This window comes from Pseudoxanthomonas sp. SL93 (genome assembly GCF_026625825.1).
Classification (GTDB): Bacteria; Pseudomonadota; Gammaproteobacteria; order Xanthomonadales; family Xanthomonadaceae; genus Pseudoxanthomonas_A.
Map to the genome: position 1 here is coordinate 395,249 of NZ_CP113065.1, position 56,644 is coordinate 451,892.

Consider the following 56,644-nt stretch of genomic DNA (forward strand, 5'->3'; position numbering starts at 1 on the left):
CCGTATCGCCCCGCATCCGCCGCGCCCGCACCCAGATGTCGCCCTGGATGTAACCGACCAGGTGACCGAGGTGGAGCGGCCCGTTGGCGTAGGGCAGGGCATTGGTGACGAGGGCGGTGCGGCTCATGGCGGACTTCGTGCGGGGGGATGGCGATTATCGCATGGACCGTCCGGCGCCCCGCGGATCCCTGAAACGCAACGGGCCCGGCGATGCCGGGCCCGTCGGATGATGCGCTGTGACGGGTATTACTGGCGCAGCCACGTCTGCGACTTGCAGATGAAGGCGATGCAGCCGGACACCTCCAGCTTCTTGCCGCCCTCGATCAGTTCCATCTTCGACTTGTACACCTTGCCCTCGTCGGGCTTCAGGATGGTGCCGCCGCTCCACGCGTTGGCGCCGTCGGCCTTCATCCCGCGGATGATCTCCATGCCGGTGATGGGCTTGTTCTTGCGGTCGTCCTTGCACTTGTCGCAGAGCGGATTCGGCTTGCTGGGGTTCAGCAGCTCGATGATCCGTCCGGTCAGCGTGCCATTGGCGGCGCGGGTGATCTCGACGATGGACTTGGGCTTGCCCGTGTCGCTGTCGATGGTCTTCCAGCGACCCACCGCATCGGCGGCGGACGCCGACATCGACAGGATCATCAGCGGGGCGGCCAGGCAGGCAGCCATCAGTGTCTTGCGCATATTCCCCTCCCAGGGACAGTGGTCCGGAACCCCCCGGCCAGACGCCGGCGGGACGGCCTCTTTATACCGCATCCGGTGGGGTATGGAAGAGAGGGCGGCTGAACGTTCAGGCAAAAAAAGACCCGGCGTTTCCGCCGGGTCCCTTCTTTCCTATGCGACGGGTCAGTTGAACTTGTAGCTGAAGTTAACGAACACTTCGCGACCGATCGGGCTATAGGCGCGCCAGAAGAACGGATAGGTATTGAAGCTATCGTCTTCAGGTGCCAGCTCATCCAGCACGTTGTTGATGGCCAGGCCCACCGTGACCTTGTCCGTGATCTTCTTGGATACCTGCGTATTCCAGATCACGTAGGAGCCAATGCGTCCGGTCTCTTCCCAATTGGGCAGCGAACCCCAACGGTAACCATTGACGTTGACATTCCAATCGTCCAGTTCCCAGTTCACTTCCCAGTTGACACGGCTGCGGAAATTGAAGAACTGCAGATCGTCGCGGATGTTGCGGATCTCATCACCCGGGAACTCCTGCTCTTCCAGCTTCAGCACGTGGGTCCAACCGATGCCGAAATTGAACTGGCCCAGGCGATCTGTATCCAGCGCGTAGCGCCATTTCGCATCGATACCCGAGGTTTCCAGCATTGACTGGTTGAAGGGGTAAGACAGGTAGGAGTCGATTTCGTCATCGTTGATCTGGTCAACGCCCAAGCGAGTCACGAGGCTTGTGAAGAACTCACACGAGCTCGAATTGCCATCCACCACGTTGCCGTTGCGATCGGTGCCGAGCAAGCACGCGGCTTCTTCGCGCAGCAAGTAGCTCGGTGCGATATCGCTGACGGCACCTTCAAGCTTGATGCGGTAGGCATCCACGCTGACCGACATGCTGTCCGTGACGTCCCAGACGAAACCGATGCTCGCCGACGATCCCTCTTCTTCCTCCAGCTCCGTGCTGCCTTGGCGGGTACCGAAGACGCTATAGGTATAGGCAGGAGTCGAGCAGTCGCCGCCGGCCTCGGTCGGGTCCAGTCCGTCGCGACGGCAGCGGTATTCATCCAGCACGGTTGTGAAGAAGCCAGATTCCTGTGCGAAGACATAGTGCATGTCCGGTGCACGGAAACTGGTTGCGTAACTGCCACGGAATAGCAGGCTATCGATCGGGCGATATTCCAGACCCGCCGACCAGGTGAACGCGCCATCGACATTGGTTACGTCATCGTACTTGTCGTAACGGCCTGCCAGGTTCATCTTGAGGGTTTCGAAGACAGGAATGCTGAACTCTACGCCCAGAGCGTAACGATCACGTTCGCCACCACCGCCGGTACCAGTCAGATTGTAGATAGGTTCCGGGCCGTTATAGCTGGGCGAAATGCGGGGATCATTCTCGAGGTCATAACTCTGGCGCGCGGCTTCCAGCGTCGCGGCCATACCAACCGCACCCGCCGGCAGCTCGAACAAATCGCCGGAGAAAACGAACGAACCTTGGGAAACTTCGGAGTCAGCGTCAGTCCTGACCGTCGTGATCAATGACTGGTAGGTTTCAGCACCCAACGGGCTGAAATACCGGTCGATATTGAAATTAACGACAGGGTAGGCGCCGAAGTACGGATCCAGCTGACCCGTCGCAGGTCCCATGAAGTACTCGTTGATCCTGTTTTCCAGGAAACGCGGCTGGGCAACCTTCAGGTTGTACTCGGCGTGGGAAAAGGTCGCTTCCCAGTCGAACCGGTCATTGAAAACCGTGCCGCGCAGACCAAACGCCAGATCAAACGAGCGCTCCTTGATGGTCGTCTGCTGTGCGCCCAAGCCGCCCAGTTCATCCGGAGTGAAGATGCGCTGCGAATCCAGGATGGTATCCAGGGTCGGGTCATAGACCAGGCCGGACTGCCAGAACTGGGTCGACGAAGCGATCTTCGCGTCCGCAGATGAGGCGCTCAACTGGGCGAACGCCTGCATGCCGTTGTCGAAATCATACGTGGCATAGGCGTAGCCGCTGAGGTTTTCGTCGGAGTTGCGGATCTGCTGTGTGGCGGGATAGCCGAAGTAGCCGCAGGTACCGCGCGACTCAAGCTCGAATTCGCTGAAGCGGGCGCAGGTGGAAGCCGCATTCTCGCCAGCCGGGTAGATGTAGGAGCTCAGCCCCGTCCCGATGAGGCGGTCACGCAGTCGGATGCCGACTACGGCGAGTGCATCCTCCGGCTCCACGGACGGGTCATCGCGATACGAATCCATGAAGTCGCGTTGGGACGCGAAAATCTCTTCACGATTCAGATATTCAGCGGCATACGTCACGCTCCAGTTGTCGCCGGTCTTTCCTCCCACCCACTGGAAGCGCGCACTGTCGCCGCCGCCGCGTGTCGTGGTGCCACCCCGGACGGTGAGCAGATCCCCTTCGTAGTTCGACTTCATGATGATGTTGACCACGCCGGCCACCGCGTCGGAGCCGTAGATGGCCGAGGCGCCGCCGGACAGCACTTCGATGCGCTCGATGGCCGCAGCGGGAATGTTCGCCAGGTTGACCGCATTGGATTGGCTGTTGTACGGCAGCGGATAGTCCGCAGTACGACGACCGTTAACGAGGATCAATTGGTAACCGGGACCCAGGCCACGCAGGTTCAGGAAGCTGGCATTGGGAGTGAAGCCGTTCTGGTTCAGTTCGTTCTGCACCGAGCCGGTGAACTCGGTCAGGGTGTTCAGCGCGTCATAGACGGTGGAGAAGCCCTGCTTCTCGATATCTTCAGCGGTGATGACGGTGACGGGAGCCGGGCCTTCAATTTCTGCGCGCTTGATGCGCGAGCCAGTAACCACGACCTTGTCCAGGGTGGTGGACTGCGAGGCGGACGATCCTGGTGCCGGAGAGGTTTCCTGCGCGAACGCAGAACCTGCCGAGGCGAGTGTGATGGCACTGATCAGGGCCGCACTCAGGCGGCTGCGCCGGGGCGCATGGTTATTGCGAACTGACATGTGGTGAATCCCCTAAACTGTCAATGGATGCGGCCCCCATGGACTGGTCCCTCAGTCCAACCGCACGTAAGCGTCCCTTGTGTCCCGACGTTAACACGGGATTAACGGGGCTGCCCATAACACACAAAAATGTTACTGGCGTTACTTTATAAAATGTGACGTACGTATCAAAAAAAGGACCGTTTCGCGCGTGAATGTGCCAACTCTGTCTCAAATCACTCTCCCGGGTCTCCCTGCTTTCCTGAACAAAGCCGCTACGTGGACCGTCAGTTCTGGCCCGGGTGGGGTCGCGGTGACGGTGTCGACCGGTTTCCCTGCGCAGGGGCTGGTGGCAGGGCTGGAGGCGGTGGTCAGGGAGCGGCTGGCGACTGAAGGACAATCGCTGGCCAGCTTCTCGCTGGTCTCCCGGGTGGCGGCGCATGCGGTTCAGGGCAGCCTGTCGCCGCTGCCCCGCGTCCGCAACGTCATTGCCGTCGGGTCTGGCAAGGGCGGCGTAGGCAAGTCGACCACCGCCGTGAATCTGGCGCTGGCGCTGGCGGCGGAAGGCGCCCGCGTGGGCGTACTGGATGCCGATGTCTATGGCCCCAGCATCCCGGCCATGCTCGGCCTGAGCGGGCGGCCGGACAGCCCTGACAACAAGTCCATCGAGCCGATGCGGGCGTTCGGGGTGGAAGCGATGTCCATCGGCCTGCTGGTGGACCAGGACACGCCGATGATCTGGCGGGGACCCATGGCGACCTCGGCGCTGACCCAGTTGTTCACCGACACCCTGTGGGGGGACCTGGACTACCTGCTGATCGACCTGCCGCCCGGTACCGGCGACATCCAGCTGACGCTGGCGCAGAAGATCCCGGTGGCGGGTGCCGTCATCGTGACCACGCCACAGGACATCGCCACGCTGGACGCCAAGAAGGCGCTGAAGATGTTCGAAAAGGTGGAAGTGCCCGTGCTGGGCATCATCGAGAACATGGCCGTGCATACCTGCTCGAACTGCGGGCACGTGGAGCATCTGTTCGGCCAGGGCGGCGGCGAGCGGATGGCCGCGCAGTACGGCGTGCCGCTGCTGGGCTCGCTCCCCCTGGACATCACGATCCGGGAGCAGGCCGACGCCGGCCAGCCGGTCGTGGTGGCCGCGCCGGATTCGGCGGCGGCTCAGGCGTACCGGCAGACCGCACGGGTGATGGCCGCCACGCTGGCGCTGCGGCCGCGGGCATCCGTCCCCATCGCATCGTCGCTGGTGTAGCCGCCAGCGGCAGACGGCGGGCCGGGGCCCGTCCTACAATTCCCCGTCCGCCGCGCGCACCGCTGCGCGGCTACCGTTCCCCCAGACCAGGAATTGCATGAGCATCAAGAGCGACCGTTGGATCCGCCGCATGGCCGAACAGCAGGGCATGATCGAACCGTTCGAGCCGGGGCAGGTGAAGCAAATCAACGGCGAGCGCATCGTCAGCTACGGCACTTCCAGCTACGGCTACGACGTGCGCTGTTCGCGCGAGTTCAAGGTGTTCACCAACATCAACTCCACCATCGTCGACCCGAAGCACTTCGATCCGAAGAGTTTCGTGGACGTGGTGGCCGACGAGTGCATCATCCCGCCCAACAGCTTCGCGCTGGCGCGCACGGTGGAGTTCTTCCGCATCCCGCGCGACACGTTGGTGGTGTGCCTGGGCAAGAGCACCTACGCGCGCTGCGGCATCATCGTCAACGTGACCCCGCTGGAGCCGGAGTGGGAAGGCCACGTGACGCTGGAGTTCAGCAACACCACGCCGCTGCCGGCGCGCATCTACGCCAATGAAGGCGTGGCGCAGATGCTGTTCTTCCAGTCCGATGCCGACGATGTCTGCGAGACCAGCTACAAGGACCGTGGCGGCAAGTACCAGGGCCAGACCGGCGTGACGCTGCCGCGCACCTGATTCCTTCGCCTCCGCCTTCCAGGAAAGCCACGCCATGGCGACACCGCCACTGCCCGACGAACCCTACCTCGCGCCCCGCGCCGACTTGGCACCACCGCCCCTGCAGACCGACCTGGCCGACCGCTGGGCGCGACTCGCCGCCGCCCTGATTGATGGCGCCATGATGCTGGTCATCATGGTGCCGTTGATGTTCATGGGCGGCTACTGGGAGGCCGCGTTCGAGGCCGGGCGCTCGGGTGGCTTCGGCTTGATGCCGCTGGGCACCACCCTGTTGTGGGCGGCCATCGGCTTCGTGTTGTTCGTGCTGGTGCAGGGCTACCCGTTGCATGCCACCGCGCAAACGTGGGGCAAGAAACTGCTGTCGATCAGGATCGTCGACCTGCAGGGACGCCAGCCGTCGCTGGTCGACCTGCTGTTGAAACGCTACCTGCCGACCCATGCTATCGCCAACATCCCGTGCCTGGGCTCGATCTATGTGCTGGTGGACGTGCTGATGATCTTCCGCGACGACCGCCGCTGCCTGCACGACCTGATTGCGGGTACACGGGTGGTCGTGTCGCGCTGATCAGTGTTCCGCGCCGCCCGGCAGGCGCGCGTCCCCGCGCACGCGCAGCGCGGCCTGCAACGCGATGCGGAGCGCAGCCGTCGCCGTTTCCACCGCAAGGCTGGGGGCGCCTGGATGGCGTGCGGCCTGCGCGGGCGAATAGGGAAGGTGGATGAAGCCGGCGCGGACCTGACGCTGCGCGCGCAGCGCATGCATCAGGCCGTAGAACACGTGGTTGCAGACGAACGTGCCCGCGGTCTGCGAAATTTCGGCGGGGAATCCTGCTTCCTGCAGCGCCTGCCGCATCGCCTTGATCGGCAGCGTGGTGAAGTAGGCCGCCGGCCCGCCGGCCACCACGGGGACATCCACCGGCTGCCTGCCTGCGTTGTCGGGGATGCGTGCGTCGTCCACGTTGATCGCGACGCGTTCCAGCGAGATCTGCGCGCGCCCGCCGGCCTGGCCCACGCAGACCGCCAGCGTCGGGCGTGTTTCGCGCAGCGCGCCGCGCAGCACCTTCAGCGATTCTCCGAACGCAACCGGCAATTCACGCGCCACCACGCGATGCCCGGCGATGCGCGTGCCATGCAAGGAAGCAACGGCTTGCCAGCTGGGGTTTTGCTGTTCCCCGCCGAAGGGCTGGAAGCCGGTCAGCAGGATGGTGCGGGTGATGGCCACGTCAGCCCTCGCGGGAAAGATGCATCAACGGAAACACAGCCAGGCCATCAGCAGCACGTTGGTGCCCATCAGCCACAGTCCGGTAGCGGCCTGCGCGCGGATCACGCCGTACTGGTCGTCCAGCTCCAGCAGCACCGCCGGCACGATGTTGAAGTTGGCGGCCATCGGCGTCAGCAGCGTGCCGCAGTAGCCCGTCAGCATGCCGATCGCCCCCAGGATGGCCGGGTCGGCACCATGCCGTTGCACCAGCAGCGGCAGGCCGATGCCGGCCATCATCACCGGGAACGCGGCAAACGCATTGCCCATGATCACCGTGAACACCACCATGCCCAGCGCGAAGGCCAGCAGGCAGGCGATGCGGCTGTCGGCCGGAATCACCATCGAGACCAGCGATGCCACCGCTTCGCCCACGCCACTGGCCGCGAACACGCCGCCCAGGGTCGCCAGTACGAGTGGCAACAGCGCTGCCCAGCCCAGCGTGTCCAACAGCCGCCGGCCTTCGTCCGCGGCCTGCAACGCACGCTGGCGTGTCACCACCACCGCCGCCAGCGCGGAGACCGTGCAGGCCAATGCCAGCCCGGTCAGCGTGAGGCCGGCGGAAGCGAACAGCGGTGTTCCGCCAAACGATAGATGCGGCCCGGCCACCACCACCAGGATGGTCAGCGCGGGAATCAGCAGCGCGGGCAGGAACAGGCGATGTCCCAGCCGCAGCGCGGAGGCGAGGCGTTCGGCTTCGGGCGCTTCATCCTGCGGCTCCCGGCGCATGCGCGTGGCCAGCAGGGCGAGTGCGATGACCGCGGCACCGGCGAGCTGCGCGGGCAGCGGGTCGCCGGCCTTGCTGGCGCGCAGCACGTGCCCGCCGCCCGCGAACAGCAGCGCGATCAGGCCCCAGAACGCGGCGTGTGCATACCGATGCTGGCGCAGGTTCCGCCACCCTGCGTAGGCGAGGAAGGCCGCGAGCAGCAGGTAGAACTGGTCAATCGACAGCATCGCTGCGCTCCTTCGGCACGGCGTGGCGATCCAGCCGGCGCTGGAACAACACGATGCGCACCGCGTGGATGACAAACGCGGCAATCGCCGTCGGCAGCGCCCACAGCGCGATCTGCAGCGGCTCCAGCGCGATGCCGTGCTGGGCGTAGAAGCCCTGGATCAGCAGCACCGCGCCGAACGCCAGGAAGACGTCTTCACCGAAGAACCGGCCGATGTTGTCGGTGGCGGCGGCCATCGCATGCACGCGTTGCGCTTCCTCGCGCTGGAGGGGCGCGCGGGTTTTTTCCGCGGCCGATTCGGCCATGGGGGCCAGCAGCGGGCGCACGGTCTGTGCATGGCCGGCGATGTCGATCAGTCCCACCATGCTCAGCCCCTGGCGCACCAGCAGGTAACCCGCCAGCAGCCGCGACAGCGTCAGTCCGCGCAACTGTGCGATCCAGCGCAGCGCATGCTCGCGCAAGCCGGCGCGTTCCAGCAGTCCGATGGTGGGCAGGGTCAGCGCGAACATCAGCAGCGCGCGATTGGAGACGAAACTTTCCCCCAGCAAGGCCAGCAGTTCGGGGATCGACTTGCCCGCGGCCAGGCCGCTGACCAGGCCCGCGCCGACCACCACGATCACCGGGTTGAAGCGCAGCACGAAGCCCACCACCACCACCGCGATGCCCAGCAATGGCCAGTAGCTCATGCGCGACGCTCCATGGCGCGGACCGCGAAACCGGCGGCCTCGATGGCCTCGCGCAGCGCACGCGCGAAAGTCGCGGCGTCGGCGCGATCGCCATGCAGGCAGATGCTGTCGGCGCGCAAGGGCAGGGCAGGACCGGTGCGCGTGACCACTTCGCCATCCCGCAGCATCCGCGTGACCTGCGCCACCGATGCTTCGACGGAAGGCAGGCATGCATCGGCATGGGTGCGCGGCGTCAGGCGGCCATCGGATTCGTAGCGGCGCTCGGCGAAGGCTTCATGCGCCACCTGCAGGCCCCGCCGTTCACCGGCGGCAGTGAGCGCGCTGCCGGAAAGTCCGTACAGCACCAGGCCGGGATCGTGGTCGTACACGGCCTGCGCGATGGCGTCGGCGAGCGCTTCATCCTGCGCCGCCTGGTTGTACAGCGCGCCATGCGGCTTGACGTGGTGCAGGCGCGCACCGGCGGCACGCACGAAACCATCCAGCGCCGCGACCTGGTACAGGGTGAGCGCATACGCGGCGGCGGGTTCGATCGCATGCGCGATGCGGCCGAAGTTGTCGCGGTCCGCATGCGAGGGGTGCGCGCCGATCGCCACGCCGTTGGCCAGGCACAGCGCCACGGTCTTCTGCATGGTGACCGGCGACCCGGCATGGAAGCCGCAGGCGATGCTGGCCGAACTGATGAAGGGCAACAGCGCGGCGTCATCCCCGCAGTCCTCGCCCAGGTCGCAGTTGAAATCGATGTCGCGCGTTGCATGCATGCGTTGAGCGTACCCCAGGCTTAGAGGCGTTGTGCGATGGCCAGCCGCACCCGCGCCAGCCGGTGCTGGTGCCCGAGCGACAGCGCGCGGGCTTGCCGCAGGTCGATGGGTTCGAAGTGGACGGACTCACCGGGTCGCAACTGCGCCGCCCGGCCGAGGTCGCAGGCAACCACGTGGCCGATTCGCGGGTAACCGCCCACCGTCTGCGCATCCGCAAGCAGCAGGATCGGCTGTCCGTCGGGAGGAAGCTGCAGCGTGCCCACCGCCACCGGCTCGGAGACGCCGCTGCCGTCCTGCGCTTCAAGCGGCGCCCCGTCCAGTCGAAGCCCCTGCCGGTTGCTGTTGGGGTGGACGCGCCAGCGCTGCATGCCCAGCGCTGACGCTGCCGCGTGATGCAACGGGACATAGCGCAGCACGTGCCGATCCACGGTCCACGGGTCGTCGGGATCGATCCACCAGCGGGGAAACCGCGGCTGCGCGGCGGCATCGTCGCTGCTCCCGGCCGGCAGCAGATCGCCGGCTCTCAGGGCGCGCCCTTCATGGCCGCCGAAGCCGCCACGCAGGTCGGTGCTGCGGCTGCCCAGGACGGGCGCGACATCCATGCCGCCGGTCATCGCCAGCCAGGTACGTGCGCCATCGCGTACCGCGCCCAGTTTCAACTCTCCGGCCGGTAGATGGATCGGTCGACCCATCGGCAAAGGCAGGTCGTTCCACGAGGCCTGCACGTGTGCGCCCACCAGTGCGATGAGGGAGGGTCGGGGCAGGCGAAGGCGTGGCCCCTGCAGCACGATCTCCAGCCCGGCACAGGATTCCGCATTGCCGACCAGCCGGTTGGCCAGTGCCAGCGCGGACGGATCAAGCGCGCCGGCGCGGGCCACGCCGAGGTGCCGCCAGCCGGTGCGGCCCTGGTCCTGCACGGTGGTCTGCAGGCCCGGCGACAGTACTTCCCAGCGGCTCATGCGCTGCCTGCCAGTGCGGCGAAGGCTTGCGCATCGATCGGCACGAAGCGGACTTCATCGCCCGGCAGCAGCAGCGAAGGCGCATCACGGCGTGCGTCGAACAATGTCAGCGGCGTGCGCCCGAGCAGGCGCCAGCCACCGGGGCTTGCATGCGGATAGATGCCCGTCTGTGCGCCGCCCACCGCCACCGAGCCGGCCGGCACCCGTGCGCGCGGTGTTGCCAGTCGCGGCAGCGCGAGTGCGGGATCCAATCCCAGCAGGTAGGGGAATCCCGGCGCGAAGCCGATCATCGCGACGCGATAGCGCGGTGCGCTGTGGCGCGCGATCAGCTCGGCTTCTTCAAGCCCGAGTTCACGCGCGGCCGCCGCGAGGTCCTCGCCGAAACCCGCGCCGTAGCACACCGGGATCTCGTGGAGCGTCGGCGTCGCGTTTCCGGGGGCTATCGAGGGGTCTGCCCAGGCGGCCACCGCCTCCGCGATCACGTCATGGGGATCCTCGCCCTGCATGCGCGCGCTGTCGAAAAACACGCCGAGGCTGGCATAGGCCGGCACGAGGTCGCGCAGCCATGCGGGTGCCCGCTGGCGCAGGTGACGGGCCAGTGCGTGGACACGCTGGTTGGTGTCGCCGTCGATGGCATCGCCGAAGCGCACCAGCAGGGCGTCGTCGCCCAGCGGTTCAATGCGGGGGCCGCTCATCGCAGCCGTTGCTGCCAGCGGGCGACGTCGTCAGCCAACGCTTCGGGTGTGTGCCGGATCGCCGCGCCGCTGCCCCATACCGGTCCCGGCCAGGCCGCATCACCCTCGTGCCGCCCGACCAGGTGGACGTGCAGTTGCCGCACGATGTTGCCGAGCGCGCCGATGTTGAGTTTCTGCACGCCCTGCTGGGCACGGATCAGGTTGCCGGCCTGGTTGATCTCGGCCAGCAGCAGGCGCTGCTGTCCACCGTCCAGTTCCAGCCATTCGCTGACATCGGCGACGCGCGGCACCAGCACCAGCCAGGGGAAGCGGGTGTCATCCATCAACCGCACCTGCGAGAGCGGGCCGTCGGCGATGAATACGCTGTCAGCGGCCAGGCGGGGGTCGAGCTGGAAACCGGTCATGCGAGATGTCGTCCGAAGAAGGCCAGCGTACGTTCGCGTGCGAGACGCGCACTGGCGGGCTCGTAGTCGGCGCGCAGGTCGCAGTTGAAACCGTGGCCGGCAGGATAGGTATGGGTGTCCATCTGCGGCAGGCGCTCGCGATGCTGCTGCACCTTCTCCGGCGGGATGGAGGTGTCGTAGTCGCCGAAGTGGAACATCACCGGCGCGCGGGGGTGCTCGCCCAGGAAGGGAACGTTGCGTGCGCCGTAGTAGCTCACCGAAGGCAGCCCGAGGCGCAGCGCCGCCAGCAGCGCGACGGTGCCGCCCCAGCAGTAACCCACGGTGCCGACCTTGCCCGGTGACCCCAGGCTTTCCGCCGCGGCTGCCGTGATCGCCAGTGCATTGTCCAGGCCCAGCGCGGTGATCAGCTCACGCCCGCGGGCGATACCCGCATCGTCGTAATCCAGCTCGACATTCAGTTCAAGCGGGTCGAAGTAGGCGGGCGCAAGCGCCACGTAGCCTTCCACCGCGAAACCCTCGGCCACCGCCCGGATGTGCGGGTTGACGCCGAAGATTTCCTGCACGACCACCAGCGACCCGCGCGGCGGACCGTGGGGTTCGGCCTTCCAGGCGGAAATGCGGCCTTGCGGGGAATCGAACGTGGTCCAGTGGCCCATTCGGGGATGGCATCGGCGAGCAGGGGGAGGCCAGTGTAGTCCCACACGCCAAGGGCGTCCCCCACGTCGGTCCGGAAGCCGGCGGGTCGGGGCGGTATAATCCGCCGCCCCTTTTTTCGTCCGCCATCCGTCCCATGTCCCTGCAGAACCCGAAAGTGGGTTTCGTCAGCCTCGGCTGCCCGAAAGCCCTGGTCGACTCCGAGCGCATCCTCACCCAGTTGCGGGTGGAGGGTTACGACATCGTGCCGACGTACGACGCTGCCGACGTGGTGGTGGTGAACACCTGCGGTTTCATCGACTCGGCGGTGACCGAATCGCTGGACGCCATCGGCGAGGCGATGAACGAGAACGGCAAGGTCATCGTGACCGGCTGCCTGGGCAAGCGCCCGGAGCAGATCCGCGAGCACTACCCGGATGTCCTGGCGGTCTCCGGCCCGCAGGACTACCAGAGCGTGATGGAGGCGGTGCACGCCGCGTTGCCGCCCCGGCACGACCCCTTCGTCGACCTAGTGCCGGACTACGGCATCAAGCTGACGCCGCGCCATTACGCTTATCTCAAGATTTCCGAAGGCTGCAACCACCGCTGCAGCTTCTGCATCATTCCGTCGATGCGTGGCGACCTGGTCTCGCGTCCGGTCGATGACGTGCTGCGCGAGGCCGAGCGCCTGGTGCGCGGCGGCGTGAAGGAACTGCTGGTGGTGTCGCAGGACACCTCGGCTTACGGCGTGGACGTGAAGTACGCCGAGCGCGAGTGGCGTGGCAAGGCGTACCAGACGCGCATGAAGGCGCTGTGCGAAGGCCTGGGCGAACTCGATGCCTGGGTACGCATGCACTACGTCTACCCGTATCCGCACGTGGACGACGTGATTCCGCTGATGGCCGAGGGCAGGGTGCTGCCGTACCTGGACATCCCATTCCAGCATGCCAGCCCGCGCATCCTCAAGCTGATGAAGCGCCCCGGTGCCGTCGACAAGACGCTGGAGCGCGTGAAGCGCTGGCGTTCGATCAGCCCCGACATCACCTTGCGCTCCACGTTCATCGTCGGCTTCCCGGGCGAGACGGACCGGGAATTCGAGGAACTGCTGCAGTTCCTCGACGAAGCCCAGCTGGACCGCGTGGGCGCGTTCGCCTATTCGCCGGTGGAAGGCGCGGCAGCGAACCTGCTGCCCGACCCGGTGCCGGAAGAGGTCAAGCAGGAGCGCCTGGCGCGCTTCATGCAGAAGCAGGCGGAGATCTCCGCGGCGCGCCTGGAGGCCAAGATCGGCACCGTGCAGCAGTGCCTGGTGGACCTGATCGAGGACGATATCGCCGTGGCACGTTCGAAGGCCGATGCGCCGGAGATCGATGGCCTGGTGCACATCCAGAATGGCGGCGAAGCCGGCCTGCGTGTGGGCCAGTTCGTCGACGTGGAGATCACCGAGAGCGACGAGCACGACCTGTTCGGCGATGCCATCGTCGGAACGGCGGGCAGGCCGCTCGATTTCAGGGTGCTGTGACCGCGCCAGCGACCGGTGCCCAGGCTGGCGATGGCCGGCGTCGTTTCGTCGCCCCCTTGCGTGGACAGGTGGATGCCGCGTGTTTCCGGCATCCCCTGTTCGACGGATACGACGCGTACCTTGACCTGATGACGGCCGCGCGATGGCCGGAGATCGAAGCCCTCAATGCGCGGATGCCGCCGTCTGGGCCGCGCTTCGTGATGCAGGACGCGGCCCTGCTCGCCGACGGTCTGCACTACGAAGCGCGTGTCGCGAAGGGGCGCATCGCCACGCGGGCGGAGAACTGGCACGACCTGTTCAACGCGCTGGTGTGGATGCGTCATCCGTCCCTCAAACATGCGCTTAACCAGCAGTAGTGCCGCCATATCGCAGCGGTGGGAACAGGTGAGCGAAGCCCCGCGCAACAGGCGCTGACCCAGTTCGATGAGTCCGGCGTCATCGTGCAGGTGCGTGATCCGAGGCTGCTGGATCTTTGGGACCGGCATGACTGGGCGGCGCTTTTCCTTGCGAACGCCGGGCGCTGGCGCAACGGCGACATCGCGGTTGTTGCGGTGGTGGGACACGCACTGATGGAGCAGATGCTGGTGCCGGGGCGCCTGCTGGTCGGCAAGTGCGTGGTGGTGCAGGGTGATCCTGCCGACGGCGTCGCACGCGTGGTCGAAGCGATTTCCGCCGGTGCGATCCTTGCTGTGCCGGCAGCGTTGCGTCCGCTGCCGCTGGCCGGTATTCCGGGCTGGCATGCAGGGCAGGGCGAGGCGTTCTATGCGCAGGAAGACTATTTCCGGCCGCTGCGGGAGGGCCGCGTATACCCGCGACCGTCGTGAGGATCAGCCGGCGTAGCTGACGTCCACGAGCACGAAGCGGGTGATGCCGCCCGGCAGCTCCACGGCGAACTCGTCATCGATGCGCTTCTTCAACAGCGCACGCGCCATCGGTGAATCGATGCTGATCCAGCCACGGGCCGCGTCGGTCTCGTCCGGGCCAACGATGCGATAGCGCGATGCCTCGCCGGTGGCGAGGTTCTCCAGTTCGATGGTGGCACCGAAGAACACGGCCTCGGGATCGCTGGGTGCGGTGTCGACCACGCGCAGCACTTCCAGCCGCTTGCTGAGGTAGCGCACGCGGCGGTCGATCTCGCCGAGCTGTTTCTTCCGGTACGTGTACTCGGCGTTCTCCGAGCGGTCGCCCTCGGCGGCGGCGGCAGCGAGCGCCTTCACCACTTCCGGGCGCCTGGTGCGCCACAGGTCATCCAGTTCCGCCTTCAGGCGATCATGGCCTTCGCGGGTGATCAGGGCGGTGCTCTTCTCGCCCGGCGGGCGCCAGCGCGACACGTCAGCGTTCCCCGACGGTGGCCGCGCGCCGCAGCGTGCGTCCGCGCGGATCCTCGACCGGTTCGATGCAGCTGCCGGTGGTCAGGACCAGCAGGTCGTCGTCGTGGATGGCGAACTCCAGGGTGGCTGACGTGCGTGCAGCAGGCACCAGTTGCACGCAGGTGCCATTCCAGGTCTGCGACCAGGTGCCTTCCTGCATCGGCGATGCCTGCAGGTCATCCTGGCAGTGCGACTGCACCGCATAGCTGCCATCCGCCTGCAGCGTGAGCAGCATGTCGCGCGACGCGCACGTGGCGTCGGAGACGCTGCCATAGAACTTGCCGGCGAACGTCGCCAGCGCCTTGTCGCCCGCGCTTGCCCGCGGGCACGCAACCATCGAGAGAGCACACATCAACATGGCGGACACGATCTTCATGCGCAGCCTGCGGGCTCAGCGTTTGCCGCCGAAGATGCTGCCCATGATGCCCCGCAGGATCTGGCGACCCAGCTGGTTGCCCACCGTGCGGGCGGTCTGCTTGGCCATGGTTTCCACCATGCCTTGGCGCCGCTTGGTACCGAATACCGCGTCCTTGACGGTCTGTCCGAAGCCGCCCGCGTCCGGATCGTCCTTCTCCGTCTTCGCGGCAGGTGCGCCCGCGTTCTCCATGGCCGACTCCGCGCGTTTGGCCAGCATCTCGGCGGCGGATTCGCGATCGATGGCAGTGTCGTACTTCACGCCCACCGGGCTGCCATTGCGCACCTGCTGGCGCTCGGCGTCGGTGATCGCGCCCATCCTGCAGCGTGGCGGCGAAACCAGCGTCTGCTGCACGGGTGAGGGAACGCCCTTGTCCTGCAACGTGGACACGAGCGCTTCGCCGGTGCCCAACGTGGAGATGGCCTGGGCCACGTCCAGCTTGGGATTGGGCACGAATGTCTGCGCGGCGGTCTTCACTGCCTTCTGGTCGCGCGGGGTGAACGCACGCAATGCATGCTGCACGCGATTGCCCAGCTGGCCCAGGATGTTGTCCGGCACGTCGTCGGGGAACTGCGAGCAGAAGTACACGCCCACGCCCTTGGAACGGATAAGCCGCACGACCTGCTCGATGCGCTGCTGCAGGGCGGCGGGCGCATCGTCGAACAGCAGGTGCGCCTCATCGAAGACGAAGACCAGCTTGGGCTTGTCGAGGTCGCCGACTTCCGGCAGGGTCTCGAACAGCTCCGAGAGCAGCCACAGCAGGAAGCTGGAGTACAAGCGCGGCTTCATGATCAGCTGGTCCGCGGCCAGGATGCCGATCACGCCGCGGCCGTCGGTGGTGGTGCGCATCAGGTCGGCCAGTTCCAGCGCGGGTTCACCGAAGAACATCTCGCCGCCTTCCTGTTCCAGCCGCAGCAGCGCGCGCTGGATCGCGCCCACCGACTGCGTGCTGACCAGCCCGTAGCTGGTGGAGATGTCCTTGCGCTCGGCGGCGACCAGACCCAGCAGGGCTCGCAGGTCTTCCAGGTCGAGCAGCAGCAGGCCACGGTCGTCGGCCAGCTTGAACACGATGTCCAGCACGCCACTCTGGGTGTCGTTCAACTCCAGGATGCGCGAGAGCAGGGTAGGCCCCATTTCGCTGACGGTGGTGCGCACCGGATGGCCCAACTTGCCGTACAGATCCCAGAACACCACGGGGTTCGCGCCCGGCGCATAGTCGGTGATGCCGATGTCGCGTGCGCGCTGCAGGACGCGCTCGCTGCCATCGCCCGCGGCGGCCAGACCGGCCACGTCGCCTTTCACATCGGCCATGAACACCGGGACGCCCATCCGCGAGAAGCCTTCGGCAAGCGTCATCAGCGTGACCGTCTTGCCCGTGCCGGTGGCGCCGGCGACCAGTCCGTGCCGGTTGCCGAACTTCGGCTGCAGCGTGACGGGGATGTCATCGGTGATGCCCTTGCCCAGCAGGATCGGATCCATGGCGTTTCTCTCGGTATGAAGTGCCGATTCTAGCGGTTGAACCTGTCCGCAGGGACACCGGGCATGCCGTGTCGACCTTGCCGATGCCGCGCTGCGGGGCTACCCTCCCGACTCACACTTGTGGATGCATTGCTGATGTCATTTGCTTCATTTTCCACGCGCGCCTGGCCACTGCTGGCCGCGCTGGCGCTGCTGCTCGCCTCGCCACAGGCTGCTGCGCAGCGTGTCTCCGCCCGCGACAAGACGGCCATCGACCAGCTCAACGCACGCATGGCGGCCGCCGAGAAGCGCTACCGCGACGGCCTGGTGTTGATCGCCAACAGCGACCCCAAGGGCGCGGCCGAGAGTGACGCGGCGCTGGAAGACATGGAGGATGTGCTGGATGCGTGCATCAAGCAGCGCGGCTGCCAGGTGCACACGTTGCTGGCGACGTACAAGCGCCTGCTGAAGGACAATGCGGACGGCGAAGCCTCGGCCTCCGGTGAAGAAGTGGTCGCGGACGCCCTGGACGACGGCACCGACCACTCGGTCCAGCCGGGCGGCAACGTGCCCGAAACCGCGCGCGCGGCCGCGCTCCTCAACGATCAGCGACATGCCTTCGATCGCATGGTCGAGTACAACCCCGCCGTGCAGGCCGGCATCCGCCGCTGGCTGACCGACATGCGCCCGGCGCTGATCGACAGCTACGAGAACTACCAGAACATGCGCGCCGAGATGTATCCCAGCTGGGAACGCCAGCGCCTGCCGGAAGCGCTGCTGTTCGGCATCATGGCGAAGGAATCCAACGGTCGCGTGCATGCCACTTCGCGCGCGGGTGCGGCCGGCCCCATGCAGTTCATGTATGCCACCGGCCGCCGTTTCGGCATCGGCCCGGACGGCACCGGTTTCGATACGCGCTACGACCCGTACGCCTCGGGCGAAGCCAGCGCGGCGTACATCAACGAACGCATGCGCGAGTTGAACAACAACATCGAAATGGCGCTGGCCGCCTACAACGGCGGTGAAGGCCGTGCGGCGCGCGTCTACCGGCAGAACCTGGGCCTGGGTTTCTGGGATGACGTGGTCTACAGCCAGTTCCCCGGCGAAACCCGCGAATACGTGCCGATGGTGATCGCGGCGGCGTGGTTGTTCCTGCACCCCACGCAGTACGGGCTGGAGTTCCCAAAGGTCAACGTACAGCCCGCCACGTTCAAGCTGGCGCGCGATGCCTCCATCTACGAGCTGACGATCTGCCTGGGCAATGGCGGCACGCGTGAGGGCTACATGCGCACGCTGCGCAACCTCAACCCGCGTTACCAGGCCGAGGCCTGGATTCCCGCGGGCACCACGCTGAAGGCCAATACGCGCATCGTCTCGCTCTACAACCGGCACTGCACCAGCGGTCCGCGCGCGGAACTGGCGCGCACGCTGGTCCTGGCCGACCCGAATGCCGCCATCCGCCGGGGCGCGCGCACCGGCAACGTGGCGGTCGGCGACGTCACGCCCGTGGCCGGCGTACCGACCACGGTGGCCACCGGCGAGCCGAAGCCCGCCGAACCCAAGGCGGAACAGGCCCGCGACTACCGCGTCGCGAAGGGCGACACGCTCGGCCGCATCGCGCAGCGCTTCCAGTGCGACCTGAAGAAGCTCGCACGCGCCAACAACCTAAAGGGGCCCGCCTACGCCGTGCGGCCGGGGCAGGAGCTGAAGCTGGAGAGTTGCAGGAAGTAGCTGGAGGTTGCCGGCTTGGAAGAGCGCACGCGTCGCCTCTGGACGCTCGCCATCATCATCAGCGCGTCGGCCGCGATACTGGGAGCGGAGGTCGATGGGCTGGGCGGGTTGCACTATGCCTTCAAGCCGCTGACGACGCTGCTGATCCTCGGGATGGCGTCACGACTGACGTCGGAAGTCCCCGGTTATCGACGCCTGGTCATCGCGGGGCTGTTGTTGTCCATGCTGGGCGATGTCTTCCTGATGTTGCCGTTCGACGGTTTCGTATTCGGTCTGGGCAGTTTCCTGTTGGCTCACGTCGCCTACCTGTTTGCGTTGCGCAAGCGCGGGTCGTGGTGGGCCGTGCGCTGGCCCATGGCGGCATACGCCATCATCGCAGCGTTGGTGTTTGCCCAGCTGTGGCCACGGCTGCCGGTTGAATTGCGGGTGCCTGTCATCGTCTATGTGCTCGCGCTGGCCGGCATGGCGGCGCAGGCGGCGAGCGTGTGGCGGCAACAACCTTGTGCCATGACGCGCATGGCCGCCATTGGCGGTGCGTTCTTCGTGTTGTCCGATGCCATGCTGGCGCTGGATCGCTTCAGCGTGCCGATCCCGCATGCGCCGGCCTGGGTGCTGGTGACGTACTGGATCGCGCAGTGGTGCATCGCGCGCTCGGTCGCGTCAAGCACGCCGTGATACGTCGAACAGCGTCCGGATCCCGCCGCTATCGAACGAGACGGGCCAACACCTGGCCCAGCCTCACCGGTGATTCTGCCTTCAGGCCGGGATCCAGTTCCGCCACGCCGGGCGGCAGCAGGATGATGACGGTGGAGCCGTAGTTGAAGCGCGCCATTTCGTCGAACCGGTCAAGGGCGATGTCTTCGCCCCGGTAGTCCTTCACGGTGATGGCGTCGCCATAGCGCGGGATCTCTTCGCCGCTCCAGACCGTTTCCACGCCGGAGACCAGCAGCGCGCCGACCATCACCGAGGCCATGGGGCCGAAGTCCGTGTCGAAATGGCAGACCAGCCGCTCGTTGCGCGCGAACAGGCGCGGCACGTGGGCGACGGCCGCCGTGCCCACGCTGAAGAGTCGGCCCGGTACGTGCACGGTTTCGCGCAGCTTGCCTCCCCAGGGCATGTGCACGCGGTGGTAGTCGCGGGGCGACAGGTAGACGGTCGCATACAGGCCGTTGCGGAAGGGTTCCGCGGCCGCTTCGTCGCCGAGCAGTTCCTCCGCGGTGAACGACTGGCCCTTGGCCTGGAAGATGCGGCCATCGACGATGGCGCCGCACTGGCTGATGTGGCCGTCGGCCGGCATCAGCAGCGCCGACGGATCCGCGTCGGGCACCCGTGCCCCGGGCTTCAGCGCACGGGTGAAGAACGCATTGAAGCTGGGATACGCGCGCGGGTCCGGCTCGGCCGCTTCCGCCAGGTCGACGTTGAACTTGCGCACCACCGTGTCGATCAGCCATTGCTTGACGCCGGGCGAGGTGGAATACGCCAGTCGGCGCGCCAGCGAGGAGAGCAGGCGATGCGGCAGCACGTAGGTCAGCGAGGTCAGCAGGCTCATTTCGCGGACGCCTCCGTCAGCGCGCGCAGGTCCGATGCGATCGCCTTCGGCTGGAACGGCGGGCGGATCAGCCCGGCCAGCCGACCCTGCGGATCGAGCACGCCGATCGCCGATGAGTGGTCCATGCTGTAGTCGTTCGGGTTCTGTTCGAAGCCCTTGCCCGGCACCTTCATGAAGACGAACCCCAGCGACTTGGCGAAATTCTCCAGCGTGGGCGTATCGGCGGTGGCCGCCAGCGTGTCCGGATGGAATGCATGGGCGTATTCGCCGATGCGGGTGGGGGTGTCGCGTTCCGGGTCCACCGACACGAACAGCACGCGCGGGCGGGTGGTATCAGGCAGGTCCTTCCACTGCGCCTGGGCCTGGGCCAGTTCCGCCAAGGTGGTCGGGCAGACGTCGGGACAGAAGGTGAAGCCGAGGAACACCAGCGTCCAGTGGCCATTCAATTCGCCCGCCGCCAGTTGCGTACCGTCGGACTGGCGCAGCGAGAACGGCGGCAGCGCGCGCGCCTGCGGGAACATCGTCACCGTCTGCAGCGCTGGCCATTGCGGCGCGCGCGTGGCGGGGCCGAAGTACTTCTGCGCGGCCAGCAGGCCCAGGCCCGCGGCCAGCGCCAATACCAATATGAAGCCGATTTTCTTGTTGAACATGGGGCAGGGGTCCGGCAGGTCAGAGGAAAACGGCCCGCCCGCGGCACGCCTGGGCCACGGAAGCCCGGCCGGACCTGCGTCCGCCGGACGCGCCGACAATGCCGCCATGATACCGGCGCAGCGCCTATAATCGGGAGCCGAACCGCCCGGGCGCACCCCACAAGCCTTGCCATGACTGCCGAAGCAGCCGCAGAACTGCACACGATCATCGACCTGATCCGTTACGGCGCCAGCCGTTTCAACGCCGCCGGACTGACCTTCGGCCACAGCTACGACAACGCGCTGGACGAAGCGTCGCACCTGGTCCTGCATACGCTGCACCTGCCGCCGGACCTGGGGCCGGCCTACGGCCAGGCGCGCCTGACCGGTGCCGAGAAGGCGCAGATCCTGGCGCTGTTCCAGCGCCGCGTGGACGAGCGCATCCCGGTGGCGTACCTGACCGGGGAAGCCTGGTTCGCCGGCCTCAGCTTCAAGAGCGATGCCCGCGCCCTGGTGCCACGCTCGCCGATCGCCGAGCTGATCGAAGCCGGCTTCGAGCCTTGGCTGGGCGGGCGCGACGTGAACCGCGCGCTGGACCTGTGCACGGGTTCGGGCTGCATCGCCATCGCGATGGGCCACTACAACCCCGCATGGCATGTCGACGGCGTGGACATCAGCGACGATGCGCTGGCGCTGTCGGCGGAAAACAAGGCGCGCCTGCATGCCGACAACGTGCAGTTCATCAAGTCGGACCTGTTCAACGGCCTGACCGGCAAGCACTACGACCTGATCGTCACCAACCCGCCCTACGTCACCAACGACGAGACCGATGCGCTGCCGAAGGAGTATTCCTTCGAGCCGGAACTCGGCCTGCGCGCCGGCTACGACGGCCTGGACCTGGTGCTGAAGATCCTGCGCGACGCGCCGTTGCACCTGAGCCAGGACGGCCTGCTGATCTGCGAGGTCGGCGAATCCGAGCGCGCGCTGGTGAAGCTGCTGCCGGATGTCGAGTTCGCCTGGATCGAGTTCAAGGTCGGGCAGATGGGCATCTTCGCGGTGGAATGCGCCGAGCTGATCCGCCACAACGCGCAGATCCGCGCACTGGCCGACGCACGAAAATGAAACGCCCGCAGCATCCGGGCGCGCACGCGCCCATCTGACGCCGGGCTTGCTCGGCGCCCCTTCCGGCAAGCACCGGAGCAGCGGAGAACCCTCCGCTCCACGCGAGAGCCCGCCTTGAGCAGCAACAGTTTCGGAAAACTCCTCACCGTCACCACGTTCGGCGAATCGCACGGGCCCGCCATCGGCTGCGTGGTCGACGGCTGTCCGCCGGGCCTGGAGATCGCAGCGGAAGAATTCCGCCACGACCTGGAGCGCCGCGCCACCGGCAAGTCGCGCCACACCTCCGCGCGCCACGAGGCCGACGAGGTCGAGATCCTCAGCGGCGTGTACGAAGGCCGCACCACCGGCACGCCCATCGCGCTGCTCATCCGCAACACCGACCAGCGCAGCAAGGACTACGCCAACATCGCCCAGCAGTTCCGGCCGGGCCATGCCGACTACAGCTACTGGCAGAAGTACGGCATCCGCGATCCGCGCGGTGGCGGTCGTTCGTCCGCCCGCGAAACCACCATGCGCGTGGCCGCTGGGGTGATCGCCAAGAAGTGGCTGGCGCAACGCTTCGGCGTGACCGTGCGCGGTTACCTGTCGCAGCTGGGGCCGATCACGCCGGAAGGCTTCGACTGGGAGGCGGTGGAAGGCAATCCGTTCTTCTGGCCACATGCGGCGCAGGTGCCGGCGCTGGAAACCTACATGGATGCGCTGCGCAAGTCGGGCGATTCGATCGGCGCGCGCGTCAACGTCGTGGCCGCCGGGGTGCCGGCTGGCTGGGGCGAGCCGATCTACGGCAAGCTGGACGGCGAACTTGCCGCTGCGCTGATGAGCATTAATGCGGTGAAGGGCGTGGAGATCGGCGACGGCTTCGCCGCCGTCACCCAGAAGGGCACCGAGCATCGCGACCTGATGACGCCACAGGGCTTCCTGTCCAATCATGCAGGCGGCATCCTCGGCGGCATTTCCACCGGCCAGCAGGTCACCGCGTCCATCGTGCTGAAGCCCACCTCCAGCCTGCGCCTGCCCGGGCAGACCGTGGATGCGACCGGCCAGGCCGTCGAGGTCATCACCACCGGGCGCCATGATCCCTGCGTCGGCATCCGCGCCACCCCGATCGCCGAAGCCATGATGGCGCTGGTGCTGATGGACCAGGCCCTGCGCCACCGCGCGCAGTGCGGCGATGTCGGTGAGGTGCCGCCGCTGATTCCCGGTGACGTGCAGTCGGGAAGCCTAGATGGCTGAAGCCCGCCGCCGCGTCTGGGTGTCGCAGCCGCTGTTCGACGACATCGTCGAACGCTTGCGTGCGCATTTCGACGTGACGCAGGTGGATGCGGTAACCGAACATGCGCCGCAGGCCATTGCCGAATCGTTGCGCGACAGCGCCGGCGCGCTGGTCACGCTCAACGAGCGCATCGGCGCCGCCGAGATCGCGGGCGCACCGCAGCTGCGGGCCATCGCCAACGTGGGCGTGGGCTACAACAACCTCGACATTCCCGCGCTGACCTCCGCCGGCATCGTCGCGACCAACACCCCCGATGTGCTGACGGAAACGACCGCCGACTTCGGCTTCGCATTGCTGATGGCCACCGCACGCCGCATCACCGAATCCGAACGCTGGCTGCGTGAGGGCAAGTGGCAGCAATGGTCGTTCGGCACCATGCTCGGCGCCGACCTGCACGGCAGCACGCTGGGCATCCTGGGCATGGGGCGGATCGGGCAGGGCATCGCCCGTCGCGCGCGCGGCTTCGGCATGCGCGTGCTGTACCACAACCGCAGCCGCCTGCCGGCTGACGTCGAGCTCGAGACAGGCGCCGCGTACGCCAGCTTCGAGGCCCTGCTGGCGCAGTCCGACCATCTGGTGCTGGTATTGCCGTATTCACCGCAGGTCCACCACCTGATCGACGCCGTCGCGCTGGCGAAGATGAAGCCCACCGCCACCCTGGTGAACATCGCGCGCGGTGGCATCGTCGACGAGGCGGCACTGGCCGACGCGCTCGCCCACGGTCGCCTGGCCGCCGCCGGGCTCGACGTGTACGAGGGCGAGCCCACCGTCCGTCCCGAGCTGCTGGCACTGCGCAACGTGGTGCTGACCCCGCACATCGCCAGCGGCAGCCTGGCCACGCGGCGGGCGATGGTCGCGCTGGCGGTGGACAACCTGATCGCCGCGCTGGGCGAGGGCCCGCGCGCGGGCGACCCGCCGACGCCGGTCAATCCGGAAGCGCTGGTCGCCGGCAAAACCATCATCGCCAAACGACAGGGAGCCTGAGGCACGTCCGCAGGTTCCCCGAACACAGCCACCTTCCGCTGTCTTCATTCCCCACTTTCCAAGAAACCATCTTCCATGAGCAACCAGAACCGTAGCTTCACCGTCGCCGTCGTGGGCGCTACCGGCGCCGTCGGCGAAACCATGCTGTCCATCCTGGCCGAGCGCGACTTTCCCGTCGGCAAGCTGATCGCGCTGGCGTCCGAACGTTCCGCCGGCGGCACCGTCGACTACAAGGGCCAGAAGATCGCCGTGCAGGACCTGGCCACCTTCGATCCGGCCGGCGTCGACATCGCGCTGTTCTCCGCGGGCGGCGGCGTGTCGAAGGAATACGCGCCGAAGTTCGCCGCCGCCGGCGCGGTGGTGATCGACAACTCGTCGGCGTTCCGCTACGACGACGACGTGCCGCTGGTGGTCAGCGAAGTGAACCCCGAGCAGGTGCAGAACCGCCCGCGCGGGATCATCGCCAACCCCAACTGCTCCACCATGCAGATGCTGGTGGCGCTGGCGCCGATCCACCGCAAGGTGGGCATCGAGCGCATCAACGTGGCCACCTACCAGTCGGTGTCCGGCGGCGGCCGTTCGGCGCTGGAGGAACTGGGCAAGCAGACCGGTCAGCTGCTCAACTTCCAGGAGATCGACCCGCAGCGCTTCCCGGTGCAGATCGCGTTCAACCTGATCCCCCAGATCGACGAGTTCCTCGACAATGGCTTCACCAAGGAAGAAATGAAGCTGGTGTGGGAAACCCGCAAGATCCTCGGCGACGACAGCATCCAGGTGAATCCCACCGCGGTGCGCGTGCCGGTGTTCTACGGCCATTCCGAGGCCGTCAACATCGAGACGAAGACCAAGATCACCCCCGAGGAAGCGCGCACGCTGCTGGAAAACGCGCCGGGCGTGGAAGTGGTCGACGACCGCGCACCGGGCGGCTACCCGACGCCGGTCACCCATGCTTCCGGTACCGACCCGGTGTACGTGGGACGCATCCGCGATGATTTCTCCCATCCGCGCGGCCTCAACATGTGGATCGTGTCCGACAACATCCGCAAGGGCGCGGCGCTGAATGCCGTGCAGGTGGCGGAACTGGTGGCGAAAAACGGCTGAAAGGCTATAGTCGTGCCCGGGAAACTTGGGGGAGCGCCGTGAAACCGACGCAAAGACATCGGACGGCAAGACACCGCCTGGCCGGCATGATCGGGCTGGGGCTGGCGTTGCTGAGCAACGCCGCCCTCGCGCTGGGCCTGGGCGAAATCAGGGTCAAGTCGCAACCCGGCCAGCCGCTGCTGGCCGAGATCCCGATCATTTCCAGCGAGCCGGGCGAACTCGAGCAACTGCGCGCACGGCTGGCGTCGCCGACGACGTTCGAGCGCGTTGGCCTGCCGCGCCCGCAGGGCCTGGTCAACGAACTGGATTTCACGGTGGCCCTGGACGATTCCGGGCGACCGGTGGTGCGCGTCACCAGCCGTACGCCGGTGGACGTGGCCGCGGTCAATTTCCTGATCGAGGTCGACTGGGGGCAGGGCAGGCTGGTGCGCGAATACTCCGCGCTGGTCAGTACGCCCGGTACGCTGGCCGCCGCCGAGCAGCCCCTGATCGACGCACCGGTGGCCGCGCCCACGGATGTCATCGAACGGCTGCCGGAACCGGCGGTCGCCGCCGCCGAGCCCGAAACACCCACGCCGACGGTCCCGGAGCCGGCCCCCGAGCCGACGCCCGTGGTCTCGACGCCCCCGCCCATGGCAACCGCTCCAGTGGCGCCGCCGGCGTCCGACATCGTGCCGGGCGACACGCTGGCACCGGTGCGTCGCGGCCAGACGCTGTCGCAGATCGCCCAGCCGCTGGCGCAAGCGCAGGGGTACACGCTGGACCAGGCGATGGTCGCGCTGCTGCGCGCCAATCCCGAGGCCTTCATCAACGGCAATCTGAACCTGCTCAAGCAGGGCGCCGTGCTGCGCGTGCCGGAGACGGCCGCAGCCCAGACGCTCCTGGAGAGCGAAGCGACGGCGCTGGTGCGCACGCAGATCGCGGAATGGCGGCGTGCCAGGCAGCCCATCCCGCAACCGGCGGCGGTGGTCGAGCCGGCATCGCCGCGTCCGGCGACGGCTTCGACGGCACCGGCGGCGCAGGTCGCCAGTGCGCGGCTTGAAATTGCACCTCCCGCGGTAGGCGCCGCGGGTTCTGGAACCCAGTCCGGCATCAACGCCGGCGGTGAGGGCGAGATGTTGGCGAACGAACAACTGCAGCAGTCCAAGGAAGACCTGGCCGCGCGCGAAGCCGAAGTGCAGGAACTGCGCTCGCAGGTGGAAGAACTGGAAAAGTTGAAGCAGCAGCAGGCGCAGCTGCTGGCGATGAAGGACAGCGACCTGGCCGCCGCGCAGCAGCGCCTGGCGCAGTCGCAGGGCAGCGATGGCGGCGTGCCGGTCTGGGCGTGGGCCGGCTTCGGCCTGCTGTTCGCCGGCTCGCTGGCCTGGGGTTTCGCCCAGCGCCGCAAGCGCCTGTCGCCGGCCCCCGTGCCCCGCAGCCATGTGCTGGCCGAAGCACCCGCCAGCACCAGCCGTGCCGCGGAACTGGCCGCCGGCATCCCGGCCCCGGCGGCACCGGTGGATGAGATCGTCGAGTCCCCTGCACCGCTCGAACCGGTGATCGTGGCCCCCGCCGCGGTGGTGCCGAAGGTGGCACCGGCCGCACCGCGCCCGGCAGCCGTCGCCAAGGGCAAGGCGGGGCCGACCTGGCATTCGGGCGATGCCGCCACCTCCGTGCCGCCGCTCAATGCCGCGTCCGCCGGGCGGGACCGCCTGGAACTCGCCGTCGCCTACCTGGACCTCGGCGACGTGGTCACGGCACGCGACCTGCTGAATGAAGTCGCCGCCGGCAACGATGCGAGCGCGCGCGACGAGGCCCTGCAACTGCTGCGCGAGATCGGCTGACCGGGATGGAGCGCTGATGCGTTACGCGCTGGGCGTCGAGTACGACGGCGGCGGATTCATGGGGTGGCAGCGGTTGACGCCCTCGGGCACGCCGGATGACACCACCGTGCAGGCGGCGCTGGAAGGTGCGCTCTCCTCGGTGGCGGATGCGCAGGTCAACACGATCTGCGCCGGTCGCACCGATGCCGGCGTGCATGCGCAATGCCAGGTGGTGCATTTCGACAGCGAAGCCGCGCGCGATCCGCGCAGCTGGGTGCTCGGCGCCACGTCGCGGTTGCCGCCTGGCGTGTGCGCGCGTTGGTGCCAGCCCATGCCGGACGATTTCCACGCCCGTTTTTCCGCACGTGCGCGGCGCTACCGCTACTCGCTGGTCAACCGCTTGGCGCGGCCGGCCTTGGAGCGCCAGTACCTGAGCTGGGAACGCATTCCGCTGGATGCCGATGCGATGCACCGCGCCGCGCAGGCCTTGCTGGGCGAAAACGACTTCAGTGCCTTCCGTACGGTGCACTGCCAGGCCCCGCATGCCATGCGCAACCTGCAGGCGATTACCGTCCGCCGCGACGGTGAGCGCGTGGTGGTGGAGGTGCAGGCCAATGCCTTCCTTCACCACATGGTGCGCAACATCGTCGGATCGTTGCTGGTGGTCGGGCGTGGGGAACAACCGGAGCACTGGATCGCCGAGCTGCTGGCAGGTCGGGATCGCACGGTCGCCGGGCCGACCGCGCCGCCGGACGGACTGGTCTTCGTCAGTCCGCTGTACCCCGCGGAATGGGGGTTGCCGGCCGAGGTGACGCTGGAAGAAGCACGCCCTCATTCCGTGTCCGGTCCGGGCTCTCCGGAAGACCGCATCGAGCGGTAGAGTGCCACCGGCGTTGCCGCCACGGCGGCGACCAAAACAAGCTACGCTCCAACCCGATCTCCGTTCCGATCACCCTCCATGCATACGCGCATCAAGTTCTGCGGGCTGACCCGCGCCGAAGACGTCCGCCTGGCGGTCGAGCTGGGCGCGGACTATGTCGGACTGGTATTCGCGCCGCAGAGCCCGCGGCGGTTGCTGCTGGGGCAGGCGCGGATGCTGCGCGACCTGGTGCCGGAAGAGATCGCCGTCGTCGCCCTGGTGATGGACAACGTGCGCGGCGAGGTCGAGAAGGTTGTCGAGTCGCTGCAGCCCGACGTGCTGCAGTTCCACGGCGATGAAGACGATGCGCTGTGCGCGTCGTTCGGACTGCCGTTCTTCAAGGCCATCGCGATGGGCGGGCAGGCGGAGAGTGCGTTTTCCAGCATCGCGCGCTACCCGTCCGCCAGTGGCTTCCTGTTCGATGGGCATGCGGCAGGCGAACAGGGGGGAAGCGGCAAGCGTTTCGACTGGAAGCAGATGCCCACGGCGCTGGACAAGCCCTTCCTGCTGGCCGGAGGTCTGTCGCCGGAGAACGTGGGCGTGGCACTGCGCACCGCCCGGCCATGGGGCGTGGATGTCTCCAGCGGTATCGAGAGCGCGCCCGGCATCAAGGATGCCGAGAAAATGCGCCGCTTCGTCGACGCGGTGAAGCACGCCGAATCGACACTGTAGGCCCGCGCAGCACGCGCTAGGCGAGTTCGCGCTTCAGCCAGTCGACCAGCGGGGCGATCCGTGCATCGCGATTGCCCTGTGTGGTGCACAGCGCCCATTCGCCGCCGGTTTCCGCGAAACCCCAGGGTGCCACCAGCCGTCCCGCGGCGATGTCGGCACTGACCAGTTCCTCTGGCGCGATGGCGACGCCGAGCCCGGCGGCCGCGGCTTCCAGCAGGTAGGTCAGATGGTCGAAGCCGGTGCCCAGCCGCAGCTGGCCGGCCTCCATGTGCTGTGACGCGAACCAGCGCGACCAGGCCTGCGGGCGCGAGGTGGTGTGCAGCACCGCTTCTTCGATCAGTCCCGCGGCCGGCGCGTGCTGCAGACGGGCAAAGGCGGCATGGCGTGGACTGAGTACCGGCCCGATCCGTTCGGGTGCGAGCGAGTGCACCCGCCACTCCTCGGGCCACGGCGCTTCGCCCAGCAGGAGCGCCGCATCCAGTCCGCCAAGGCGCAGATCGAAGCCACTTTCCTGCGCCGACAGGTGCAGCTTGACCAGGGGCAGTTCGCTGCCGAGCCGTTCCAGCCGGGGAATCACCCAGCGCGCCAGCAGGCTGCCCGGGCAGCCCAGCACCAGCGCCGCCGGGGTGCCGTCCCGGCGCAGGCGCGTGTAGGCGTCCTGCAGCCTGCCGAAGGCATCGCTGGCCGCATCGCGGAGGCGGACGCCATCGGCGGTCAGCGCCAGTCCGCGACCATCGCGGATGAACAAGGGACGGCCGAGATCGTCTTCAAGGGCGCGGATATGCCGGCTGACCGCCCCGTGGGTCACGTGCAGTTCGGCCGCGGCCTGGCTGACGCTTCCCCGCCTGGCGGCCGCCTCGAAGGCGCGGAGGGCATTGAGCGAGGGCAGGGCATGACGGGTCATGCCGTGAGTTTATCTCACATGTCCGTCCGGTTTAATCGCTTTCTGATGCCATTGTGGTGCGCTAAAGTGAGGAATCCCGGCGGCGCCACGCTGCCCGTTGCCCGGACTTCCCATGAGCGTCACCCCTACCGATTTCCACGCCTACCCCGATGCCGCCGGCCACTTCGGGCGCTACGGCGGTCGCTTCGTCGCCGAAACCCTGATCGGCCCGCTGCAGGAACTGGCGGATGCCTACGAGGCCGCCCGCATCGATCCGGCCTTCATTGCCGAGTTCGACAAGGACCTCAAGCACTACGTCGGCCGCCCCAGCCCCATCTACGAAGCCGAGCGGCTGACCCGCGAGGTCGGCGGCGCCCGCATCCTGCTCAAGCGCGAGGACCTCAACCACACCGGCGCGCACAAGATCAACAACACCATCGGCCAGGCGCTGCTGGCCAGCCGCATGGGCAAGACCCGCATCATTGCCGAGACGGGCGCCGGCCAGCATGGCGTCGCCAGCGCAACCGTCGCCGCGCGGCTGGGTCTGGAATGCGTGGTGTACATGGGCGCCACCGACATCGAGCGCCAGAAGATCAACGTCTACCGCATGAAGCTGCTCGGTGCGACGGTGGTACCGGTGACCAGCGGCTCGGCCACGCTGAAGGATGCGTTGAACGAGGCCATGCGCGACTGGGTGACCAACGTGCACGACACCTTCTACATCATCGGCACGGTCGCCGGTCCGGACCCGTACCCGCGCATGGTGCGCGATTTCAACGCCATCGTCGGCCGCGAAGCGCGCGCGCAGATGCTGGAGGACTACGGCCGCCTGCCCGACGCCATCACCGCCTGCGTGGGGGGCGGCAGCAACGCGATCGGCCTGTTCCATGCGTTCCTCAACGATGCCGGCGTGCGCATCGTCGGTGCCGAGGCGGCGGGCGACGGTATCGAAACCGGCCGCCACGCCTCGTCGCTGGCCGCCGGGCGCCCGGGCGTGCTGCATGGCAACCGCACCTACGTGATCTGCGATGACGATGGCCAGATCATCGAAACCCACTCGATCTCCGCCGGCCTGGATTACCCCGGCGTCGGGCCGGAGCACGCCTTCCTCAAGGACACCGGCCGCGCCGAGTACGTCGGCATCACTGACGACGAAGCCCTGCATGCCTTCCACACGCTGGCGCGCACCGAGGGCATCCTGCCGGCGCTGGAGTCCAGCCATGCCGTGGCACAGGCCATGAAGCTGGCGCGCGCACTGCCGAAAGACGCCCTGGTGCTGTGCAACCTGTCCGGTCGTGGCGACAAGGACGTGCATACCATCGCCGCGCGGGAGGGGATCACGCTATGAGCCGACTGCAGACGACATTCGCCGAACTGAAGGCCGCCGGCCGCGAGGCCCTGATTCCCTTCATCACCGCTGGCGACCCGTCGCTGGAATCCACGGTGCCGGTGATGCATGCGCTGGTGCAGGCCGGGGCGGACGTGATCGAACTGGGGGTGCCGTTCTCCGACCCCATGGCGGATGGGCCGGTCATCCAGCGCAGCTCGGAACGCGCCTTGGCGCGCGGAGCAGGGCTGCGCTACGTGCTGGAGGCGGTGGAGGTGTTCCGCCAGCAGGATGACGGCACGCCCGTCGTGCTGATGGGCTACCTGAACCCGGTGGAGATCCACGGTACGGAACGCTTCGCCCGCGAAGCCGTCGCCGCCGGCGTGGATGGCGTGCTGCTGGTCGACCTGCCGCCCGAGGAGTCCGCCGATACGCGGGAGATCTTCGGCCGCCACGGGTTGGCACTGATCGCGCTGGCGTCGCCGACCACCTCGCCGGAGCGCCTGCGGATGCTCTGCGAAACCGCCCAGGGCTACCTGTACTACGTCAGTTTCGCCGGGGTCACGGGCGCGTCGGACCGACTGGACACGGCAGCCGCGGGCGGGCGCCTGCGGCAGCTTCGTGCCGCCTCGCAGGTGCCGGTGGTGGCCGGGTTCGGCATCAAGGATGCCGCCAGTGCCGCCGCCATGGCGGTCGATGCCGATGGGGTGGTGGTGGGCAGCGCGCTGGTCGCGGAACTGGCGGGAGAAGGCGCCCGGGCGGCGGCGCGTGCCTCGGCCTTCCTGGCCCCGTTGCGGGCTGCACTGGACGCCTGATGGACCATACGGTCGTGCATGGACGACTAGGCTAAACTGCCGCGCTAATCCATTCGGCCCCGCCCGGGGCAGGAAGCAAGACCAAGCATGAGCTGGCTCAGCAAACTGATGCCGTCCGGCATCCGCACCGAAGGTAGCGGCGGGAAGAACAAGCGCAGCGTGCCCGAGGGCCTGTGGGAAAAGTGCGACCGTTGCGGCGCCGTCCTCTACCGGCCCGAACTGGAGGAAAACCTGGAAGTCTGCCCCAAGTGCAGCTTCCACATGCCGATCCGCGCGCGCGCGCGCTTGGCTGCCCTGTTCGACCCGGGCGAAACCCATGAGATCGGCGCGGCGCTGGGCCCGACCGACGTGCTGAAGTTCAAGGACCAGAAGAAGTACGCCGACCGCATCAAGGCCGCGCAGAAGAGTACCGGCGAACGCGATGCCCTGGTCACCCTGCAGGGCAAGCTGAAAGGCCGTGACCTGGTCGCCAGCGCGTTCGATTTCGCCTACATGGGCGGTTCGATGGGCTCGGTGGTCGGCGAACGCTTCTCGCTGGGTGCCGAGAAGGCGCTGGAGATCGGTTCGCCTTTCGTGTGCTTCTCCGCCAGCGGCGGTGCACGCATGCAGGAGAGCCTGTTCTCGCTGATGCAGATGGCGAAGACATCCGCGGCGCTCGGCCGGTTGCGCGACGCGGGCCTGCCGTACGTGTCGGTGCTGACGCATCCCACCACCGGCGGCGTGTCCGCCTCGTTCGCGATGCTGGGCGACATCAACATCGCCGAGCCGGAAGCGCTGATCGGCTTCGCCGGCCCGCGCGTCATCGAGCAGACCGTGCGCGAAACGCTGCCGGAGGGTTTCCAGCGTTCCGAGTTCCTGCTGGCGCATGGCGCCATCGACCAGATCTGCGACCGTCGCGAGATGCGCGACCGCCTGGCCGACCTGCTGGCGCTGATGATGCGCCAGCCCAAGCCTGAAGAAAGCGCACTGGTGGACGCCGCATGAGCCGCAAGTATTTCGGTACCGATGGCATCCGTGGGCGGGTGGGTACCAGCCCGATTTCCGCCGACTTCGTGCTGCGGCTGGGCAACGCCCTGGGCCGCGTGCTGTGCGAAAAGGCGGGCGACGCGCGCCCGGTCGTGGTAATCGGCAAGGACACCCGCATCTCCGGCTACATGTTCGAGGCCGCGCTGGAGGCCGGGCTGGTCGCCGCCGGCGCCGACGTGCAGCTGATGGGTCCCATGCCGACCCCGGCGGTGGCGTTCCTCACCCGTACCCTCGGTGCCGACGCCGGCATCGTCATCAGCGCGTCTCACAACCCGCACCACGACAACGGCATCAAGTTCTTCTCCGCCGAAGGCGAGAAGCTGGACGATGCCACCGAGCTGGCCATCGAGGCCGCGCTCGACGCGCCGTTCTTCACCGCCGAATCCGAGAAGCTCGGCAAGGCCATCCGCACGCGCGACGCGGTCGGCCGCTACATGGAATTCTGCAAGGCCAGCGTGCCGCGTCGCTTCGACCTGCGCGGCATGAAGCTGGTGCTGGACTGCGCGCACGGGGCGACGTACCACATCGCGCCGCTGCTGTTCCGCGAGCTGGGCGCCGACGTGATCACCATCGGTGCCGAGCCCGACGGCATCAACATCAACGATGGCGTGGGCTCCATGCACATCGACAATCTCGCCGCCAAGGTGCGCGAGACCGGCGCCCACCTCGGCATCGCCTTCGACGGCGATGGCGACCGCGTGCTGATGGCGGACGGGCAGGGCACGCCGGTGGACGGCGACCAGCTGATCTACGTGCTCGCCCGCGACTGGCAGACCACCGGACGCCTGCGTGGCCCCGTGGTCGGCACGCTGATGACCAACTACGGTCTGGAGCGGGCGCTGGGCAAGCTGGAGATCCCGTTCGTGCGCACCAAGGTCGGCGACCGCTATGTGCACCAGGCGTTGGTCGAGGGGAATGCGGTACTGGGCGGCGAAGCGTCCGGCCACCTGCTTTGCCTGGACCGCACCACCACCGGCGACGCCATCATCGCTGCGCTGCAGGTGCTGGAAGCGCTGAAGCGCCGTAAGGTAACGCTGCGCGACGCGCTGGACGGGCTGGTGATGCTGCCGCAGAAGACCATCAACGTGAAGCTCGCCAACGGTGCCAAGCCCACCGAGGCCGCCAGCGTGCAGGCCGCACTGGTGCAGGCGCAGTCGGCCGTGTCGGGCCGGGGGCGCGCGTTCCTGCGTCCTTCCGGCACTGAGCCGGTGGTGCGGGTGACGGTGGAGGCCGACGACGACGCGCTGGTGAAAAGCACGCTCGAAACCTTGGCCGACGCCGTGCGGGCTGCCGCCGCGGCTTGAGCCTGATCAATGAATATCTGGCGCGGAGACGTTGCAATGGCGTCCCCGCGCGACCCACCTGTTGGAGCAGACCCGCATGAGTGCCCGTATCCCCACCCTGGACATCACCCGTTTCGACAGCGACCGCGACGCCTTCGTGGCCGAGCTGGGCGCTGCCTATCGCGAATGGGGGTTTGCCGGCATCCGCAACCATGGCATCCCGCAGGCGCAGATCGATGCGGCCTACGATGTGTTCAAGCGCTTCTTCGCCCTGCCTGACGAGGTGAAGAAGCAGTACCACGTGCCCGGCGGTGGCGGTGCGCGTGGCTACACGCCGTTCGGCGTGGAGACCGCCAAGGACTCCAAGCATTTCGACCTGAAGGAGTTCTGGCACGTCGGTCGCGAGATCCCGGACGATTCGAAGTACCGCGACGTCATGCCGCCGAACCTGTGGCCTGTCGAGGTCCCCGGCTTCCGCGAACACGGGTACGGCCTGTACCAGGCGCTGGACCAGCTAGGTTCGCGCGTGCTGTCGGCGCTGGCGCTGCACATCGGCCTGCCGGAGACGTACTTCGCCGACAAGACCGACTCGGGCAATTCGATCCTGCGCCCGATCCATTACCCACCGATCACTGCCGACGACATCCCGAACGTGCGCGCCGGTGCGCACGAGGACATCAACCTGATCACGCTGCTGGTGGGTGCCAGTGCCGCCGGCCTGGAAGTGAAGTCAAAGCAGGGCGAGTGGGTGCCTTTCACCTCCGACGCCGACACCATCGTCGTCAACATCGGCGACATGCTGCAGCGCCTGACCAACCACGTGTACCCGTCCACCACGCACCGCGTGACCAACCCGCCGGGCGAACAGGCGCGCCAGCCGCGTTATTCGGTGCCGTTCTTCCTGCACCCGAACCCGGACTTCCTGATCGACGTGCTGCCGTCCACGGTCACCGCCGACAATCCCAGCCGCTACCCCGAACCGATCACGGCGCAGGGGTATCTGGAAGAGCGCCTGCGCGAGATCAAGTTGAAGTAATCCACCGCCGGCGGGCCGTCACCGATGGCCGCATGTACCCGAAGAGCCGGCATTGCCCGGCTCTTCTTTTTCGTACTGCAGGAAGTTGCAGGCGATCTGCCACGATGCTGGCCGGATCAGTCCGCCTTGCGGATCTTCGACGAGTTGCGCGCCATCAGTTTCAGCCGTGTGTTGTCCGGCAGGTGGCGGGTGATGCCGTGCAGCAGCCGGTAGCGCCAGCCGGGTACCACGATCACCTGGCCGCGCTCCAATGCATCGATGCCGGCCCGGGCCACGTCGTCCGCGTCAAGCCAGAACCACTTCGGCAGTTTGTCCATCATGCCGCGGGTGCCGGTCACGTCGTGGAATTCGGACCAGGTGAAGCCCGGGCACAGCACGGTGACACGCACGCCGCGATCCGCGTTTTCCTGGGACAGCGATTCGCTGAACTTGATCAGGAAGGACTTCACCGCGCCATACAGCGTCTGCCCGTTGGCACCGGGGATCAGCCCGGCCACCGACGACACGTTGAGGATGCGGCCATCGGGAAAGCCACGCAGCGACGGCAGCAGCCGCCAGGTCAGTTCGCATACGCTGCCGACCATCACCTGCAGGAAGTCGGCGTGCACCGGCCAGGCATTGGCGTGGTAACGGCCCGGCACGCCGTAACCGGCGTTGTTGACCAGGATGCGCACCTTCACGCCGCGGCGCTCCAGTTCCGCCACCAGCCGCGCGGGCGCGGCGGCGTCGGCCAGGTCCGCGGCCACCACTTCCACCGGCACCTGCGTGCGCAGTTCCTGGGCCAATGCCTCCAGCCGGTCGATCCGGCGTGCGGTCAGCACGAGCGGGACGCCGCGGCGGGCGTACTCACGGGCGATCTCGGCACCGATGCCGCTGGAGGCGCCGGTGACCAGGGCATGGCCGGCGGAGGCCTGTCAAGCAGGGGCAACAGAGGAGGGCATGCAGCGTTTTCCTGGCGGACGCGGAGGCGCGTGCCGCGCACGATAGCGTGCACCGCAGGCCGTGGCGCGCCTGCCGGGCGGGAACATGGGCTAGACTTGCGCGCCCAACTGGACAGGAATTGGTCTTATGCGTCGCAAGCTCGTAGCGGGAAACTGGAAGCTCCATGGCGACCGGGCATTCGCCACCGCATTGATGGACGAGCTGGTCGCGGGTTTGCCGCTGGACGGGGTGGACGTGCTGATCCTGCCGCCGCTTCCTTACCTGGGCGAACTGATCGAGGACTACGGGAATCGCGGCGTCTTCTTCGGCGCGCAGGACGTCAGCAGCAACGAAAAGGGTGCCTACACCGGCGAGGTGTCGGCGCGGATGCTGGTCGACGTGGGCGCGCGTTATGGCCTGGTGGGCCATTCCGAGCGGCGCCAGTACCACAACGAGAGCAGCGAATTCGTGGCGAAGAAGTTCCTGGCGGCCAAGCACGCCGGGCTGGTCCCGGTGCTGTGCGTGGGCGAGACCGAACAGCAGCGCAAGGACGGACAGACCGAGTTCCGCATCCAGAAGCAGCTCGAGGCCGTGTTCGACCTGGTGGGTCCCCAGGCGTTCGATGGGGCGGTGATCTCCTACGAGCCGGTCTGGGCCATCGGTACCGGACTGACGGCCACGCCGGCGCAGGCGCAGGCGGTGCACGCATTCATCCGTGGCGAAGTGGCCGCGCGCGATGCTAGAATCGCCGATTCGTTGCCCCTGCTGTATGGCGGCAGCGTCAAGCCCGACAACGCCGCGGAACTGTTCGCGCAGCCCGATGTCGATGGAGGGCTGGTGGGCGGCGCCTCGTTGGTCGCCCGGGATTTCCTGGCCATCGCGCAGGCGGCGGCCCACCGGGGGTAACCCCGGCACGACCCATCCCGTGGGGATGGGGCGACTCAACCGGTTGAGACTGATTCGAAATGTGGATGTTGATCCTGAATGTGGTTTACGTGCTGGTCGCCATCGCGATCATCGCGCTGGTGCTGATGCAGCGTGGTTCCGGCGCCCAGGCGGGCTCGGGCTTCGGCGGGGGCGCTTCCGGCACGGTGTTCGGTGCGCGCGGCGCGTCCAACTTCCTCTCCAAGAGCACCAAGTGGCTGGCCATCGCATTCTTCGGCATCAGCCTGTTCATGGCCTGGTACGCGACCCATAGTGCCCGTCCGGTCACCCAGCAGAACCTGGGCGTGATGACGCAGGTGCCGGCCGCCGGCGCGGCCGTGGGCGAACTGCCCAAGCCGTCGTCGGTCCCCAGCGCCCCGGTACAGGCGCCGGCCGCGCCGACGTCGGTTCCGGTGCTGCCGCAGGACGCGGCGCCCGCTCCGGTGGTGCCGCCGGCCACCGCGCCGGCACCCGCCAGCGGCGAGCAGGCCCCGGTCACGCCGCCGCAGGGCGGTTGAGCAACGCTACAATGGCGCGGCACGCCAGTCGCGCAGGTTTCAAAGCCCAGGTGGCGGAATTGGTAGACGCACTACCTTGAGGTGGTAGCGACGTAAGTCGTAGGGGTTCGAGTCCCCTCTTGGGCACCAGCATCAACGGCATCCGCGCCCGTCAGCGCGGAGAACGGCGCAAACCGCCGATCGCAATCGAAAAGCCCGCCGCACGGCGGGCTTTTTGTTTTGCCGAATGCGTCTTCCCGAGCCGGTAATCGTTTACTAGCGAGTTCACCAACCGTTACAATCCCGTTGATTCGTTGCAGGCCCGGTACGTGTTGCGGAAGGGCGGCAGCGGAACGGTTCCGCCGTCGGGAGAGCCGGCGGCGGTTCCAGTGGTGGATGCTGGCGGGATGCCCGGCCAACCCGGCTCCCATGCGCACCCGCGCAAGGTCGTGGCGATGGCCCGGCCCCTGGCGACATGCGAGTCCTTCGCGGTCCGCACGCATGCTGCGTGTAGACTTCGCGCGGGACGATAGGACAAGAAGAGACGAGCGAGTGCTGGCCAATTACCTGCCCACCCTGTTGTTCCTGGTCGTCGCCACCGGCATCGGCATCGCGTTGATGGTGGCCGGCCGCTTCCTGGGGCCGCGTCGCCCGGACATGCAGAAGCTGTCCCCCTACGAATGCGGCTTCGAAGCCTTCGAAGACGCGCGCATGAAGTTCGACGTGCGCTATTACCTGATCGCCATCCAGTTCATCGTCTTCGATCTGGAAATCATCTTCATCGTTCCGTGGACGCTGGTCTTCCAGGAACTCGGCCCGCGTGCGCTGGTCACGATGGGCCTGTTCGTGGGCATGCTGTTCCTCGGCTTCATTTACGTTTGGAAAAAGGGAGCGCTCGAATGGGAGTGATCCAGACCATCGACCGTCTGATGACCAACCCGATCCCGGAAGGGCGGGTGGATGACATCCTGCGCCCCGAAGGCGACAACCCGCTGCTGGAAAAGGGCTACGTGACCACCAGCGTCGATGCGCTGATGAACTGGGCACGCACCGGCTCGATGTGGCCGATGACCTTCGGCCTGGCCTGCTGTGCGGTCGAGATGATGCACGCCGGCACCTCGCGCCTGGACCTGGACCGCTACGGCGTGGTGTTCCGCCCGTCGCCGCGCCAGTCCGACGTGATGATCGTGGCCGGCACGCTGGTCAACAAGATGGCCCCGGCACTGCGCAAGGTCTACGACCAGATGCCCGAGCCGAAGTGGGTGATCTCGATGGGCAGCTGCGCCAATGGCGGCGGCTATTACCACTACTCGTACTCCGTCGTGCGCGGCTGCGACCGTATCGTCCCCGTGGACGTGTACGTGCCCGGTTGCCCGCCCACGGCCGAGGCGCTGGTGTACGGCATCCTGCAGCTGCAGAAGAAGATCTGGCGCACGCAGACCATCGCGCGCTGAGTCGTCTTCCCTCGAAGTCCCCCCGACATCCCCCTTCAGAGCACGCCACGCCCCATGGCAGAGCAAGCTGCAAACTTCACCGATCAGCTGCGCACGCGTTTCGCGGGCGCCGTGGTCACCGTCGCCGAACCGCGCGGCGAAGTGACGCTGGAAGTCCCGTCGTCCTCCTGGTACGCGGTCTGCCTCGCGCTGCGCGACGAATTCGGTTTCGAGCAGGCCGTGGACGTGTGCGGCGTGGACTACCTGGGTTACGGCAGCGATGAGTGGGATACCTCGGACGTATCGTCCGAAGGCTTCAGCCGCGGCGTCGAGGGCTTCGGACCCGGCCGCTTCAACTGGGCACAGCGCCCGCAGGGCGCCAGCCAGCCCAACCGTTTCGCCGTGGTGCTGCACCTGCTGTCGTACCAGCACAACCGTCGCCTGCGCGTGCGCTGCTTCGCACCCGACGACGGCCTGCCGGTGGTGGCATCGGTCAACGGCATCTGGCCGGGCGTGAACTGGTTCGAGCGCGAGGCGTTCGACCTGTACGGCATCATTTTCGAAGGCCACCCGGACCTGCGCCGCATCCTGACCGACTACGGCTTCGTCGGCCACCCGTTCCGCAAGGACTTCCCGCTGATCGGCAACGTCGAAGTCCGCTACGACGAAGAGAAGAAGCGCGTGGTGTACGAACCGGTCACCTCGGTGGAGCCGCGCGTCGGCGTGCCGCGCGTGATCCGCGACGACGCCCGCTATCAGACCGCCGCGGGTGAAGCCGCAGGGCGGGAGGGCAAGGCATGAGCAATCCGCAATCCGGCGTCGCGTTCGCCAGCAATCCTGCCGAAGGCAAGCAGGAGATCCGCAACTACACGCTGAACTTCGGTCCCCAGCATCCGGCCGCGCACGGCGTGCTGCGCCTGATCCTGGAAATGGACGGCGAGACCATCGTGCGTGCCGACCCCCACGTGGGCCTGCTGCACCGGGGTACCGAGAAGCTCGCTGAATCCAAGCCGTTCAACCAGTCGATCGGCTACATGGATCGCCTGGACTACGTGTCCATGATGTGCAACGAGCACGCCTACGTGCGCGCCATCGAAACCCTGATGGGCATCGAGGCGCCGGAACGCGCGCAGTACATCCGCACGATGTTCGACGAGATCACGCGCATCCTCAACCACCTGATGTGGGTCGGTTCCAACGCGCTCGACCTGGGTGCGATGGCCGTCATGCTGTACGCGTTCCGCGAGCGCGAAGAGCTGATGGACTGCTACGAAGCCGTCAGCGGCGCGCGCATGCACGCCACCTACTACCGTCCGGGCGGCGTCTACCGCGACCTGCCTGACCGCATGCCGATGTACAAGGAATCGCCGTGGCGGAAGGGCAAGGCCCTGAAGCAGTTCAACCAGGCGCGTGAAGGCTCGCTGCTGGATTTCCTGGAGGACTTCACCTCCACCTTCCCGGCGCGCGTCGACGAGTACGAGACACTGCTCACCGACAACCGCATCTGGAAGCAGCGCACCGTGGGCATCGGCGTGATATCGCCGGAAGAAGCCCGCGCGTGGGGCATGACCGGCGCGATGCTGCGTGGCTCGGGCATCGCCTGGGACCTGCGCAAGAAGCAGCCTTATGCCAAGTACGACACCGTCGATTTCGACATCCCGGTAGGCGTCAACGGCGACTGCTACGACCGTTACCTGGTCCGCGTGGCCGAGATGCGCCAGTCCAACCGCATCATCCAGCAGTGCGTGAAGTGGCTGAAGGCCAATCCCGGCCCGGTCATGGTGCAGAACTTCAAGGTCGCGCCCCCCTCCCGCGAGGAGATGAAGGACGACATGGAAGCGCTGATCCATCACTTCAAGCTGTTCAGCGAAGGCTACTGCGTGCCCGCCGGCGAGACCTACGCCGCGGTGGAAGCACCGAAGGGCGAGTTCGCCTGCTACCTGGTGTCCGACGGCGCCAACAAGCCGTTCCGCCTGAAGCTGCGCGCGCCCGGCTTTGCACATCTTTCGTCGATGGACGCCATCGTCAAGGGGCACATGCTGCCCGACGTCGTGGCGATGATCGGTACCTATGATCTTGTTTTTGGTGAGGTGGACCGATGAGGGCCACGGGTAATTTCGAAGCGGCGCAGAATGTCGACCCGCTTGTCGCGTTGAGCGACGCGACGCGCGCGCACATCGACCATTGGCTGACCAAGTTCCCGCCGGACCGCAAGCGGTCCGCAGTGCTGCAGGGCCTGCATGCGGCCCAGGAGCAGAACAGCGGCTGGCTGACCGACGAGCTGATCGCCGCCGTCGCCAAGTACCTGGACCTGCCGCCGGTGTGGGCCTACGAGGTCGCCAGCTTCTACTCGATGTTCGAGACCGAGAAGGTCGGCCGCAACAACGTGGCGTTCTGCACCAACATCAGCTGCTGGCTCAACGGCGCCGAGGACCTGGTGAAGCACGCCGAGAAGAAGCTCGGCTGCAGGCTGGGCGAATCGACCGCCGATGGCCGCGTGTACCTGAAGCGCGAAGAAGAGTGCGTGGCCGCGTGCTGCGGCGCGCCGGTGGTCGTCATCAACGGCCACTACCACGAGAATCTCACGCCGGCGAAGGTCGACGAGCTGCTGGACGGGCTGGAGTAAGCGCATGGCAGGCCATTCACCAGATTCAAACAAGCACGGTTCCGAAGGCTACGGCCCGGTCGGCCCCGCTCCCAAGGAGCACCAGGCCGTCTACACCACGCTGCACTTCGACAAGCCGTGGTCGTACGAGAACTACCTCAAGACCGGTGGTTACGCCGCGCTGCGCAGGATCATCGAAGAGAAGATCCCGCCGGCCGACGTGGTCGAGATGGTCAAGCAGTCCGGCCTGCGCGGCCGTGGCGGCGCGGGCTTCCCGACCGGCCTGAAGTGGAGCTTCATGCCCAAGGGCGACATGCAGAAGTACATCCTCTGCAATTCGGACGAATCCGAGCCGGGCACCGCCAAGGACCGCGACATCCTGCGCTACAACCCGCATGCGGTGATCGAGGGCATGGCGATCGCCTGCTACGCCACCGGTTCCACCGTGGGCTACAACTACCTGCGCGGCGAGTTCCACCACGAGCCCTTCGAGCACCTGGAAGAAGCCACCGCCGAAGCCTACAAGCATGGCTGGCTGGGCAAGAACATCCTCGGCTCCGGCGTGGACATCGATCTGTACAACGCGCTCGGCGCGGGCGCCTACATCTGCGGTGAGGAAACCGCGCTGATGGAGTCGCTGGAAGGCAAGAAGGGGCAGCCGCGCTTCAAGCCGCCGTTCCCGGCCAACTTCGGCCTCTACGGCAAGCCGACCACGATCAACAACACCGAAACCTACGCGTCGGTGCCGGCCATCGTGCGCAACGGCGCCGAGTGGTTCATGAACCTGGGCAAGCCCAACAACGGCGGCTGCAAGATCTTCTCGGTCTCCGGCCACGTCGCGCGTCCGGGCAACCATGAGATCCGCCTGGGCACCTCGTTCGCCGACCTGCTGGAACTCTGCGGCGGCATGCGCGAGGGCCGCAAGCTCAAGGCGGTCATCCCCGGCGGTTCGTCGATGCCGGTGCTGCCGGGCGAGACCATGATGGGCCTGACGATGGATTACGACAGCATCCAGAAAGCCGGGTCGGGCCTGGGGTCTGGCGCCGTCATCGTGATGGACGACACCACCTGCATGGTGCGCGCGTGCCAGCGCATCGCGCGCTTCTACTTCAAGGAAAGCTGCGGCCAGTGCACGCCGTGCCGCGAGGGCACCGGCTGGATGTACCGCATGCTGACCCGCGTGGCCGAACACAAGGCCACCCTGGAGGACCTGCAGACGCTGCGTGCGGCCGCGGGGCAGATCGAAGGCCACACCATCTGCGCGTTCGGCGAAGCCGCCGCGTGGCCGGTGCAGGGCATGCTGCGCCACTTCTGGCATGAATTCGAATACGCGATCGTGAACAAGCGTTTCCTCGTCGACGACGAGCGCGACGGCACGGTGGTCCGTTCCAACCTGGAGGTGGCCGCGTGAGTGCGCAGCCCGTGAATCCCAACCTGCCGCCGGACCACGTCACCGTCTTCATCGACGGCGTCGAGATGGCGGCGCCCAAGGGTTCGATGATCATCCAGGCCGCCGACAAGGCCGGCATCCCGATCCCGCGCTTCTGCTACCACGAGAAGCTGCCGATCGCGGCCAACTGCCGCATGTGCCTGGTCGACGTGGAAAAGATGCCGAAGCCGGCGCCGGCCTGCGCCACGCCGGTGATGGATGGCATGAAGATCGCCACGCGCAGCGAGAAGGCACTGAAGTCGCAGCGCAACGTGATGGAATTCCTGCTGATCAACCATCCGCTGGACTGCCCGATCTGCGACCAGGGTGGCGAATGCGAGCTGCAGGACCTGTCGCTGGGTTACGGCCGTTCGGTCAGCCGTTTCCAGGAACGCAAGCGTGTGGTGCCGGACGAGGACATCGGTCCGCTGGTCGCCACCGAGATGACCCGCTGCATCCAGTGCACCCGCTGCGTGCGCTTCACCGCGGACGTCGCCGGCACCTATGAACTGGGCGGCATGTACCGCGGCGAGAACCTGCAGATCGGCACCTACGACGGCAAGCCGCTGACCACCGAGATCTCCGGCAACGTCATCGACGTCTGCCCGGTCGGCGCGCTGACCAACAAGGTGTTCCAGTTCCGCGCCCGCCCGTGGGAGCTGATCGCGCGCGAATCCGTCGGCTTCCACGACGCGATGGGGTCCAACCTGTTCTACCACTCGCGCCGCGGCGAAGTGCTGCGGACGGTGCCGCGCGAGAACGAAGCGGTCAACGAGTGCTGGCTGTCCGACCGTGACCGCTACTCGCACCAGGGCCTGTACGCCGATGACCGCGCGGTGAAGCCGCTGCAGAAGGTCGATGGCGAGTGGCGCGAAGTGTCCTGGGCCGAAGGCCTGGCCGCCGCCGCCGCGATCCTGCGCGCCAACCGGGGCGACAGCCTCGGTGTGCTGGTGCACCCGGCGGTGTCCAATGAAGAAGGCGGGCTGCTGGCGAAGCTGGCCGCAGGCCTGGGCAGCGGCAACCTGGACCACCGCATCAACAACCGCGACTTCTCCGATGGCGCAGTGGCGGAGCCGTTCGCGCTGCCGCTGGCGGAGATCGAACAGGCCGATGTCATCGTGCTGTTCGGCACCAACATCCGGCACGAACTGCCGCTGCTTCACCAGCGCATCCGCAAGGCCGTCCGCAAGGGCGCCCGCGTGCACGTGGTGAATCCGGTCGACTTCGACTTCACCTTCAGCCTGGCCGGCAAGCAGATCGTCGCGCCGTCGCAGCTGGGCGAGGCACTGAATGGCGCCGCGCTGCGCGATGCCGCCAGCTCGGCCAACCGCGCCGTGGTGATCGTCGGTGGCATCGTCGAGAACCATCCGCAGGCCGCCACGCTGCGCGCCGCCGCCGGCGATTTCGCCGCTGCGACCGGTGCGTCGCTGTGCCGCATCCCGCAGGGCGCCAATGCCGTCGGCCTGGCGCGCCACGGCGTGCTGCCGAGCGGTCGCGACGTGGCCGGCATGTTCGCCGAGCCGCGCAACGCCTATGTCATCTACGGCATCGAACCGGGCCTGGATTTCGCCGACACGCCGGCCGCCACCAAGGCGCTGGTAACGGCGAAGGTCGTGGCGTTCAGCCACTTCGCCTGCAAGTCCACGCGGGATGTCGCCGACGTGATCCTTCCCATCGGCGCGTTGCCGGAAATCGAGGGCACGCTGACCAACCTGGATGGCCGTGACCAGCGCACGCAGGCAGCCGGCAAGCTGCCGGGCGAGGCGCGTGAAGGCTGGCGCGTGCTGCGTGCCCTGGGTGGCGAGCTGCAGCTGGCCGGCTTCGAGTTCACCGACCTGGCCGGCGCGCGCGCCGCGATCGGCGATGGCGCCACCGTGGCCAATATCGCCAGGTCGCCGGCGGTCGCAGTGTCGGGCGACGGTCTGCAACTGGCGGTCAGCTACGCGATCTACCGCACCGACGGCACCGTGCGCCGGGCCAAGGCACTGCAGGAGCATCCGTTGAACGTGGGTGCCCGCATCGTGCTGAATCCGGCCGACGCGCAGTCCGCGGGCGTGACCGGCGGGCAGGTGGCCAAGGTCGCCAATGGCAGCGGCACCGCGACCCTGCCGGTGGTGGTGGACGCGCGTGTCGCCGAAGGCGCGGCGTGGATCGAATGCGGCTACGGCGCGACCGCGCCGCTGGGCGCGGGACGTGTCACGGTGGTGAGCGCATGAACGAGCTGTTGATCAACGCCGTCGGCCCCCTGCGCGAGTGGTTCTTCGGGCTGGGCGACATCGGCATGGTTCTGTGGATCGTGTTGAAGATCCTGGTGATCGCCATGCCGGTGATCATCTCGGTCGCGTTCTACGTGGTGTGGGAGCGCAAGCTGATCGGCTGGATGCACGTGCGCCACGGGCCGATGTACGTGGGCATGGGCATCTTCCAGGCCTTCGCCGACGTCTTCAAGCTGCTGTTCAAGGAAATCATCCAGCCCAGCAGTGCGCAGAAGACCATGTACATCCTGGCGCCGCTGATCACGCTGGCGCCGGCTTTCGCCGCATGGGCGGTGGTGCCGTTCGACTACCAGCTGGTGCTGTCGAACGCCAATGCCGGCCTGCTGTACCTGCTGGCGATGACCTCGCTGGGCGTGTACGGCATCATCATCGCCGGCTGGGCGTCGAATTCGAAGTACGCCTTCCTCGGTGCGATGCGGTCGGCCGCGCAGGTCGTCAGCTACGAGATCGCGATGGGCTTTGCCCTGGTGGGCGTGCTGATCGCCGCCGGCAGCCTGAACCTGACCGACATCGTGATGGCGCAGTCGGGCAACGCCGGCTTCTTCGAGTGGTTCTGGCTGCCGCTGTTCCCGCTGTTCATCGTGTATTGGGTGTCCGGCGTCGCCGAGACGAACCGTTCGCCGTTCGACGTGGTCGAAGGCGAATCGGAAATCGTCGCCGGCCACATGGTGGAGTACTCGGGTGCGGCGTTCGCGCTGTTCTTCCTGGCCGAATACGCCAACATGATCCTGGTCAGCTTCCTGGTGTCGCTGTTCTTCCTGGGCGGCTGGCTGAGTCCGCTGCAGGGCTGGATCACCGCCGACGTGTCGCCCTGGATCAACTGGATCTGGACCGGCGGCTGGCCGTGGCTGCTGCTGAAGGTGCTGTTCTTCGCCAGCGCGTACATCTGGTTCCGCGCCAGCTTCCCGCGCTACCGCTACGACCAGATCATGCGCCTGGGCTGGAAGGTGTTCATTCCGCTCACGATCTTCTGGATCGCGGTGACGGCGTTGCTGGTGTTCTTCGGTGTGTTCGAGAAGGGTGTGTAAATGAACAAGGTTGTGCACTACTTCAAGAGCCTGATGCTGCTGGAACTGATGCAGGGCCTGTGGCTGACGCTGAAGTACACCTTCAAGCCGAAGTACACGCTGATGTACCCGATGGAGAAGTTCCCGCAGTCACCGCGCTTCCGTGGCCTACATGCGCTGCGCCGCTATCCGAACGGGGAAGAGCGCTGCATCGCCTGCAAGCTGTGCGAAGCCGTATGCCCCGCGCTGGCCATCACCATCGATTCGGCCCCGCGCGAGGACGGCACCCGCCGTACCACCCGCTACGACATCGACCTGTTCAAGTGCATCTACTGCGGCTTCTGCGAGGAAAGCTGCCCGGTGGATTCGATCGTGGAAACGCACGTGCTGGAGTACCACTTCGACAAGCGTGGCCAGAACATCGTGACCAAGCCGCAGCTGCTGGCGATTGGCGACCGGCTGGAAGCCGAAATCGCCGAACGCCGCGCCGCCGACGCCGCCTTCCGCTGAGGTCCAAAGAATGGATTGGGTTTTGATCAGCTTCTACGCCTTCGCCACCGTCGCGGTCGTCGCCGCCGGCGCGGTGATCAGCGTGCGCAACCCGGTGCATGCCGTGCTGTGCCTCATCCTGACGTTCTTCTCAGTGGCCTGCACCTGGCTGCTGGTGGGTGCGGAGTTTTTGGGCGTCGCCCTGATCCTCGTCTACGTGGGCGCGGTGATGGTGCTGTTCCTGTTCGTGGTGATGATGCTGGACATCGACATCGTCAAGATCCGCGAGGGTTGGGTGAAGTTCCTGCCACTGGGCCTGCTGGTCGCGGTGGTGATGCTGGGCCAGATGCTGGTGCTCATCGGCATCAAGGCGCGCACCGCCACGCCGTTCCCCGACAACGCGGCGTCGGCCGCCGCCGACGTGTCCAACACGGCCTGGCTGGCGCGCACGCTGTTCACCGAGTTCCTGCTGCCGTTCGAGTTCGCGGCGGTGATCCTGACGGTGGCCGTGGTGGCGGCCGTGATGCTGACGCTGCGCAAGCGCACCGGCATCAAGACGCAGGACCCGGGCGAGCAGTCTCGCGTGAAGGCCAGCGATCGCATCCGGATGGTCAAGATGGACGCCGAGAAGCCGGTGCGTGAAGCGCCGTCCACGCCGGCGGGCGAAGGGGAGGGCACGCCATGATTACCGTCGGTCACCTGCTGGCACTGGGCGCGGTGCTGTTCTGCATCAGCCTGGCGGGCATCTTCCTGAACCGCAAGAACGTCATCGTCCTGCTGATGTCGATCGAGCTGATGCTGCTGTCGGTCAACATCAACTTCGTCGCCTTCTCGCGCGAACTGGGCGATGCGGCCGGGCAGATCTTCGTGTTCTTCATCCTGACCGTGGCCGCGGCCGAGGCCGCCATCGGCCTGGCGATCCTGGTCACCCTGTTCCGCACCCGGCGCACGATCAACGTGGCCGAAGTCGATACGCTCAAAGGCTGATGCACTGATGACTGGTCTGGAACTCAACGGCGTACTGCCAGCCATTTCCAAGAACGTGCTGCTGGCCATCGTGCTGGCGCCGCTGCTGGGCAGCAGCATCGCCGGCCTGTTCGGGCGGCAGGTGGGGCGTGCCGGCGCGCACACCATCACCATCCTGGGCGTGGCGGCGAGCTGCGCGCTTTCCGGCTGGGTGCTGTACCAGCTGGTCGCGCTGGGCGCTTCCCCGTTCAACCAGAACCTGTACACCTTCTTCGAAGTGGGCGGCTACAGCGGCCATGTCGGTTTCATGATCGACAAGCTGACCGCGATGATGATGGTGGTGGTGACGTTCGTGTCGCTGCTGGTGCACGTGTACACCATCGGCTACATGTCCGAGGATCCCGGCTACCAGCGCTTCTTCAGCTACATCTCGCTGTTCACCTTCAGCATGCTGATGCTGGTGATGAGCAACAACTTCCTGCAGCTGTTCTTCGGCTGGGAAGCGGTGGGCCTGGTCTCGTACCTGCTGATCGGTTTCTGGTTCAAGCGGCCGACCGCGATCTTCGCCAACATGAAGGCGTTCCTGGTCAACCGGGTCGGCGACTTCGGGTTCCTGCTGGGCATCGGCTGCGTGCTGCTGATGTTCGGCACGCTGGACTACGCAACGGTGTTCGCCAATGCGCCGATGCTGGCGGGCAAGGCGATCCCGGTGTGGTCCGGTGCGGTGAGCCTGTTCGGCCAGACCTGGCAGGTGTTCGACCAGCCGGTCGTCTGGTCGATCGCCACGCTGACGTGCATCTGCCTGTTCATCGGCGCGATGGGCAAGTCGGCGCAGGTGCCGCTGCACGTGTGGCTGCCCGACTCGATGGAAGGCCCGACGCCGATCTCCGCGCTGATCCACGCCGCGACCATGGTTACAGCGGGCATCTTCATGGTGGCGCGCATGTCGCCGCTGTTCGAGCTGTCGCAGACGGCGCTGGACTTCGTGCTGTTCATCGGCGCGACCACGGCCTTGTTCACCGGCCTGATCGGCATCGTGCAGAACGACATCAAGCGCGTGGTGGCGTATTCCACGCTGTCGCAGCTGGGCTACATGACGGTCGCGCTGGGCGTGTCGGCCTACTCGGCGGCGGTGTTCCACCTGATGACGCACGCCTTCTTCAAGGCGCTGCTGTTCCTGGCGGCGGGCTCGGTCATCATCGGCATGCACCACGAACAGGACATGCGGAAGATGGGTGGCCTGCGCAGGTACATGCCCATCACCTGGATCACCAGCCTGATCGGCACGCTGGCGCTGGTGGGCACGCCGTTCTTCTCCGGCTTCTACTCGAAGGACACCATCATCGAGGCGGCCAAGCACCACCAGCACGTGGCGCACGAGTTCAACAGCAAGCTGGCCGAGCTGGGCACGATGGCGCCGCAGGGCATCAACGGCCCCAGCGAATGGATCGCCACCTACGGCTACTGGGCCATCCTGCTGGGCGTGTTCGTGACCAGCTTCTACAGCTTCCGCCTGCTGTACCTGACCTTCCACGGCAAGGAGCGCTTCCGCGACGCCCATGCCGACCATGGCCATGACGCACACCATGACCATGCCCATGACGATCACGGCCATGGTCACCATGGTGCGCACGAGCCGCATGAATCCCCGTGGGTCGTCACCCTGCCGCTGATCCTGCTGGCGATTCCTTCGATCTTCATCGGCTACTTCACGGTCGGTCCGATGCTGTTCGGCACCGACTGGAGCGGCCATCACGAGCAGCTGCCCTTCTTCCTGGGCGCGATCGACTTCATCACGCCGTCCTCGGACACGGTGGCGGCGTTGAAGGCCGAGCTCTGGCACGGTCCCGTGAAGTACGCGCTGCATGGCATGCAGGCAGCGCCGTTCTGGTTGGCACTGGGTGGCTTCGTGCTGGCGTCGGTCCTGTACCTCTGGAAGACCGAATGGCCGGCCAGGCTGCGCAGGTTCTTCGCGCTGCCGGTGCGCATCCTGGAGAACAAGTACGGCATGGACGACCTGTGGATCGGCGGCTTCGCCGGTGGCGGCGTCAAGCTGGGCAAGGTATCGCGCGCCATCGACACGCACGTGATCGACGGTGCGGCGGTCAACGGCACGGCGCGGCTGATCGACCTGGGCGCGCAGCTGCTGCGCCGTACGCAATCCGGTTACCTGTACCACTATGCCTTCGCGATGATCCTGGGCCTGATCGCCCTGCTGGCCGTGATCATCAAGTTCTGGCAGTAACGACCTGACAGCAATGCCGTGGCAATGACTGTCCTGGCGACGAACTAAACGGATACCACAACGTGTCGAACTGGCCCCTGCTGAGTGTTTTGATCTGGTTGCCCATCCTGGGTGGCGCGCTGGTGCTTGCGTTGGGCAATGCCCGCGCGAATGCCGCCCGCTGGCTGGGCTTCGCGATCGCGGTGCTGACCTTCGTCTTCAGCCTGGGCCTGCTGACCGGCTTCGACCGTACCAACCCGGGCCTGCAGTTCGTCGAGAGCCATGCGTGGATCTCCAGCTTCGACATCTACTACAACGTCGGCGCCGATGGCATAGCGGTGGCGCTGCTGCTGCTGAACACCTTGATCACCGTGCTGACCCTGGCCGGTGCCTGGGGCTCGGTGAACAAGCGCGTGTCGCAGTACGTGGCCGCGTTCCTGATCCTGGAGGGCCTGACCAACGGCATCTTCGCGGCCAGCGACGCCATGCTGTTCTACGTGTTCTTCGAAGCGATGCTGGTGCCGATGTTCCTGATCATCGGTGTCTGGGGTGGCCCGCGCCGCATCTACGCCTCGCTGAAATTCTTCCTGTACACGTTCCTCGGCTCGGTGCTGATGCTGGTCGGACTGGTATACCTGTACATCAAGGGCGGAAGCTTCCAGCTGGCCGACCTGTACGCCATGCCGCTGGATGCGAAGGAACAGATGTGGCTGTTCTTCGCCTTCCTGATCGCCTTCGCGGTGAAGATCCCGATGTTCCCGGTGCATACCTGGCTGCCGGATGCGCACGTGGAAGCACCGACCGCCGGCTCTGTGATCCTAGCGGCCATCGCGCTGAAGATCGGTGGCTACGGCCTGCTGCGCTTCAGCCTGCCGATCGTGCCGGATGCCGGCCACGAATGGGCGACCTTCGTCATCGTGCTGTCGCTGATCGCGGTGGTCTACGTGGGCCTGGTGGCGCTGGTGCAGGACGACATGAAGAAGCTGATCGCCTATTCGTCGGTCTCGCACATGGGCTTCGTCACTCTGGGCATCTTCATCGCCTTCGGCCTGGTCCGTGATTACGGCAACCTGGATGGCGCGCGCCTCGGCCTGCAGGGCGCCATGGTGCAGATGATCAGCCATGGCTTCATTTCCGGCGCCATGTTCACCTGCGTGGGCGTACTGTACGACCGCATGCACACGCGAATGATCAAGGATTACGGCGGGGTGGTGAACACCATGCCGTGGTTCGCCGCGTTCTTCGTGCTGTTCGGCATGGCCAATTCCGGCCTGCCCGGCACCAGCGGCTTCGTCGGCGAGTTCATGGTCATCCTGGCCAGCTTCCAGAAGCACCCGCTGATCGCGTTCTTCGCGGCCACCACGCTGGTGATCGGTGCCGCCTACACGCTGTGGCTGGTCAAGCGCGTGATCTTCGGCGAGGTGGCCAACAGCCACGTGGCCGAACTGAAGGACGTCAACCTGCGCGAAGCGCTGGTACTGGGTGGCTTCGCGGTGGGCGTGCTGGCGCTGGGCCTGTATCCCAAGCCGCTGACCGACCTGATGGAGCCCTCGATCGCGCAACTGGCGATGCAGCTCGCCAACAGCAAGCTGTAAGGACGAATGATGACGACGCCGATGCCAATCTCCGCCGCCGACCTGCAGCCGCTGCTGCCGGAGCTGATCCTGATCGGGGGCGCCTTCGCGCTGCTGATGCTGGACCTGTTCCTGGACAATTCGCGCCGCGTGATCACCCATGCGCTTTCGCTGCTGGTCATCGCGGTGGTGGTCTGGATGCTGGCCACGGGCGTGGGCGGGCAGGGCACTGTGTTCAGCGGCATGTTCGTGCGCGACACCCTGGCCGACGTCAGCAAGCTGGTGATCGTGGCCGTCAGCGGCCTGTCGCTGGTCTATGCCTGGCCGTACCTGCGCGAACGCGACCTGTATCCCGGCGAGGTGCCGGTCCTGGTGCTGCTGGCCACCGCCGGCATGATGATGATGGTCTCGGCCGGCAGCCTGGTGATGGTCTACTTGGGCCTGGAACTGCTGGCGCTGTGCTCCTACGCGCTGGTCGCGCTGAACCGCGATGACGGCCTGTCGTCGGAAGCGGCGATGAAGTACATCGTGCTGGGCTCGCTGGCCTCCGGCCTGCTGCTGTACGGCATGTCGCTGATCTATGGCGCGACCGGTTCGCTGCACCTGCCGGCCATCTTCGAAGCCACCAGCCAGGCCCTGGCGGGCGGCGACGACCGCCTGCTGCTGTTGACCGGCGTCGTGTTCATGGTCGCCGGCGTGGCGTTCAAGCTGGGCGCGGCGCCGTTCCACATGTGGCTGCCCGACGTCTACCAGGGCGCACCGACGCCGGTGACGCTGTTCATCAGTTCCGCGCCCAAGCTGGCAGCCTTCGGCATGGCATTCCGCCTGCTGCAGGACGGCGTGGGCCCGGCGGGCGCGCAGTGGCAATGGCTGCTGGCCGGCCTGGCCGCGGCGTCGCTGGTGATCGGCAATGTCATCGCCATCGCCCAGACCAACCTCAAGCGCATGCTGGCCTATTCGACGGTGTCGCACGTGGGCTTCCTGCTGGTCGGCTTCGCCGGCGGTGGCGAAGCGGGGTATGCCGCGGCCCTGTTCTACGGCATCTGCTACGCCATCATGTCGGCCGCCGCGTTCGGCGCCATCATCGTGCTCTCGCGACAGGGTTTCGAAGCCGACAAGATCGACGACTTCAAGGGCCTGAATGCCCGCAACCCCTGGCAGGCGGGCCTCGTGCTGTGCGTCATGGCCTCGCTGGCCGGCATTCCGCCGTTCCTGGGCTTCTGGGCCAAGCTGGTCGTGCTGGGTGCCGCCGTCAATGGTGGCTTCCTGTGGCTGGCGCTGGTCGGCGTGGTCTGCGCGGTGATCGGTGCGTTCTACTACCTGCGCGTGATCAAGGTGATGTACTTTGACGAACCGGTCGGCGAGATTCCGCCGCCGCGCGCCGATCGCGTGGTGCCGATCGTCTTCGGCGTCAATGCGCTGGCCCTGCTGGCGCTGGGCATCTTCTGGGGCCCGATCATGGCGTGGTGCAAGCTCGCCTTCGCAGGCTGAGCCACGCGCGACACGGTTCGTTACGGGCCGGTGACACCGTCGCCGGCCTTGATGATGAACACGCCGTTTCAGTTGATTGCCAATCAAGGCTTGCAATAAACCGGCGTATTCATCATAATTTCGCTTCTGCTGCGGGGTGGAGCAGTCTGGCAGCTCGTCGGGCTCATAACCCGAAGGTCGCAGGTTCAAATCCTGCCCCCGCTACCAAGTTTTCAAGACCGGGAAGTCCCATCATCAGGGGCTTCCCACCATGAAGGCTCGGGCAAAGGAAGACGCATGTTCCCGTCTTCCAACCGAAATCCAGCGTATCGGACAAGGGGCCCAGCGGGCCCCTTGTTGTTTTCCGCACTCTGAAACCCGGCACAGGACAACCGTGAGCGAAAAGGCCAACCAAATCGCCCATCTGCTTGCCCCCACCGTGCAGGCCCTCGGCCTGGAACTGCTGGGTGCGGAATATCTGCCGGCTCCCGGCAGCGCGACACTGCGTCTCTACATCGATGTGCAGGAAAGCGAGCGTGAAAGCCGCTTCGTCAACATCGAGGACTGCGAGGCGGTGAGCCGCGAAGTCTCGGCGCAGCTGGACGTGGAAGACCCCATCACCGGCAACTACACGCTGGAGGTATCCTCGCCCGGCGTCGACCGCCCGCTGTTCAGCCTGGACCATTACGCCCGCTTCGTCGGCGAATCGGCCAAGGTCGTGCTGAAGCTGCCGCAGGATGGCCGCCGCCGCCTGCAGGGCCGGATCAGCCGGATCGAAGGCGAGAACGTCATCTTCACCGTCGAAGATGCCGAGCTGACGGTCTCGTTCGATAATATCGACAAGGGTCGTCTGGTCCCCGACTGGGCCGCCCTGGGTCTGGCACCCGAAAAGCCCGGCGCCGGCGCGGGACGCAAGCCGAAGCCGAAGGCCGACGAAAAACCGAATTCCAGGACCGGTGCCGCCAAGCGCGCCCCGGCCAAGAAAAGCAAGAGCAAACCCAACCAACCGGCGGCCGGCAAGCCGCGCGCGGAGTGATCAATGAGTAAGGAATTGTTGCTGGTGGTGGATGCGGTCGCCAACGAAAAGGGCGTGCCGCGCGAAGTGATCTTCGATGCGATCGAAGCCGCATTGGCGTCCGCCGCCAAGAAGCGCTACATGGACCAGGACGTGCAGGTCCGCGTCACCATCGACCACAAGGACGGCAGCTACGAAACGTACCGCCGCTGGGAAGTGGTGGCCGATGACGTGGTGATGGAATCGCCCGACCGCCAGATCCGCCTGATGGACGCCGTCGACGAAAGCGATGGCGCCGAAGTGGGCGACTGGATCGAAGAAAAGATCGAGAACCCCGATTTCGGCCGCATCGCCGCGCAGGCCGCCAAGCAGGTCATCGTGCAGCGCGTCCGCGAGGCCGAGCGCGCGCAGGTGGTCGATGCGTGGAAGGACCGCGTGGGCGAGCTGGTCACCGGCGTGGTCAAGCGCGCCGAGCGCGGCAACATCTACGTGGACCTGGGCGGCAACGCCGAGGCCTTCATTCCGAAGGACAAGGGCATCCCGCGCGACGTGCTGCGCGCCGGCGACCGCGTCCGCGGCTACCTGTTCGACGTGCGCTACGAACCACGCGGCCCGCAGCTGTTCATCAGCCGCGCCGCCCCGGAATTCATGATCGAGCTGTTCAAGCTGGAAGTGCCTGAAGTGGGCCAGGGCCTGGTGGAGATCAAGGCCTGCGCACGCGACCCGGGCGACCGCGCCAAGATCGCCGTGCTCGCGCACGACACCCGCACCGATCCCATCGGCGCCTGCATCGGCATGCGCGGTTCGCGCGTGCAGGCGGTCAGCAACGAGCTGAACGGCGAGCGCGTGGACATCGTGCTGTGGAACGACAATCCGGCCACCTTCGTCATCAATGCGATGGCGCCGGCGGAAGTGCAGTCCATCATCGTCGATGAAGAGAAGCACTCGATGGACCTGGCCGTGGCGGAAGACCGCCTGGCGCAGGCCATCGGCAAGGGCGGGCAGAACGTCCGCCTGGCCAGCCGCCTGACCGGCTGGCAGCTCAACGTCATGACCCAGGACCAGGTGGCCGCCAAGTCGGAGGCCGAACAGGCCGTCGCCCGCCAGCTGTTCATGGACAAGCTGGAAGTGGACGAGGAAATCTCGGCCATCCTGGTCAGCGAAGGCTTCAGCACGGTCGAGGAAATCGCCTACGTGCCGGTCGGCGAGCTGCTGGCGGTGGAAGGCTTCGACGAGGACATCGTCGAGGAGCTGCGTTCGCGGGCCCGCGACGCGCTGCTCAACGAAGCCCTGGCCGAGGAAGAAGGCCTGGAAGAGAACCACCCGGCCGACGACCTGCTGGCCTTGGACGGCATGGATGAGGAAACCGCCTACGCGCTGGCCTCGCATGGCGTCCGCACCAGCGAGGACCTGTCCGACCTGGCCGCCGACGAAGTGGTCGAGTTCGGCATCGAGGGCCTGGACGAGGGCCGTGCCGCGGCGCTGATCCTGGCTGCCCGCGCCGAAGAGATTGCTCGTCTGGAGCGTGGCGCGTGAGCGCCGCCCCGGCCCGCCTGGAACCCGGCGCATGAGCCACCAATGAACCCCGCCCTGGCACCCGCAGGGCTTAGAATCCGCACCATAGAAAAGCTGCGCATCCCGGCCCAACGCGGGGAGGCGCAACACAGAACCTAGGATCCGAATGTCGCAGCAAACCACCATCCGCAAGCTGGCTGAACTGGTCAACACGCCGGTCGAGAAACTTCTGGAGCAGCTGGCCGAGGCCGGCATGAGCTTCAGCGGTCCCGACCAGGTCGTGACCAGCATGGAAAAAGTGAAGCTGCTCGGCTTCCTGAAGCGCTCTCACGGCAAGGCCGAAGCGCCCGCGGATGACGCTGCGCCGAAGAAGATCACCCTGGCCCGCCGCAAGGTGCAGGAAGTGACCGTCGCCGCCGGCCGCACGAAGACCACGGTCAACGTGGAGGTGCGCCAGAAGCGCACCTACGTGAAGCCCGCCGACTCCGAGCTGGTCACCACCAACTGGCAGAACGAGGCCGATCCGGAGCGCGCGGAGATCCTGCGCAAGCTGGAGGAATCGCGCCAGCGCAACCTGGATGAGCAGAAGCGCCTGGCCCAGGACGACGCCCGTCGCGCCGAGGAACAGGAGCGCCGCCGCCAGGAAGAAGCGGCCGTGCGCGCCGAAGCCGATGCCGCCCGTGCGCAGGCCGAAGCAGAGGCCGCCGCCCTGGCCGCCGGTGCCACGCCCGTGGACGGTGACGAGACCGCGCCGCGCCCCGCCAAGCCGACGCCCGGCCACCATGTACCCAAGCCGCCGGTCCGCAAGGATCCGCCGCGCGTGGACGACCGCAACGCGGCCGCCGCCAAGCACAAGACTCGCGGTTCGCACGCGATGGTTGCCGGTGTCGAGGACGACGACAGCACCAGCCGCTTCGCCGGCCAGCTGCACCTGTCCGCTGCCGATCGTGCCCGTCGCGGCGCCTCGCGCGGCAAGCCCAAGCCCAAGCGTCACATGGAACAGAGCCGTGGCGGCAGTGGCAGCCATGGTTTCGAACGCCCGACCGCACCGGTCGTGCGTGAAGTGGCCATCGGCGAAACCATCACCGTGGCCGACCTGGCGCAGAAGCTCGCGCTGAAGGGCGGTGACGTGGTGAAGGCGCTGTTCAAGATGGGCGTGATGGCCACCATCACCCAGAGCATCGACCACGACACCGCGGCGCTGATCACCGAAGAGCTGGGCCACAAGCCCGTGCGCGCCGACGCCAACGACGTCGAGAGCGAACTGCTGGCGCATACCGAGGAAGTGCAGGGCGACAAGATCTCGCGTCCGCCGGTGGTCACCATCATGGGTCACGTCGACCATGGCAAGACCTCGCTGCTGGACTACATCCGCCGCACCAAGATCGCCAGCGGCGAAGCCGGCGGCATCACCCAGCACATCGGTGCGTACCACGTGGAAACGCCGAAGGGCGTCATCAGCTTCCTGGATACCCCTGGCCATGCCGCGT

53 protein-coding genes, 2 tRNA genes and 3 pseudogenes (2 of these 58 cut by a window edge) are annotated in these 56,644 nt (G+C 66.8%); 40 read left to right on the top strand and 18 right to left on the bottom strand.

Annotated features, from left to right (window positions below):
• The 3 genes from metG to OVA13_RS01805 form a co-directional block, all read right to left on the bottom strand.
• Positions 1-127: the beginning of a methionine--tRNA ligase gene (gene metG / locus OVA13_RS01795; RefSeq protein ID WP_267792124.1), read on the bottom strand. It extends 1,934 nt beyond the left edge of the window; the window shows 127 of its 2,061 coding nt (coding positions 1-127); the start codon lies at positions 125-127; the stop codon falls past the left edge of the window.
• 119 nt (positions 128-246) lie between these two features.
• A complete protein-coding gene (locus OVA13_RS01800; protein ID WP_267792125.1) occupies positions 247-684 on the bottom strand; it encodes a DUF2147 domain-containing protein in 438 nt (145 codons plus the stop codon).
• Between the two features lie 162 nt (positions 685-846).
• A complete protein-coding gene (locus OVA13_RS01805) occupies positions 847-3,639 on the bottom strand; it encodes a TonB-dependent receptor plug domain-containing protein (RefSeq protein WP_267792126.1) in 2,793 nt (930 codons plus the stop codon).
• A gap of 397 nt (positions 3,640-4,036) precedes the next feature.
• Between OVA13_RS01805 and apbC the strand changes: the two genes are divergently transcribed.
• The 3 genes from apbC to OVA13_RS01820 all read left to right on the top strand — a co-directional run bounded on the left by apbC (position 4,037) and on the right by OVA13_RS01820 (position 6,117).
• Positions 4,037-4,882, top strand: a complete 846-nt coding sequence (gene apbC, locus OVA13_RS01810) for an iron-sulfur cluster carrier protein ApbC (RefSeq protein ID WP_267793603.1) — start codon at positions 4,037-4,039, stop codon at positions 4,880-4,882.
• Between the two features lie 97 nt (positions 4,883-4,979).
• Complete coding sequence (dcd, locus tag OVA13_RS01815; protein ID WP_267792127.1) at positions 4,980-5,552, top strand: dCTP deaminase; 573 nt, start codon at positions 4,980-4,982, stop codon at positions 5,550-5,552.
• Between the two features lie 34 nt (positions 5,553-5,586).
• On the top strand, positions 5,587-6,117 hold the full coding sequence (locus tag OVA13_RS01820) for an RDD family protein (RefSeq protein ID WP_267792128.1): 531 nt from the start codon (positions 5,587-5,589) through the stop codon (positions 6,115-6,117).
• Here the strand turns inward: OVA13_RS01820 and pcp are convergent, their stop codons facing one another.
• Genes pcp through OVA13_RS01860 form a run of 8 tightly spaced genes read right to left on the bottom strand, consistent with a single transcriptional unit; the run spans position 6,118 to position 11,918 of the window.
• Entirely contained in the window at positions 6,118-6,771 is a 654-nt protein-coding gene (gene pcp / locus OVA13_RS01825) for a pyroglutamyl-peptidase I (RefSeq protein WP_267792129.1), read from the bottom strand.
• 24 nt (positions 6,772-6,795) lie between these two features.
• Positions 6,796-7,761: a DUF979 domain-containing protein gene (locus OVA13_RS01830; RefSeq protein ID WP_267792130.1), complete on the bottom strand. Its 966-nt coding sequence runs from the start codon at positions 7,759-7,761 to the stop codon at positions 6,796-6,798.
• Positions 7,748-8,446 (bottom strand): DUF969 domain-containing protein, encoded by a 699-nt coding sequence (locus OVA13_RS01835; RefSeq protein ID WP_267792131.1) that lies wholly within the window; start codon positions 8,444-8,446, stop codon positions 7,748-7,750. Before OVA13_RS01835 ends, OVA13_RS01830 begins: the two co-directional genes overlap by 14 nt.
• A complete protein-coding gene (locus OVA13_RS01840; protein ID WP_267792132.1) occupies positions 8,443-9,204 on the bottom strand; it encodes a LamB/YcsF family protein in 762 nt (253 codons plus the stop codon). The genes OVA13_RS01835 and OVA13_RS01840 overlap by 4 nt, the downstream gene beginning before the upstream one ends.
• Positions 9,205-9,224: 20 nt before the next feature.
• Complete coding sequence (locus OVA13_RS01845) at positions 9,225-10,163, bottom strand: 5-oxoprolinase subunit C family protein (RefSeq protein ID WP_267792133.1); 939 nt, start codon at positions 10,161-10,163, stop codon at positions 9,225-9,227.
• On the bottom strand, positions 10,160-10,858 hold the full coding sequence (gene pxpB / locus OVA13_RS01850; protein ID WP_267792134.1) for a 5-oxoprolinase subunit PxpB: 699 nt from the start codon (positions 10,856-10,858) through the stop codon (positions 10,160-10,162). The genes OVA13_RS01845 and pxpB overlap by 4 nt, the downstream gene beginning before the upstream one ends.
• Positions 10,855-11,262, bottom strand: a complete 408-nt coding sequence (locus tag OVA13_RS01855) for an HIT family protein (protein WP_267792135.1) — start codon at positions 11,260-11,262, stop codon at positions 10,855-10,857. The genes pxpB and OVA13_RS01855 overlap by 4 nt, the downstream gene beginning before the upstream one ends.
• Positions 11,259-11,918 (bottom strand): dienelactone hydrolase family protein, encoded by a 660-nt coding sequence (locus tag OVA13_RS01860; RefSeq protein ID WP_267792136.1) that lies wholly within the window; start codon positions 11,916-11,918, stop codon positions 11,259-11,261. The genes OVA13_RS01855 and OVA13_RS01860 overlap by 4 nt, the downstream gene beginning before the upstream one ends.
• Positions 11,919-12,052: 134 nt before the next feature.
• On the opposite strand from OVA13_RS01860, the gene rimO reads away from it, so the two are divergent.
• Together rimO and OVA13_RS01870 are read left to right on the top strand one after the other, a co-directional pair.
• The gene (rimO, locus tag OVA13_RS01865; RefSeq protein ID WP_267792137.1) at positions 12,053-13,414 is read left to right on the top strand and encodes a 30S ribosomal protein S12 methylthiotransferase RimO; all 1,362 of its coding nucleotides are present in this window, start codon (positions 12,053-12,055) and stop codon (positions 13,412-13,414) included.
• Positions 13,411-14,238: pseudogene (locus OVA13_RS01870) on the top strand (DUF3025 domain-containing protein). The gene rimO and the pseudogene OVA13_RS01870 overlap by 4 nt, the downstream one beginning before the upstream one ends.
• Before the next feature lie 3 nt (positions 14,239-14,241).
• On the opposite strand, the gene greB reads toward OVA13_RS01870, so the two are convergent.
• The 3 genes and pseudogenes from greB to OVA13_RS01885 form a co-directional block, all read right to left on the bottom strand.
• A complete protein-coding gene (gene greB / locus OVA13_RS01875; protein WP_267792138.1) occupies positions 14,242-14,745 on the bottom strand; it encodes a transcription elongation factor GreB in 504 nt (167 codons plus the stop codon).
• Between the two features lies 1 nt (position 14,746).
• The gene (locus OVA13_RS01880) at positions 14,747-15,160 is read right to left on the bottom strand and encodes a copper resistance protein NlpE N-terminal domain-containing protein (protein ID WP_267792139.1); all 414 of its coding nucleotides are present in this window, start codon (positions 15,158-15,160) and stop codon (positions 14,747-14,749) included.
• Between the two features lie 15 nt (positions 15,161-15,175).
• Positions 15,176-16,684, bottom strand: a pseudogene (locus OVA13_RS01885) (helicase HerA-like domain-containing protein); the annotation flags it as partial.
• 129 nt (positions 16,685-16,813) lie between these two features.
• Here OVA13_RS01885 and OVA13_RS01890 point away from each other — a divergent pair.
• On the top strand, positions 16,814-18,388 hold the full coding sequence (locus OVA13_RS01890; protein ID WP_267792141.1) for a transglycosylase SLT domain-containing protein: 1,575 nt from the start codon (positions 16,814-16,816) through the stop codon (positions 18,386-18,388).
• A 15-nt stretch (positions 18,389-18,403) separates the two neighbouring features.
• Positions 18,404-19,063, top strand: coding sequence for a lysoplasmalogenase (locus OVA13_RS01895; protein ID WP_267792142.1), 660 nt, complete (start codon positions 18,404-18,406; stop codon positions 19,061-19,063).
• Between the two features lie 28 nt (positions 19,064-19,091).
• Here OVA13_RS01895 and asd read toward each other — a convergent pair whose 3' ends face one another.
• A complete protein-coding gene (gene asd, locus OVA13_RS01900; RefSeq protein WP_267792143.1) occupies positions 19,092-19,937 on the bottom strand; it encodes an archaetidylserine decarboxylase in 846 nt (281 codons plus the stop codon).
• Positions 19,934-20,587: an SCO family protein gene (locus OVA13_RS01905; protein WP_267792144.1), complete on the bottom strand. Its 654-nt coding sequence runs from the start codon at positions 20,585-20,587 to the stop codon at positions 19,934-19,936. The genes asd and OVA13_RS01905 overlap by 4 nt, the downstream gene beginning before the upstream one ends.
• A gap of 171 nt (positions 20,588-20,758) precedes the next feature.
• On the opposite strand from OVA13_RS01905, the gene prmB reads away from it, so the two are divergent.
• From prmB to OVA13_RS01940, 7 genes and pseudogenes are all read left to right on the top strand, one after another.
• A complete protein-coding gene (prmB, locus tag OVA13_RS01910; RefSeq protein WP_267792145.1) occupies positions 20,759-21,688 on the top strand; it encodes a 50S ribosomal protein L3 N(5)-glutamine methyltransferase in 930 nt (309 codons plus the stop codon).
• Between the two features lie 114 nt (positions 21,689-21,802).
• Positions 21,803-22,921 carry a chorismate synthase gene (gene aroC / locus OVA13_RS01915; RefSeq protein ID WP_267792146.1) on the top strand — a complete coding sequence of 373 codons (1,119 nt, stop codon included), beginning with the start codon at positions 21,803-21,805 and terminating at the stop codon, positions 22,919-22,921.
• Positions 22,914-23,945, top strand: a complete 1,032-nt coding sequence (locus OVA13_RS01920; RefSeq protein ID WP_267792147.1) for a 2-hydroxyacid dehydrogenase — start codon at positions 22,914-22,916, stop codon at positions 23,943-23,945. Before aroC ends, OVA13_RS01920 begins: the two co-directional genes overlap by 8 nt.
• A 75-nt stretch (positions 23,946-24,020) precedes the next feature.
• Positions 24,021-25,046, top strand: coding sequence for an aspartate-semialdehyde dehydrogenase (locus tag OVA13_RS01925; RefSeq protein WP_267792148.1), 1,026 nt, complete (start codon positions 24,021-24,023; stop codon positions 25,044-25,046).
• Between the two features lie 86 nt (positions 25,047-25,132).
• Positions 25,133-26,869: a FimV/HubP family polar landmark protein gene (locus OVA13_RS01930; protein ID WP_267792149.1), complete on the top strand. Its 1,737-nt coding sequence runs from the start codon at positions 25,133-25,135 to the stop codon at positions 26,867-26,869.
• A gap of 16 nt (positions 26,870-26,885) precedes the next feature.
• Positions 26,886-27,662 (top strand): annotated as a pseudogene (truA, locus tag OVA13_RS01935) (tRNA pseudouridine(38-40) synthase TruA); the annotation flags it as partial.
• A 144-nt stretch (positions 27,663-27,806) separates the two neighbouring features.
• A complete protein-coding gene (locus OVA13_RS01940; RefSeq protein WP_267792150.1) occupies positions 27,807-28,439 on the top strand; it encodes a phosphoribosylanthranilate isomerase in 633 nt (210 codons plus the stop codon).
• A 16-nt stretch (positions 28,440-28,455) separates the two neighbouring features.
• On the opposite strand, the gene OVA13_RS01945 is transcribed toward OVA13_RS01940, so the two are convergent.
• Positions 28,456-29,343 carry a LysR family transcriptional regulator gene (locus OVA13_RS01945; RefSeq protein WP_267792151.1) on the bottom strand — a complete coding sequence of 296 codons (888 nt, stop codon included), beginning with the start codon at positions 29,341-29,343 and terminating at the stop codon, positions 28,456-28,458.
• Between the two features lie 112 nt (positions 29,344-29,455).
• Here OVA13_RS01945 and trpB point away from each other — a divergent pair, with 112 nt between their 5' ends.
• From trpB to OVA13_RS01970, 5 genes are all read left to right on the top strand, one after another.
• Complete coding sequence (gene trpB, locus OVA13_RS01950) at positions 29,456-30,670, top strand: tryptophan synthase subunit beta (protein WP_267792152.1); 1,215 nt, start codon at positions 29,456-29,458, stop codon at positions 30,668-30,670.
• Positions 30,667-31,464: a tryptophan synthase subunit alpha gene (gene trpA, locus OVA13_RS01955; protein ID WP_267792153.1), complete on the top strand. Its 798-nt coding sequence runs from the start codon at positions 30,667-30,669 to the stop codon at positions 31,462-31,464. The genes trpB and trpA overlap by 4 nt, the downstream gene beginning before the upstream one ends.
• An 87-nt stretch (positions 31,465-31,551) precedes the next feature.
• On the top strand, positions 31,552-32,448 hold the full coding sequence (gene accD / locus OVA13_RS01960; RefSeq protein WP_267792154.1) for an acetyl-CoA carboxylase, carboxyltransferase subunit beta: 897 nt from the start codon (positions 31,552-31,554) through the stop codon (positions 32,446-32,448).
• Positions 32,445-33,794 (top strand): phosphoglucosamine mutase, encoded by a 1,350-nt coding sequence (gene glmM / locus OVA13_RS01965; RefSeq protein WP_267792155.1) that lies wholly within the window; start codon positions 32,445-32,447, stop codon positions 33,792-33,794. Before accD ends, glmM begins: the two co-directional genes overlap by 4 nt.
• A gap of 76 nt (positions 33,795-33,870) precedes the next feature.
• Entirely contained in the window at positions 33,871-34,809 is a 939-nt protein-coding gene (locus OVA13_RS01970; protein ID WP_267792156.1) for an isopenicillin N synthase family dioxygenase, read from the top strand.
• A gap of 116 nt (positions 34,810-34,925) precedes the next feature.
• Here the strand turns inward: OVA13_RS01970 and OVA13_RS01975 are convergent, their stop codons facing one another.
• Positions 34,926-35,702, bottom strand: a complete 777-nt coding sequence (locus OVA13_RS01975; protein WP_267793604.1) for an SDR family NAD(P)-dependent oxidoreductase — start codon at positions 35,700-35,702, stop codon at positions 34,926-34,928.
• Between the two features lie 175 nt (positions 35,703-35,877).
• On the opposite strand from OVA13_RS01975, the gene tpiA reads away from it, so the two are divergent.
• The 21 genes from tpiA to infB form a co-directional block, all read left to right on the top strand.
• The gene (tpiA, locus tag OVA13_RS01980; RefSeq protein ID WP_267792157.1) at positions 35,878-36,636 is read left to right on the top strand and encodes a triose-phosphate isomerase; all 759 of its coding nucleotides are present in this window, start codon (positions 35,878-35,880) and stop codon (positions 36,634-36,636) included.
• A 59-nt stretch (positions 36,637-36,695) separates the two neighbouring features.
• A complete protein-coding gene (gene secG / locus OVA13_RS01985; RefSeq protein ID WP_267792158.1) occupies positions 36,696-37,172 on the top strand; it encodes a preprotein translocase subunit SecG in 477 nt (158 codons plus the stop codon).
• Positions 37,173-37,216: 44 nt separating this feature from the next.
• A tRNA-Leu gene (locus tag OVA13_RS01990) sits at positions 37,217-37,301 on the top strand.
• 402 nt (positions 37,302-37,703) lie between these two features.
• Complete coding sequence (locus OVA13_RS01995; RefSeq protein WP_267792159.1) at positions 37,704-38,060, top strand: NADH-quinone oxidoreductase subunit A; 357 nt, start codon at positions 37,704-37,706, stop codon at positions 38,058-38,060.
• Complete coding sequence (locus tag OVA13_RS02000) at positions 38,051-38,605, top strand: NuoB/complex I 20 kDa subunit family protein (RefSeq protein ID WP_267792160.1); 555 nt, start codon at positions 38,051-38,053, stop codon at positions 38,603-38,605. The genes OVA13_RS01995 and OVA13_RS02000 overlap by 10 nt, the downstream gene beginning before the upstream one ends.
• A 54-nt stretch (positions 38,606-38,659) precedes the next feature.
• Positions 38,660-39,385 carry an NADH-quinone oxidoreductase subunit C gene (locus tag OVA13_RS02005; RefSeq protein ID WP_267792161.1) on the top strand — a complete coding sequence of 242 codons (726 nt, stop codon included), beginning with the start codon at positions 38,660-38,662 and terminating at the stop codon, positions 39,383-39,385.
• Positions 39,382-40,686, top strand: a complete 1,305-nt coding sequence (locus OVA13_RS02010; RefSeq protein ID WP_267792162.1) for an NADH-quinone oxidoreductase subunit D — start codon at positions 39,382-39,384, stop codon at positions 40,684-40,686. The genes OVA13_RS02005 and OVA13_RS02010 overlap by 4 nt, the downstream gene beginning before the upstream one ends.
• A complete protein-coding gene (nuoE, locus tag OVA13_RS02015; protein ID WP_267792163.1) occupies positions 40,683-41,210 on the top strand; it encodes an NADH-quinone oxidoreductase subunit NuoE in 528 nt (175 codons plus the stop codon). Before OVA13_RS02010 ends, nuoE begins: the two co-directional genes overlap by 4 nt.
• Before the next feature lie 4 nt (positions 41,211-41,214).
• Positions 41,215-42,600, top strand: a complete 1,386-nt coding sequence (nuoF, locus tag OVA13_RS02020; protein WP_267792164.1) for an NADH-quinone oxidoreductase subunit NuoF — start codon at positions 41,215-41,217, stop codon at positions 42,598-42,600.
• Positions 42,597-44,834, top strand: coding sequence for an NADH-quinone oxidoreductase subunit NuoG (nuoG, locus tag OVA13_RS02025; protein ID WP_267792165.1), 2,238 nt, complete (start codon positions 42,597-42,599; stop codon positions 44,832-44,834). Before nuoF ends, nuoG begins: the two co-directional genes overlap by 4 nt.
• Complete coding sequence (gene nuoH / locus OVA13_RS02030; protein ID WP_267792166.1) at positions 44,831-45,922, top strand: NADH-quinone oxidoreductase subunit NuoH; 1,092 nt, start codon at positions 44,831-44,833, stop codon at positions 45,920-45,922. The genes nuoG and nuoH overlap by 4 nt, the downstream gene beginning before the upstream one ends.
• A complete protein-coding gene (nuoI, locus tag OVA13_RS02035; RefSeq protein WP_055943845.1) occupies positions 45,923-46,411 on the top strand; it encodes an NADH-quinone oxidoreductase subunit NuoI in 489 nt (162 codons plus the stop codon). It begins immediately after the preceding gene.
• A 10-nt stretch (positions 46,412-46,421) separates the two neighbouring features.
• Complete coding sequence (locus OVA13_RS02040) at positions 46,422-47,075, top strand: NADH-quinone oxidoreductase subunit J (RefSeq protein WP_267792167.1); 654 nt, start codon at positions 46,422-46,424, stop codon at positions 47,073-47,075.
• Positions 47,072-47,377, top strand: a complete 306-nt coding sequence (nuoK, locus tag OVA13_RS02045) for an NADH-quinone oxidoreductase subunit NuoK (protein WP_192201411.1) — start codon at positions 47,072-47,074, stop codon at positions 47,375-47,377. Before OVA13_RS02040 ends, nuoK begins: the two co-directional genes overlap by 4 nt.
• A 7-nt stretch (positions 47,378-47,384) precedes the next feature.
• The gene (nuoL, locus tag OVA13_RS02050) at positions 47,385-49,601 is read left to right on the top strand and encodes an NADH-quinone oxidoreductase subunit L (RefSeq protein ID WP_267792168.1); all 2,217 of its coding nucleotides are present in this window, start codon (positions 47,385-47,387) and stop codon (positions 49,599-49,601) included.
• A gap of 62 nt (positions 49,602-49,663) precedes the next feature.
• Positions 49,664-51,175, top strand: a complete 1,512-nt coding sequence (locus tag OVA13_RS02055; RefSeq protein WP_267792169.1) for an NADH-quinone oxidoreductase subunit M — start codon at positions 49,664-49,666, stop codon at positions 51,173-51,175.
• Positions 51,176-51,184: 9 nt separating this feature from the next.
• Entirely contained in the window at positions 51,185-52,645 is a 1,461-nt protein-coding gene (gene nuoN, locus OVA13_RS02060; RefSeq protein ID WP_267792170.1) for an NADH-quinone oxidoreductase subunit NuoN, read from the top strand.
• Positions 52,646-52,775: 130 nt separating this feature from the next.
• A tRNA-Met gene (locus OVA13_RS02065) sits at positions 52,776-52,852 on the top strand.
• Positions 52,853-53,018: 166 nt separating this feature from the next.
• Entirely contained in the window at positions 53,019-53,660 is a 642-nt protein-coding gene (gene rimP / locus OVA13_RS02070) for a ribosome maturation factor RimP (RefSeq protein WP_267792171.1), read from the top strand.
• Between the two features lie 3 nt (positions 53,661-53,663).
• Entirely contained in the window at positions 53,664-55,175 is a 1,512-nt protein-coding gene (gene nusA / locus OVA13_RS02075) for a transcription termination factor NusA (RefSeq protein WP_267792172.1), read from the top strand.
• Between the two features lie 145 nt (positions 55,176-55,320).
• Positions 55,321-56,644 carry the 5' portion of a translation initiation factor IF-2 gene (infB, locus tag OVA13_RS02080; RefSeq protein WP_267792173.1) on the top strand. It continues 1,322 nt past the right edge of the window, so only the first 1,324 of its 2,646 coding nucleotides appear in the window; its start codon is at positions 55,321-55,323; the stop codon falls past the right edge of the window.

Excerpts from the sequence above, each read along its gene's own strand:
- OVA13_RS01800 (WP_267792125.1), bottom strand. The coding sequence starts at position 684 with ATGCGCAAGACACTGATGGCTGCCTGCCTGGCCGCCCCGCTGATGATC.
- OVA13_RS01805 (WP_267792126.1), bottom strand. The coding sequence starts at position 3,639 with ATGTCAGTTCGCAATAACCATGCGCCCCGGCGCAGCCGCCTGAGTGCG.
- dcd (WP_267792127.1), top strand. The coding sequence starts at position 4,980 with ATGAGCATCAAGAGCGACCGTTGGATCCGCCGCATGGCCGAACAGCAG.
- OVA13_RS01820 (WP_267792128.1), top strand. The coding sequence starts at position 5,587 with ATGGCGACACCGCCACTGCCCGACGAACCCTACCTCGCGCCCCGCGCC.
- OVA13_RS01830 (WP_267792130.1), bottom strand. The coding sequence starts at position 7,761 with ATGCTGTCGATTGACCAGTTCTACCTGCTGCTCGCGGCCTTCCTCGCC.
- OVA13_RS01835 (WP_267792131.1), bottom strand. The coding sequence starts at position 8,446 with ATGAGCTACTGGCCATTGCTGGGCATCGCGGTGGTGGTGGTGGGCTTC.
- OVA13_RS01840 (WP_267792132.1), bottom strand. The coding sequence starts at position 9,204 with ATGCATGCAACGCGCGACATCGATTTCAACTGCGACCTGGGCGAGGAC.
- OVA13_RS01845 (WP_267792133.1), bottom strand. The coding sequence starts at position 10,163 with ATGAGCCGCTGGGAAGTACTGTCGCCGGGCCTGCAGACCACCGTGCAG.
- pxpB (WP_267792134.1), bottom strand. The coding sequence starts at position 10,858 with ATGAGCGGCCCCCGCATTGAACCGCTGGGCGACGACGCCCTGCTGGTG.
- OVA13_RS01855 (WP_267792135.1), bottom strand. The coding sequence starts at position 11,262 with ATGACCGGTTTCCAGCTCGACCCCCGCCTGGCCGCTGACAGCGTATTC.
- OVA13_RS01860 (WP_267792136.1), bottom strand. The coding sequence starts at position 11,918 with ATGGGCCACTGGACCACGTTCGATTCCCCGCAAGGCCGCATTTCCGCC.
- rimO (WP_267792137.1), top strand. The coding sequence starts at position 12,053 with ATGTCCCTGCAGAACCCGAAAGTGGGTTTCGTCAGCCTCGGCTGCCCG.
- OVA13_RS01880 (WP_267792139.1), bottom strand. The coding sequence starts at position 15,160 with ATGAAGATCGTGTCCGCCATGTTGATGTGTGCTCTCTCGATGGTTGCG.
- OVA13_RS01890 (WP_267792141.1), top strand. The coding sequence starts at position 16,814 with ATGTCATTTGCTTCATTTTCCACGCGCGCCTGGCCACTGCTGGCCGCG.
- asd (WP_267792143.1), bottom strand. The coding sequence starts at position 19,937 with ATGAGCCTGCTGACCTCGCTGACCTACGTGCTGCCGCATCGCCTGCTC.
- OVA13_RS01905 (WP_267792144.1), bottom strand. The coding sequence starts at position 20,587 with ATGTTCAACAAGAAAATCGGCTTCATATTGGTATTGGCGCTGGCCGCG.
- prmB (WP_267792145.1), top strand. The coding sequence starts at position 20,759 with ATGACTGCCGAAGCAGCCGCAGAACTGCACACGATCATCGACCTGATC.
- OVA13_RS01920 (WP_267792147.1), top strand. The coding sequence starts at position 22,914 with ATGGCTGAAGCCCGCCGCCGCGTCTGGGTGTCGCAGCCGCTGTTCGAC.
- OVA13_RS01925 (WP_267792148.1), top strand. The coding sequence starts at position 24,021 with ATGAGCAACCAGAACCGTAGCTTCACCGTCGCCGTCGTGGGCGCTACC.
- OVA13_RS01930 (WP_267792149.1), top strand. The coding sequence starts at position 25,133 with ATGATCGGGCTGGGGCTGGCGTTGCTGAGCAACGCCGCCCTCGCGCTG.
- OVA13_RS01940 (WP_267792150.1), top strand. The coding sequence starts at position 27,807 with ATGCATACGCGCATCAAGTTCTGCGGGCTGACCCGCGCCGAAGACGTC.
- OVA13_RS01945 (WP_267792151.1), bottom strand. The coding sequence starts at position 29,343 with ATGACCCGTCATGCCCTGCCCTCGCTCAATGCCCTCCGCGCCTTCGAG.
- trpB (WP_267792152.1), top strand. The coding sequence starts at position 29,456 with ATGAGCGTCACCCCTACCGATTTCCACGCCTACCCCGATGCCGCCGGC.
- trpA (WP_267792153.1), top strand. The coding sequence starts at position 30,667 with ATGAGCCGACTGCAGACGACATTCGCCGAACTGAAGGCCGCCGGCCGC.
- accD (WP_267792154.1), top strand. The coding sequence starts at position 31,552 with ATGAGCTGGCTCAGCAAACTGATGCCGTCCGGCATCCGCACCGAAGGT.
- glmM (WP_267792155.1), top strand. The coding sequence starts at position 32,445 with ATGAGCCGCAAGTATTTCGGTACCGATGGCATCCGTGGGCGGGTGGGT.
- OVA13_RS01970 (WP_267792156.1), top strand. The coding sequence starts at position 33,871 with ATGAGTGCCCGTATCCCCACCCTGGACATCACCCGTTTCGACAGCGAC.
- tpiA (WP_267792157.1), top strand. The coding sequence starts at position 35,878 with ATGCGTCGCAAGCTCGTAGCGGGAAACTGGAAGCTCCATGGCGACCGG.
- secG (WP_267792158.1), top strand. The coding sequence starts at position 36,696 with ATGTGGATGTTGATCCTGAATGTGGTTTACGTGCTGGTCGCCATCGCG.
- OVA13_RS02000 (WP_267792160.1), top strand. The coding sequence starts at position 38,051 with ATGGGAGTGATCCAGACCATCGACCGTCTGATGACCAACCCGATCCCG.
- OVA13_RS02005 (WP_267792161.1), top strand. The coding sequence starts at position 38,660 with ATGGCAGAGCAAGCTGCAAACTTCACCGATCAGCTGCGCACGCGTTTC.
- OVA13_RS02010 (WP_267792162.1), top strand. The coding sequence starts at position 39,382 with ATGAGCAATCCGCAATCCGGCGTCGCGTTCGCCAGCAATCCTGCCGAA.
- nuoE (WP_267792163.1), top strand. The coding sequence starts at position 40,683 with ATGAGGGCCACGGGTAATTTCGAAGCGGCGCAGAATGTCGACCCGCTT.
- nuoF (WP_267792164.1), top strand. The coding sequence starts at position 41,215 with ATGGCAGGCCATTCACCAGATTCAAACAAGCACGGTTCCGAAGGCTAC.
- nuoH (WP_267792166.1), top strand. The coding sequence starts at position 44,831 with ATGAACGAGCTGTTGATCAACGCCGTCGGCCCCCTGCGCGAGTGGTTC.
- nuoI (WP_055943845.1), top strand. The coding sequence starts at position 45,923 with ATGAACAAGGTTGTGCACTACTTCAAGAGCCTGATGCTGCTGGAACTG.
- OVA13_RS02040 (WP_267792167.1), top strand. The coding sequence starts at position 46,422 with ATGGATTGGGTTTTGATCAGCTTCTACGCCTTCGCCACCGTCGCGGTC.
- nuoK (WP_192201411.1), top strand. The coding sequence starts at position 47,072 with ATGATTACCGTCGGTCACCTGCTGGCACTGGGCGCGGTGCTGTTCTGC.
- nuoL (WP_267792168.1), top strand. The coding sequence starts at position 47,385 with ATGACTGGTCTGGAACTCAACGGCGTACTGCCAGCCATTTCCAAGAAC.
- nuoN (WP_267792170.1), top strand. The coding sequence starts at position 51,185 with ATGACGACGCCGATGCCAATCTCCGCCGCCGACCTGCAGCCGCTGCTG.
- nusA (WP_267792172.1), top strand. The coding sequence starts at position 53,664 with ATGAGTAAGGAATTGTTGCTGGTGGTGGATGCGGTCGCCAACGAAAAG.